This window comes from Staphylococcus shinii, from assembly GCF_017583065.1.
Classification (GTDB): domain Bacteria; phylum Bacillota; class Bacilli; order Staphylococcales; family Staphylococcaceae; genus Staphylococcus; species Staphylococcus shinii.
The window spans coordinates 1-57,671 of record NZ_JAGEVL010000005.1 but is presented as its reverse complement, the minus strand read 5'-3'; the positions used below and the strand labels follow the sequence as shown (position 1 = coordinate 57,671).

Sequence of the window (57,671 nt, the reverse complement as noted above, 5' to 3'; positions counted from 1 at the left end):
TAGGTGTTTCTGAAGAAGATTCTCAAAAATACGAAGAACTCATGGATCAAGGCAAAGTCTTATTAATCGTTACTGATTCTCGTGCAAGAGATGTTTTATAATACTAATAATTATCGACACAAATAATAACGACCTTCCACAATTATTAAATTGGATGGAAGGTCGTTTTATATGTACTTTGTACATTTATAATTAAGACTAAAGTTGATTAAAATTATTTACTTGTACGTCAGTTATTTTATCAATTTCTACTTGTTGGTCTTTTGGCTCTGTAACATGTAAATATTGCGAATCGTCATTATCCTCTATTGCTTTAACAGTTATTCGCTCATGTTCAACAGTTTCTACAATAATCTCTGAATGTTTAGATAACGCCTCTTTAATATGATTTTTATCCATACGGGATCCCCCTTATATATCAAGATCTTATAATTGCCATACCCGACATTCATTTTTCCAAACGACATGGATTTGGCTTAGTTTAGACACTTAAAATTACACTGAAATTCATTTTTATTCGACGTTCGACGTATACGCCTTAGTTTACCTTTTTAATTAACTTAAAATAACCTCGGCTAATTCTTCAGGCGTCGTTTTACCAAAATAGTATGTAACGTCTAACTCATTTAATGCTGCTATAATATCATCTTTTACTACCCGAACACCTTGTAGTTGATTTTCAACATCACTGATATCACCTTGCCCAAAGAAATCACCATAAATACGACATGCTGAAATTCGACCTTGTTCAACTGCCAAACTAATGTCAATCGTTCCTGCTACTAATCGCGCATCCCGATTATATTCATAACGTGGAGAACGCCCATAATTCCACTCCCAGTTATTGTATTTTTTCTCAAGCATGTCATCAATCGCTTTCCAATCTTTATCTGTTAAAATATAGCGTTTAGCATTACTTAAATCATCAACACCTAGCACTTGCTTAACCATTAGATTTTTAAATGTTTCTATTGTTATATTTTGATATTCTGATGCTAAGTATGGTCGAATACTACCGACACGAGAACGTACTGATTTAATACCTTTAGATTCGATTTTTTTGCGATTTGGTTTAAGAACATTAACCATGGGTTCATAATCTACATCTAACAATAGAGAGTAACCGCCATAAATTCTGCCTTTAATCAGTGTCATAGCTGCTCCAGATACCTTTTTACCATTAATTGCTAAATCATTACGCCCACTTTGTTCTACTTCAGTGGCTCCAAGCCGATGTAATGCTTGAATACCCGGTTCATAAAATTTTTTAAAATTACCATAAATTGTATCATCTTTTTCTAGAATACAGCACATATTCACTGCACCACGGTCTACATATACCGCTCCGCCTCCTGTATCACGACGCACAATTTTAATATCATTTTGTTCTAAATAATCTTGGTTAATTTCTACAGCAGTATTTTGAAAACGACCTATCTCTACTTTAGGATCACAATAATATGGGAAAAGTATATCTTCATTTAAAAATATGTTTTCACTTACATATACTTGCATAGCCAATGATACAGCACCATCAGTTATATATTCACCATTTCTAATCGGTTCAATTAAATACATAGCCATCTCCTATTCAGTTAATTTTTTATTCGCTTCTAAAATCAGTGTTGAAATATCATCAGTTAAATGTATTGTTCTCTCTCGTATATCTTCTGGGATACGATAAGCTTTTTTATTCAAGGTCATGAATAATGCGTTTGGATTTTGTCGTGTCATACGTTGAAAAGGATGTTTCACAAATTGTGGTGTCGTGTAGCCAATACCTATTTCTAGATAAAGCACTTTACCTTCTTTATGCGTATTAAGAAATTGATTATAACGCGACAATTGTTCCACAAAATCTGCATCTTCCACCATTCCAACTTGTGCCTTACGTTTATTAATCTCCATAGGCGCATCACATTTTGGGCAATGCGGCACTAATTCCCTAGGTATCTTCATATCTTCCTGTTGCGCTACCATTTGGCGTATCGCGTCATCGTCACGATAGGTTTGAGCATGACAATGTTGGCTACATTGCCATAAAATATACTCTCCTTGAATATGAAAAACTTTTTCTAAATCATAATCTGCTACTGCAAAAGCGTTATCAGCATTTGTTGTAATAATATGGTGATCTTTTGCTTCTAAAATTTGTTTTAATGCTACATAAGAGGCACCTACAGGTTGATCTAAATAGTTTAGTGCAACAAAACGACTTTCAAACGCCCAATACTCTTGCCAACTTTCAAAAGGATGTAGACTTGCCTGCAACATATCGAAGAAGCCGTATTTGGCTATAAAATCTGGAAAATGTTGCGTGAACCTTTCTCCGATATAAGTAAATCCATCTGCAGCAGACATACCGGCACCAATACCTACTACAACAGCGTCCGCTTCCGCTAACGCATCAGCTAATTGGTCAGCTTGTTGGTCATATGTTGTCGTTAAGACGTCCCATGTTGATTCAGTCATTATGTTTCAAGCCCTCCTTGTATAACTTAGCATCTATATCAGTAAACACATTGAATATTACTTTAATTGCTGATTGATGGGTTTGTTTATAATTCAACACCGTATCTATAGCAATTCGAGAGGCTTCTGCTTGTGGAAAACCAAAGACTCCTGTAGAAATACAACAAAAAGCAATACTCTTTAGTTGATGCTTGTCTGCTATTTCTAAACAGTTTCGATAGCATCGCGCAAGCAAATCACGATTCATTCGTGACACTGGCGTTTTACGTATTTGTGGTCCAACTGTATGAATAACGTAATTTGCAGGTAAATTATAAGCATCTGTGATTTTCGCTTTACCCACGCCTTCTTGTTTTCCTTGGCTTTCTATTAGCTCTGCGCATGCTAAACGTAACTGTACACCTGCTTTTGTATGAATAATATTATCTATACAATTATGATTCGGTTCAAAACAACCTAACAACTGACTATTGGCCGCATTCACAATTGCATCTACTTGTAATTGCGTAATATCACCTTGCCATAAATAAATATCGTTATCTAAGCATGGTGTTAAAGACGCCATATCGGTCACTTGTTGTTTATTATATTGATTTAATAATGCATCTTGTACATCAATAAAATCTTTAGATATACCTTTTGCTGGCCTTATATTTATTAAACTTCTAAACATCTCCCAACGTGCTTGTTCTGTATCAGGTAAGTCTAATGTTTTATCACCATTTGCCTCATGCCATAAATATTCAATCAAATACGCTAAGCGTTCTACTTGTTGCATGTTTTATGCCTCTGGAAGTGCATTAAAGGCTGCTTCATCAATGTTTTCTAATTTTACTAACCAGTTCTCTTCTGGCTTTTCAGAATTTAAAAGTGTCGGCTCATCTTCTGCCTTGGTATTACGTGCCACAATTTTACCTGCTAATGGAGATTGTACGTCTAAAACTGTTTTTGAAGCTTCGATACTGACAATTTCATCGTCAACTTTCACATTATCTTCACCCATAAACGCCACATAACCTACAGTTCCTACATCATCTTGTAATTCTGGTGTCATTCTATAAACATATTGTTCTCCTGTTTTTTCAATCCATAAGTAATTCGCTAATTTTTTCATTTATATCTTCCTTTCTTTAATTATAAATTCATTTCTGCAATCAATTCTATTGTGCGACTCCGATTTTCGAAACCTGGTATTAATGGGACAATCATAAGTTCGTCTGCATCAAATGTTTCTATTATTTGCTCTAGTTGGCTTTGAACAGTTGCTTTTGTCCCAACAACCATACGTGCGCGATTTTGTGCAATTAACTGTTTATCTCTTTCTGACTTTTGATAATCTTGAGCTGTCGCTATTGATGGCATACGATTAAATTCTGCAAATTGTTTTTTACCCAACAGCCAAACATCTAATGCTTGTGCTAATAATGAGGCATATTCCTCATTGTCAGCAACTACAGTAAACACCGTGGTCATAACTATAGGATTCATATTTAACTTAGTCGGTTTAAATGACGCTCTATAAGCTTGAACACTTGCTTTAGCGTTTTGGATGGCCGTAGCATTTGGTAATAAGAATGTTCCTAAAGTATATCCCATTCCTACTTCGCCTGCCATTTTCGCGGAATCAACACTTGTACTTAACAACCACATTTGAGGAACTGTCGTAATACTTGGTTGTGCTAACACATTATCTAATCGTTGTTCTATGTTATTTTCAGTTAAATAATCTCTTATGTCTAATATAGACTGCTTGTAGTCTAAAAAGTAAGATTTTGTTTCATTAAGTGCTTTTTTCACACTGGAGGTGCCCGGATTATTACCAATACCTAAATCTACTCTCATTGGGTAAAACGCCTCTAACAATCGAAAGTTTTCCGCCACTTTAAATGGACTATAGTGTGGTAACATCACACCACCCGAACCTAGCCGTATACGTTGTGTCTTTGCTAACAGTTGCATCATCATTAACTCTGGGCTAGCACAAGCAAACGCTGGAACGTTATGGTGTTCCGTGATCCAAAACCGTTTATAACCTAATTCATCTGCTAATTGTGCTAACTTTACAGTGTCTTGTAAGGCACCTTCCGCCGTTTGTCCTTCATCAATGACAGCATAATCTAATATGTTCAACTTTACCAAGTTTAAATTCACTCCCGTTATACCACATACATATGCTTTTCTATATTTATTACTTATAGCAATGTAAAATTAAATTGTATTTAGTCAGAATATCAAATTCAACACATATTACTCTCACTTTATAGAATAACGGATATAGAAATATTTTGTTATATTTTGCTTATAAAATGTCGAAATTTCTTGTTTAATTGACCATTCTGTCACATTAATGTTAATTTTAAATTACATATTACAACAAAGAATGAGGTCAAAGCTATGATAAATAATTTTGATTCACTTTTCAAAACAATTACACTGCCCAACGGAGTTAACTTAAATAATCGTTTTGTACTTTCACCCATGACGACTAATTCCTCTACACAAAATGGTCATATTACAGCCCAAGACTTGCGTTATGCACAAAGACGTTCACATGCAGCGCCGCTTCAAGTAACTGGTGCTGCTTATATAGAACCATATGGTCAACTTTTTGAATATGGATTTAGTATTATTGATGACAGCTGTATCCCAGGTTTAAAAAAATTAGCTACTGCCATGAAACAAGATGGTAATAAAGCTATTTTGCAACTTACACATGCAGGTAGATTTTCAAACCAAGCTATTTTAAATTTTGGTCAAGTATACGGACCTAGTCCTATGTCATTACATTCACCTATCCAACATGAGGTGTTGGCAATGTCACAAACAAAGATTGACGCTGTGATTAAACAATACGCAGATGCAACTTCACGTGCCATTCAGGCTGGATTTGATGGTGTTGAAATCTCCGCAGCACAACGCCTACTCATTCAAACCTTTTTTTCTACATTTTCTAATCAACGTACGGATCAATACGGATCACAAAATTTAAGGAATCGTGCACGTATAGGCTTAGAGATATTAGCTGCTGTGCAATCTGTTATCGATAAGGAGGCTCCACCTAACTTTATACTAGGTTATCGTGCCACACCTGAAGAAACACGCGGGAGCGACATTGGTTATACAATTGACGAATTCAACCAACATCTAGACTGGGTTTTAGAAACCGCAGATATACAATATCTGGCAATTGCTAGTTGGGGTCGTCAAATTTACCAAAACAAGGTTCGTTCAGATGGTAATTATAAAGGACAATTTGTAAATGCAGTTGTCCGTGACTACCTAAGAGGCAGAGTACCTGTTATTGCTAGTGGTGGAATTAATTCACCTGAAAGTGCCTTGGACGCATTGAAACATGCCGATATGGTTGGTATGTCATCACCTTTTGTAACAGAGCCTGATTTCGTATCGAAATTAGCTAATGGTACTCCTGAAAAAATCAATTTACATGTTACCCTTGAAGATATAGAAGAATTAGCTATCCCATATGCAGCATTTAAAGATATTGTTAAGATGATGGATTACGGCGAAGGTTTAAATAAAGAAACACGTGACGAACTACGTAAACTTGAAGAAAATTATGACCAAGTGGAATATACTGCAGTCGAAAAAAACGCGAAACCATAATACCTTATCTGGTTTTATGGTTTCGCGTTTGTTAATTTAAAATACTATCTAAATATCTAACACAAATGTATAAATTCCAAACTATTTTTTCATATTAGCCGTTTTGCTTAGCAAATGCCTGACCTATCGCATTTAACTTACGAGGGGCATCATGCACATCCATTTTCACTTCTATAAAATGCATTCTATCTGGTTGTGCTTCAACTTGAAGTAACACCTTTTGGAATTCTTCACTCGTGTTGACATCATGCGTACATACTTCATCTTTACCACCAAAGACAGTTGGTAATAACTTATAATCCCACATTTGGATGTCGTTATACATTTCATTTTCGCCGTGAATTTTACGTTCTACTGTATAGCCATCATTATTTATAACAAATATAACTGGTTTAATTTCTTCCCTTATCATCGTAGATATAGCTTGCACAGTTAATTGTAACGAACCGTCACCAATCAATAATAAGTTTCTACGTTTAGGATCAGCCAATTGTGTACCTAAAGTCGCAGGTAATGTATAACCAATAGAGCCCCACAATGGTTGTCCGATAAATTTATTATGTTGATTTAATGCTAAATCATACGCCCCAAAGAATGAAGTTCCTTGCTCAGCTATAATTACATCTTCATCTTTAATAAAATCCTGCATCATTTTGAAGTAAGTCTCTTGTGTTAAAGGGTCATCATTCAAATCATAATCATGCGCACTTGGGCGCTTATATTTCGGAAAATCCGTGTGATTTACATAATTAAGTTTATTTAATCCAGCTAGTAAATCTACTAACGATACATCATTATCTTTCGTTTCATTCATTTTAAAATTATGATGATTAATCATTACTACATCATCAATATCAAATTGATAAGAATATCCAGCTGTGGCTGAATCTGTCAATTTTGCACCGATATTTAAAATTGCATCACTTTGGTCTACATAGTCTCTTATGGCTTTATCTGCTAATGCGCCATCATAAACCCCCATATAATATGGACTTTCTTCATTAAATGCACCTTTACCTAATGATAATTGTGCAACTGGAATATGGGTTTGTGTTACAAATTTTTCTAAAGCTTCATGTAATCCGAAACTATTAATTTCGTGACCAGTGATGATAACAGGTTGTTCTGCACTTTGTAATTTTCCCACTATCATTTGCATATATTTAGAAACATCCATATGTTGATGCTCTGCTATTTCAAAAGTTGATATTATTTCTATCTCGGTATTCGCTACATCGATTGGTAAGTGAATATGAACTGGTCTTTTTTCAAATAATGCAGCATTTATCACTCTCGGAATTTCCGATTGTGCATTTTCAGGCGTGATATAAGCTTGTGCTGTCGTAATTGAATCATACATATTTCTATAGTCATCAAAATGTCCCTCACCTAAGGAATGATGCACATATTTACCAGCTTGTTCAACGGCACGTGTCGGTGCGCCAGTAATTTGAATAACTGGTACACGTTCTGCATATGACCCAGCAATACCGTTTACGGCACTTAGCTCTCCTACACCAAATGTCGTTACCATAGCAGCAATGCCCTTTAACCTTGCATAACCATCTGCAGCATAACTTGCATTTAATTCATTCGTATTGCCAACCCATTCTAAGTCATTACGACTAATAATATCATCTAGAAAGGTAAGGTTAAAATCTCCTGGTACACCAAACACTTTATCTACACCAACATTGCCCAAACAGTCCATTAGATATTGTCCTACACGTTTTTTCATTTTCATTTCCCCTTTACTCTATATCTAATACACTTCAAATTTAACTTATAACATAATAAAGGTCAACAATATTGACTCTTATTATTAAGTGAACCTTCCCGAAATCACTCACATAAATACCAACATTATTAAACTTTAACAACGGTTTGGCGCACGTAAAAGATATTACAGAGGTCTAAGATTACAATGTCCTCCTCCTTTAAAAAGACATCCAATTTAAAACGCAGTTAGCTGAAATATTAATAGTGCTATTTCTACTTATAATTAAAAATTCCGAGACATCTAATGATGACCCGGAACACTTTTTATACGATGCAATTTAGTTTTTTCAAAATCGTGAAGAGTTGAGTTGTATTCATACAGTGCTATATTTTAACAAGTTTTGATTTTAATACCGCTAACTGTATATTATACAAACGCTTTAATCTTTCACATCGCCTTTCAAATATTTTACCTCTTGGAATCCTGTACGATACGAAGCAAATTCTTCCATAATTGCATACCAGTCATTACCGACTTTTTTTTGGATATCTCTAAATAAATCATTCTGCGCTTTGTTTAATTCACGAACTAATTTTGTACCTTTTTCAGTAGGATAAAGGGCTTTAATTCGTTTATCAGCTTCTGTCTGTTTTTCAACAATAAATGCTTCATCTTTAAGTTTTTTCAGAGTTGCGTGACTGCCTTGTTTAGAAATTTCCATACTTTTCAAAAGATTTTTAATTGTAATACCTGGAACTTTTTCTATAAAAAATAAAAATCTGTGATGTTGTCTATTCAAACCATAATCTTCAATTATTTCATCTGCCGTATTTATAAAAGTTTTATACGCAAAGTAAAATAACAAGTTTTCATAATCATTATTGTTTCCTTCCATTCATACTCACATTCCTTATCTATATTAATCACTTTCGTTATAATTATTTTGTCTTTTCCTAGGAAATATATACACAATATAACCATAACATTTTTATAATTATAGCAGACTTACTATTTGTTTTATTCATTATAAACCATTCAACCCTATACCATAGTTGACTCTATACACTTAAATGAAACGATAATAACGTATATATCAATACGACTTTAACCCCTTTTATTGTAAATAATACATCATTTTTGCATTCAATTCACAATTAGAAAAAAGGACCATTGCCCCGAAATTGGTAGCAATAGTCCTTTCGCTAATAAAGCAAAAACTAATTCTGCTTTTAATTATTTTTTATTTTCTGAATCGATTTTATTAGAGAATTTTTCAAGTTGTTTCTCGGCAAACGACTTACCGCCAATACCAAACGCAATTGCAAATGCTACAGCTACAGCACCTAAAATTAATAAGAATGCTACGTTAACAATACTTTGCGCAAAGTTTAGCTGATCTAATGTCATAAATACGGAAACAATAATGACTAAATATTTTACAATTTCAGCCAACATACCGTTCCCAGTTGATTTGTTAATAAATTTTGCAACTAAGTTACCACCGATTAATCCTAATGCTAAAATGATTGCAGCAGAAATAACAAGCGGTAAGTAACCGATAATTGCTTCACCAATTTGGTTTAATACAGATAAATTCACTGTGCTAAGCGCTTGAACTGTAAAGAATAAACCAATTAACGTAGTGATTACCCAACCAGCTGCTACTGGAATATCTATGCTATCTTCATTTTTTCCAAAATTAACATATTGATTAAATTTACTTACATTTAAACTTGATAATATGTTTTTCACTAATGTACCTAAAACTTTTGCGATAAATAAACCAATCACTAATATTACTATTGCAACAATAATTTTAGGTGCAAAGTTAAGTATACTGCTCATCATACCTTTAATAGGTTTTGATACTGATTGCATATTTAATGAATCAAATACTGACGGTAAGAACAGTAAGAATACTAAGAAGTATGCTAGCTTACCAAAGGTTTGTATTAAACCTGCTGACTCAGATTTTCCGCTTTCTGCATCTACTAAGCCTTTTTCTTGTAACCAAGACTCAAAACCTAATGCGCCTAGGCCTTTAACTATGATATTCTTAACAATTACTGCAATAATCCAAGCAATAATTAAGAATATTAATGCACCTATAATATTTGGGATGAAACTTATAACACTATCAAGTGCTCCCATTAAAGAATCTAAAATTTTACTCATGTAAATTGCCCCCTTTTTTGGACAAATACCCTAGAAAAATAAAGATAATCATATTTATATAATTTTTTAAAAAATATTTTTGCAAATCAAGGTAATACTACATATCATTTATTCATCAAACACCAAATAAACATATTACGAAATAATTAATTATAAATTAAGCGAACTATCGATGATATTATTCTTCTAATTAATTTTTATTTATAACTATCAATCTTCTATAATGTCTAGACCTTCACTTCTCAATTGTTCAATTCCTGCTAGCATATGATTGATTTCTTCTTTAGAATGACTTTCCCATGAACCTAATTCTGCAACAATTTTCAATGGCTCAGTAGAACGATATGAGCGCGTTGGATTACCGGGAAACTTCTTGTCTGTAACATTGGGATCATCTTCAAAATCTCCTTGTGGCTCTATGATATAAATGTGTGCGCCTGCTTCTTCTTTGGCTAAAGCTACAGCCAATTCAGCGCCCCATTTTGCTGCTTCTAATGTTCCGGTAAAATAAATATGATTCATGATGCGGTCTTGGTAATTAGATTTTTGCAAAGGCTTCAATAAATCACCTATCTGCAACTGAGCTTTTGTACCATGTAAATATAAATCTTGTTCAAATACTTGCTTTTGATTTTCCATAAAATAGTTCCCCCACATTTCTCTAAAACGTCTTACTATTATATGTTCCAATTAATAAAATAAATAGTCTATAATATTTATTTTTCATATAGTATAATAAACACAAAGGAATATTTCATTGAAATTATTAAACATACTTCCAACAATATCATGCATAGTTTTATATAAATTGAGGATACAAAATTACACTACTATTTTGTATCCTCATACTATTACATGTCGATGATTAACTATTTAAATGCACTAATTCATCCGCTTTATCTGTGAAGACTCCGTCCACTCCCCAATTAGCCAATTGATTTGCTCTCATCTTATTATTTACTGTCCATACATTTAATTCATAGCCAGCATCTTTTATTGCGCGAACACGATTTTTTGTAAGCTTTGCATCTTCAATATTAACAATTGTTGATTCACAAAAATCTAAAAGCGTTCTCCAGTCTCCTTGAAACGCTGCTGCTTTGAAGATAACTGCTCGTTTGTATGCTGGCATATGTACTTCTGCTAATTTTACTAAATAAATATTAAAACTAGATATCAATACATTTAGGCTTTTATCTAAGTCTTTTAATTTTTCAGCTACTTGTTGAACCATGCTTAAAGATAAATCACTACCGTTACTTCCAGTCACACCCTTTAACTCAATGTTTAAATTCATTTGAAATTTATTAGCAAATGTTATTATTTCATCAAAAGTCGGTAATTTTTCATCCTTAAATTTTGAACTGAACCAATTGCCTGCAGAAGCATGCTTAATTTCTTCATACTCCAATTGTGTAATTTCACCAACTATATCTGTGGTTCTATCTAAAAAGTCATCATGAATAATAACGAGTTGTTCATCCTTTGTAATTGCAACATCTAGTTCCACCCATTTTAGTCCAGTCACTTTTGCTGCCGCTTCAAATGCTGCTATAGTATTTTCAGGTGCTTTACTTGATAATCCTCTGTGTCCATATATATTAAACATCTCATCTTCCTTTTCAAATAGATTTTAGTGTAATTATGATATGTCATTTAAGATATTACAAATAATCTAAATGGTTTGTTAAAGTGCCTGACGTAATTTATAGAAAATATAACTTAACAAAAAATCGCCTTTGACACCTTACTAAAGGTATTCAAAGACGACTAATTAATTATTTATTATGCTTTTGAATTTACGTATGATGAAGGATCAACTGAATATTGATTACCTACGCCGCCTTGCATACGTTGGAAGTGTAAGTGAGGAGCAGTAGAGTTACCTGTACTACCTGATGCACCGATTTGTTGTCCTTCTTTAACCTGTTGTCCTTTTTGAACATTTAAAGAATTCATATGCATATACCATTGATAGTTATCACTGTTTTTCTCTTGGATAGTAACTTGGTTACCACCCCCATAATTACTCCAACCACTTTGAGTTACTGTACCATCAGTTAATGAATAAACTGGTGTATTTTCATCCATAGCGTAGTCGACACCATAGTGCGCACCGCCCCCATGATATTGACCGTATGGTTGTAATTGACGGTTTTTAGTTAACCAATTTGATGAATTTGAGTTGCTTGTTGAATTTGAATCCGATGTATTGTTTGAAGTACTTTGGTTTGTTGAATCTTGGGCTGTTGTATTAGTTGTTGCATTTGATGTTTCATTTGTTGTTGCATTTGTTGTTGCATTTGATGTTGCATTCTGTTGTACGTTTTGTTCCCCGTTACCATCATCACGTGTATAACTATCATTGTAGTCTACATTTGATGTTGCTTGTGATGTTTCTTGTGGTGTTGCTTGTTCAGATGAAGTTTGAGCAGAAACTTCGTCTGAACTATTTCTGTTTTGTGTATCGTTTTGCTTACTACTTTGATTTACATCATAACCATCTTTTTGAACTTCTTCATGGCTTTGATTAGCAGAATAGTTATTATCATTATTTATTGATACATTTGCATTTCCACTTTGATTATTCATAGGGAAATAAAAATAATGATAATTCCCTTCACCATCAATTAAATAGAAATAATATTGTTGTTGATCAAACATAGATTGGTCCCAGTTACCATCTAATGTGTGATGATAGTTCCCACTAGCATCTTGATCAATATAACCATAGTTAAAAATACTATTAGAAGACTGGTTACTTGAATATTGTGAATTAGATTGACCGTTTTCAGATGCTTGTGCCTCTCCTTGTGCTATGCCAATTGCTCCCAATGACAATGTAGCAATCGTTGCTGTAACAAACTTTTTCATAATTAATAAATCCTCCCAAATTTTTTCTTAAGCTAATATATCAGATGAAGTGATTTAATAGAATAGTAGACATCGTTTTTTAATTTACTGGTAATTATTTTGAGATAGCTGTAATTTTTTTGAATATTCCTAATTGCTTATCGTTTTAAAGTAGTTGACTAAACTTTCTTTTGCTTTATTTATAATTGGTACTACATCATTTTTATTTTTATAACATAATCCAATTACCCTTTTCGCATCATGGTTTTTTATTGGGATTTGTCTTAAATTTGGAATCTTTACATTTCTTAAATGAGGTAAAATAGAAATTCCTAATCCTGAGCTGATAAAAGTTGCAATTGTAATAACTTCATCACCTTCAAAACTAATTTTTGGTGTAAATTGATATGATTTTAAAATTTCATCTATTTGACGACGTAATAATAAATTTGTTTTTAGAAGTATAAACTTTTCATCTATCAGTTCATCAATTGCTATTTCATTACGTTCTCCTAATTTATGGTTTTCATTTACTGTTACATATAATTGCTCTACGATCAGTGGTTCGAAATGTGTATGTTTATTCATTTCTTCAACGGTTGTGATAATGATATCTACTTCTCCTTTATCTAGCATCACAATTAAATTTTTAGCATCATTTTGCACTAATTTTAATTCTACATTAGGATATTTTAAATTGAATGTTTTTAAAAATTCTGAAATATATGTCACGCCAACCGAGTGTAGAAAGCCAATTTTCAATTTACCATTGTAAACGTTAGTAGTATCTATAATATTAGTTTTATAAATATCCATTTCTTCAACAATATTATTTGTTGTTTTCAAAAATTCTGCTCCATATTTATTCAGTTTAATTATCCGACCAATTCTATTGAAAAGAGGTACGCCAAGCTCTGCCTCTAAATTTTTCATCGCTCTACTTAGTGTTGACTGACTTATATTTAACACACGCGCACATTCAGACATATTTTCAATTTGTGCTAAATATTTAAAGTATTCTAAATGATGCCATTCCATGAACAACAACTCCTATGCAAATAATGCATTATTAATATGAAAATAATGCATTTTTTATATTATTAATTACATGCTACCATAAATACATCAATCATTAAGTGAGGACATGACATTGAATAACTTAAAAAACAACTATGTAGCAAAAGGTTCAAAAGATTATATTAAAATTATTGTTGCACTCTTTATTTCTGGCTTCACTATCTTTTCGATATTATATAGTGTTCAACCGTTGATTCCACATTTTACAAAGTCGTTTAATGTTAGTGAAACTGTAGCAAGTTTAGCTTTATCTTCTGCAACCATTACCTTAGCTATTGCTATGTTATTTTTTGGCGCACTATCCGAAGTTTTAGGTCGTAAACCGATTATGATTTTTTCGGTAACAACTGTTACGCTTTTAGCACTAGTTCAACCTTTCGTGGTAGATTTTAATACTTTCTTAATCATAAGATTGATACAAGGCGTTTGCTTAGCAGGATTGCCCTCTATAGCTATGGCCTATATTGGGGAAGAAATTTCACCACATAATTTACCTGAAGCCATGGGGATTTATATAAGTGGAAATGCCTTTGGAGGGGCTTTCGGCCGTATATTCACAGGTTTTATTTCTAGTATTTATGGCTATCAAATAGGACTTTTATCTATCGCAATAATAAGCGTCATTGCCACTATAATGTTCGTATTTTTAATTCCTAAGTCTAAACATTTTGAAAAACAGCCTTTTTCTGTAAAAGCATTATTAATTAGTTATTATGATCATTTAACAAATATTCGATTACTCAAACCCTTTATGATTGGCTTTCTGTTACTTGGTTGTAACATAGCTGCATTTAATTATATTGGTTTCGAATTAGCAGATAAGCCATACAATCTACATGATAGTATCATTAGCTTTGTCTATTTATTATTTTTAATAGGTATGATTTCCTCAATATTAAATGCAAAATTACGTACTAAATTAGGTACTTTAAACGCATTAAAATTCAGCATTTTATTACTAATTTTCGGTATAAATATCACTTTATTATCGCCGTTGTCATTTAAAATTATTGGCTTAGCCTTTAGCGTTTATGCATTTTTTAGCGGACATGCAATCGCAAGCGCAGTAGTTACCAGCCGCGCTGAAGACCATAAAGCCCAAGCTTCTAGTCTATACTTGTTGTTCTATTATATGGGATCTTCTGTTGGAGGTACTTTAGCCGGTGTATTTTATAATTACATTCAATGGCCTGGCGTTGTTTTAATGATCACGGGTTTTATGATTATTGCCTTTGTTATTTCACTTACCATTAAACAAAAATAGGCTTGGAAATCTAATTTTAAGATTCCCAAGCCTAAGTTATTATTTACATTCAAACTTTTACTATTTTATTGTATCCATTTGTGCTTCAAATTCATCAAGTAATTCACGGGCTTCGTCTGTCGTATTTGTACTCATTAACTGGTGTCTTAATTCACTGGCACCCCTAATGCCACGTACATATATTTTAAAGAATCTACGTAAAGGTTTAAATAAACGTGATTCATTTTTTGAATGTTTGTCAAACAGGTCCAGGTGTAACCTTAATAAACCTAAAAGTTCTTCACTTGTATGTTCTCGTGGTTCTTTTTCAAATGCATAAGGGTTATGAAAAATACCGCGCCCAATCATCACGCCATCAATTCCATACTTTTCCGCAAGCTCAAGCCCCGTTTTTCTGTCTGGAATATCTCCATTAATTGTTAACAATGTATCTGGCGCTATTTCATCACGGAGTTTTTTAATTTCTCCAATCAATTCCCAATGTGCATCTACTTTACTCATTTCTCTACGTGTACGAAGATGAATTGATAGATTGGCAATGTCCTGTTCAAATACATGTTTCAACCAATCTCTCCATTCATCTATTTCAGAATAACCGAGTCTTGTTTTCACGCTTACTGGTAGACCTCCGGCTTTTGCTGCTTGAATAATTTCAGCTGCGGTTTCAGGGCGTTGTATTAAACCTGAACCTTTACCCTTCGTTGCAACATTTGCTACGGGACACCCCATATTCAAATCGATACCTTTAAAGCCCATCTCAGCCATACCAATACTCATTTCACGAAAATGCTCAGGTTTATCTCCCCAAATATGAGCGACCATTGGCTGCTCATCTTCCGTAAATGTTAAGCGACCACGTACGCTGTGTATACCTTCAGGATGACAAAAACTTTCTGTATTTGTAAACTCAGTGAAAAATACATCAGGTCTTCCAGCCTCGCTAACAACATGACGAAAGACAACATCTGTAACATCTTCCATAGGTGCTAAAACAAAAAATGGACGTGGTAATTCACGCCAAAAATTTTCTTTCATAATATATTTAAACCTTCTTATCTATTATTATCTCGAATTTTTATCCATGACGATATTACCACAAAAAGTCAACTTACACAAAAGGAAGTTACCTAAGGAAAAACTATCTAAATAAACCTTACTATCAACATGTTACAAAGAAGATAAGGGGCCTACTTTTATTAATAAATCAGATTTCACATAAAGTGACGAACTATCTCATTTGAAATTTGAGAATACTGCAAAAAGTATAGGTGAAATTGTAACTGACTAATACGTCACCTAAACTTTTTCAATAAATTACTTGAAAACAACAGAATGATTTATTTTCCATTGTTCCCCTGATAGCTATATATACTACTTAATAAACCTACACATAATATGGAAGCTGCAAAAATTAGCGATGCATTGTAATCCCCTGATTCACCAATTAATATACCTGAGAGTGCTGGTGCAATCATTTGTCCTAAACTGTAAATCACTGTTAATAAAGCTACCAAGTTCACTTTATGGTTACCTTGAAACATAAGTGTTTGTGCTTTAGACATGAATAATGTTGTTAACCCAAGGAATGTTGCTCCAAAAAATAGAGAACTAATTATTAAGCTCACTACATGCCCTGAAAAAACAGGTAGTATCACAGCAATGATTTGTAGTACAAATGCAAAATATATAGCTTTCGCATGCCCTACCTTATTTGCCATAATAGACCATAAAATCGTAGAAGGAACAGCACCTAAACCTACAAACATCCAACTTAACGCTGCATAATCCGCTAATCCTGGTATTGATTTAACGATGGCTACTAAGAATGTCCCTGTAATAATGTAACCAGCGCCTTCACAAAAATAGGCGATTGAAAATCCCCAAATAAATTTTTTCTTCACTTTAATTGTTTCGGTTTGTTCAATATTTTTTGATTTGAAATTTTTATTTTCGTTATTGTGATTTTCGTGCATACCAAATATAACAATAATACCTATCATTAAAGAAAAAATGCCTAGTGATATCCAAGTAAGCTTCCATGTGCTCGCTGTAGTAAATAAGAAAATAAAGATACTACTTGTAAAAATACCTAAACCTACGCCACTATATAACAGACCTGAGATGCCATCTTTTCTCACTACTCTTAAAGCTTCAAGCGTTACATTCGATGCTAAAACAAAAACTGTACCGCTTGTTATTCCAGAAACCAAACGCAAAATACACCATAGTTGAAAATTATCAGAAAGCCCCATCATTAAAGTCGAAATAATATTTATAAATAAATAAATTTTCAAATCTGTAACCTTACTAAACATAACAATCCATATAGGAACCATGGCGCCTATCAAGTAACCTAGATAATTAATCGTAGCTAATAAACCAGCACTTCGATCATCTAGGCCCCCTGTTTGCTGCATAAATGGCAAAATAGGTGTATATGCAAAACGTCCAATCGCCATCACTATAAATAAACAAATCATCCCCAATAAAAGTTGTCGATAAGCGTGTTGCATCTTCTTCACACCTTTTCGTTTTAGTAATTCCATTATACGCTTAAATTACATATTTACACTTATCAAATTTCTAAAGTATATAAATCATGTTGATACCCTTTTAATTTTGAAATATTAAGTATAGAATAGATTTTATTCGTATTTTCAATTTTCTGAATATTTTAATTAGGAGGTATCGATATGAAACAACAAAATGTACTTTGGAAAGATTGGAGACTACATGGCATTGTATTAATTATTATGATTATTTCTGAAGTAATTGGTGCACATAAAATACCTTTAGGGATAACTTCAATCCTTTTATTACCAGTTGTTTATGCAGTGTTACTCGGATTAGGAGTTTATTTCACGCCCATCATCGGTAAAAAACAAGCTAAAAATTCTGAACCAATGGTATTTATTTCAGTAGCACTGCTCATAGCAAAATTTGGTGTAGAAGCAGGGCCTGCATTACCTAAAATCATTGCAGCTGGGCCTGCTTTAATATTACAAGAAGCCGGCAATTTAGCTACAATTATTATTTCATTACCATTAGCTATATTATTAGGTTTACGGCGTGAGTCTATAGGGATGACTCATTCAATCGGTAGAGAACCTAATTTAGCGCTGATTACCGAAAAATATGGCATCTCTTCCCCCGAATGGCGAGGTGTGATGTCTATGTACATATTTGGAACCATTTTTGGGGCGATATTTTTTAGTATCTTTTCTGGCATTTTAGTTTCCATTTTACCATTTAGTCCAATTGCTTTTGCCATGGCTACAGGAGTAGGTAGTGGCGTAATGACTGCAGCTGCTCTGGGACCTTTAGTCGAAATGTATCCTGACCAAGCTAGTACAATTACCGCATTTTCTGGCGTAAGTAATCTTCTAACGTCAGTGACGGGACTTTATGTTGGTATTTTAATTGCTCTACCTTTAACCCGAAAATATTATAACTTGATTATGCACGTTAAATCAAAAATCACAAAAGATAAGGAGTGACTATGATGTCTTCAAAAGTTACAAATTGGATTCTCACCTTATGTATAGTAGGAATTATTTCACTTTTTAGTAATTGGATTGGCTATAGCGTCATGCCTATTGATGCAACACCGGGCATTCTTGCTTTAATGGGTATTGCCTTATTAGGTTTGATTTTACGTGATATCGTGCCTTTAAACATACCAAGTATTGCTTATATTGGCATATTAGGTTTAATCATCACTATCCCTGGGGTTCCTGGATCCTCACGTATTGTCGAATGGACTGAAAAAGTAGATTTACTATCATTAGCCACACCAGTTGTTGCATACGCAGGCGTTTCAATAGGGAATTCCTGGGCAGATTTTGCCAAGTTAGGGTGGAAAACCATTGTTGTAGGTATTGTTATTTTGCTCAGTACATATATCGGTTCTGCGCTCGTAGCAGAAATTGTATTAAAAATTCAAGGTCTAGCTTAAGAAACTACAAATAACCCCCAGCTTAAAATAAGTTAACTGGGGGCTTTAATATTAAACATAATAAAGGAACTAAATATAATAGATAAACACACAAAAATTTAATAAAAACAAGACGATTGCTGGCATCGCTTTTGTAACTGGATCTTTACCCAAAAGAATATGTGACAATGCTCCAGCCAACATAGTTAACCCTATTAATACACTAGCAAATATTGCCAACGAGCCATAAAAAACACCAATTAACATTGCTATACCACCAATAAACTCAAACGCTCCAGTAATTTTATTGAAAATAGGTGGGTAACCAAATCGCGCAAACTCTTGTTTCATCTCACCAGAAAATATTTTAAAGCCTGTCATGATAAAGAATAAACCTAGAATTACTTGTAATATTAAGATAATAATTCCCATACAAAATTCCTCCTTTAATCGTTTTCTATCGACTTACTAAACCAGATATAATATAAGGTGTAACACGTTTAATATAAGCTTCGGCTGAAAGATCGCTAAAACTTTCACACCATTTTTCAGAAGCTCTATAAATACTTGCACTTAACATACTAGCTGCTAATTGACGTGTATGTTCATCCTCAAAGCCCGCTTCAGACAATAACCTCAACAACACCCGCTCAATATGTTCTTGGATAATATTCCCAATAGTTTCAGGGTAACTTCTATGGCATCTTCGACTTAAAGATAACTGAAATTCTGATACTATTTTAAAAATATATGTAAGCGTTGCTTCGTCTATACTCTTTTGATCAAAATACTCATAATTCAAATCAATTAATAATTCTTCTGCAAGCGCTTTGTCTAACAAATCATATATATCACTAAAATGGTAATAAAATGTAGCCCTATTGATAAGCGCCTCTTGAGTAATATCTTTTACTGTTATATTTTTAAAATCTTTTTCATCAGACAACTTAATAAAAGCCTGCATGATAGATTTTCTAGTTTTGATTACACGTAAGTCTGATTTTGATTGTACCATTCGATGACCTCATTTCCCTTCAACAATGAATTATGGATGTTGAATATCCAACATTATTGACAAGTTGTTGGTATTTATAAATCGTATTACTGCTTATTATAAAACTATATTGGTTTTAATTAAACTTTGGAGGTCAAATTATGGAGAAAAATATGGTATGCGATATTTATTCAGGTGTCTGTAAACCTAGTAATGAAAATGAAGTTGAAACAATTAACTTAAACATAGAAACGTCTAAACAGACTTTATATTATATCACCGATCCTATGTGTTCTCATTGTTGGGCATTTGAGCCAACTTTAAATAAATTATTAGTACAGTATGGGCATTTATTTAATTTTCAAATGGTTATGGGAGGCCTATTAGAAAAATGGGGAGAAGGTCCAATTGATCCAGCAAATGGCATTTTCAAACCAGCAGATGTTACCCCACACTGGCAAGAAGTAGGACAATATTCACGTATGCCGATTGATGGAACAATAATGGAAATAGATCCCGTTCAATCCTCATATCCAGCATCACGTATTTATAAAGCAATTCAATATCTAGACTCACCTATAGCTGCAATAAAATTTATTAGATTAGTTAGGGAAGCTGTATTTGTTTTCAACAAAAATATTTCTGATAAAAATGTACTCAAATCACTGCTACAACTATTTTATAAAAATGAAAAAACAAGTCGTATAGAAGACATTTTAGCTTTATCAGATAATGACAAAGGAAAACAATTACTGCTTGAAGATTTTGATTTAGTTCATAAATTAGGGGTTCGAGGTTTTCCAACTATAGTGCTATTAAATCACGATAACCATGGCACTAAAATTGTAGGCGCCAGAGAACTCAACGTATATATAGATACACTTAAAAATTTAAATAAATCTATGAAAATCGAGCCTAAACCTTTACCAGATTTATCATTATATTTACAATCTCATCCGAGGTTATTTTCTAAAGAAATTGAAGTAATGTATGATTTAAAAAAAGAAGATGTTCCAAAATTTGTACAACAATATTTAAATAGTTCTAATTATATTACTCAAAATATACTAGGAGAAAACTATTATGAAAGTGCTTCAAATTAACATATCGTAATTTTTATCTAATCAAAAAGGGAAACAACCAAAATCAACTATTTAATCTTGATGTTTCCCTATTTTGCCATTGAGTATTTTATTTTAATATGGACTAATTATGCTTTTTAATGGCCATATGTTTTATAGCCCCTAACTATATATTCAAATATTCATCGTAATCAAATGTTTCAATGTTATTGGTAACCACAACACTTGTATCAAGTTTAAATTTAAGATATCTGCTTACTTCACAAACGGCGTTAACTTGTAAATTCTCAATTTCATTCATCTCGAGTAGTATAAAACGAAGTGCTTCTGAGTGATAATTAGATTGAGCTAGCAATTTCTTAATATTTTCTAATAATAACGCTTTATAATTAACACCAGAAATAGCAACTACTCTTGAATTAATTGGTTCTTTATTTTTATTTCTTAAATAGAATAATGTGTTCCCTCTACTATACTGAATAATAATAAACATAATAAGTTCCCCAATCTTAACGTTATATTATTTATTATTATACTTTACACATTTAACGCAATTTGTAAACAAAATAAATTAAATTTACAACAACTTTTTAGAACAACCCCGTTGGGTTCGTATCGTAACTAACCAATAAATTTTTAGTTTGTTGATAATGCTCTAACATCATTAAATGATTTTCTCGTCCTATACCACTCATTTTATAACCACCAAAAGCAGCATGTGCCGGATAAGAATGATAATTATTAACCCACACTCTACCAGCTTGGATACCTCTACCAGCGCGATATGCTATGTTCTGATTTCTTGTCCAAATACCAGCGCCTAAGCCATAAATTGTATCATTTGCCATAGCTAATGCTTCATCATTATCTTTGAATGTTGCTACCGATAATACCGGTCCAAAAATCTCTTCTTGGAAAACACGCATATTCTGATTACCTTTAAAAATAGTAGGTTCAATATAATAACCGTTTTTTAAGTTCTCATTTTCTTGCCTTACATTACCACCCACAAGTATTTCTGCACCTTCATCTTTACCAATATCTAAGTATTTCTTAATTTTTTCTTGTTGTTCGTTAGATGTCTGTGCCCCTACCATTGTTGTATCATCTAAAGGATTTCCTAGTTTTATTTTGTTAACTTTATCAATACATAATTTTATAAATTCATCATAAATATCTTCATGGATTAATGCTCTAGAAGGGCATGTACAAACTTCACCTTGATTTAATGCAAACATAACTAATCCTTCTACTGCCTTATCTAAGAATTCATCGTCTTCATCCATAATATCCTTATAAAATATATTTGGTGATTTGCCTCCTAATTCGAGAGTTACTGGTATGACATTATCACTGGCATTCTTCATAATAATCTTACCTGTTGTTGTTTCACCAGTAAAAGCGACTTTATTAATCTCTTTATGTGTAGCCAGTGCTTCACCAGTCTCATTGCCAAATCCATTTACGACATTTATTAATCCTTTTGGTAAAATGTCTTCAATTATTTCAACAAAATGTAGAATAGACACAGGTGTTTGTTCCGCTGGCTTAAGAACGACAGCATTTCCAGTTACTATAGCAGGAGCAATTTTCCAAGTTGCCATAAGTAATGGGAAATTCCATGGAATAATTTGGCCAATGACTCCTAATGGTTCTTTATAATGATAAGCTACTGTATCATTATCTATTTGTGAAATACCACCCTCTTCTGCACGTATCACACCTGCAAAATATCTAAAATGATCTACAACTAACGGTAAGTCTGCAGCAAGTGTCTCTCTAACAGGTTTACCATTATCAAAAGTTTCGATAACTGCTAAGTATTCTAAATTCTCTTCTACACGATCCGCAATATCTAATAAAAGTTGTGACCTTTCAGCTAATGACTTTTTCCCCCACTCACCCTGTGCTTTTTTAGCAGCTTTTACTGCTAAATCGACATCTTTTTGTGAAGACCTAGGTACTTTTGCGTAATTATCGCCAGTAATTGGGGAAATATTATCAAAATATTCGCCTTCTTGTGGATCTGTCCAACTTCCATCAATAAAGTTACTATATCGCTCTTTAACTTTGTATTTTGCATTACTTTCATTTGGATTTGTATAAATCATATAAATACCTCCTTTATATTGTCATATACCCCTCAAAATTTTATGTAAGCGCTTAAATTTATAACTGTAAAAGAACAATTTTTTGATGGTTGGCCACAGCAGTTAAACTTTTATTTAATCTTTTTCGGTACTTTCTTATGTATAAAAATAGAAGCTAGGACGTAACTTTGTCCTAGCCTCTATAAGTAATCACTTTCTGTAATACTTTATTTGAAACGTCTATTTTTCATCTTCTTTTTTTCTACGACGTTTAGCAAATAGTAATAATGCACCTAATCCTGCAAACAATGAACCAAATAATGTACCATTGCGTATTTCTTCCTCACCTGTTTCAGGTAATTCTGATTGTTTATTTTCTTTATTATCTTTTGATTTGTTGTTTTCCATAACGTTAGAACTCTTATTTGAATCTTCTACTTGTGATTCATTAGAGTTGCTATTATCTGTGTTGTGGCTAGCATTTGATGAATTTGAACCTACGACCGGATTTTCTCCTATACCTGAGTTTTCTCCTGCGCCTGGATTTTCTCCTGTGCCTGGATTTTCTCCTGTGCCTGGATTTTCTCCTGTGCCTGGATTTTCTCCTGTGCCTGGATTTTCTCCTGTATCTGGATTTTCTCCTGTATCTGGATTTTCTCCTGTGCCTGGATTTTCTCCTGTATCTGGATTTTCTCCTGTATCTGGATTTTCTCCTGTATCTGGATTTTCTCCTGTATCTGGATTTTCTCCTGTGCCTGGATTTTCTCCTGTGCCTGGATTTTCTCCTGTACCTGGATTTTCTCCTGTGCCTGGATTTTCTCCTGTGCCTGGATTTTCTCCTGTACCTGGATTTTCTTTTGTACCAGTTACATTTGTATTTGTAGGTTCTGAAGTATTGCCCTCTTTATCCGTGGCAGTCACTATGATAGTATCTCCATCATTTAAGTCTACATTTGATGGAATTTCTACTGTATAGTTGCCTTGATCATCCGCTGTACCTGTTGCTGTTGTACCGTCTGGGAACGTTACTGTTATCGTTGAGCCTGGTTCTGCTGTTCCGCTAACTGTTGTGTCTTCGCTTGTTACTTCGTTCACCGTTGGTGCTTCTGGTGCTGTTGTGTCAGTAACTGTTGTCGTTGCTTCTTCGGATGTGTTGCCATCTTTATCTTTAGAAGTAACTACGAGTTCTTCTCCACCATCCAAGTCTACATTTGTTGGAATTTCTACTGTATAGTTCCCTTGGTCATCCGCTGTACCTGTTGCTGTTGTTCCGTCTGGGAATGTTACGGTTACTGTTGAACCTGGTTCCGCTGTTCCTTTGACTTGTGTATCTTCACTTGTTACTTCATTCACCGTTGGTGCTTTTGGTGCTGTTGTGTCAGTAACTGTTGTCGTTGCTTCTTCAGATGTGTTGCCATCTTTATCTTTAGAAGTAACTACAAGCTCTTCTCCACCATTCAAGTCTACATTTGATGGAATTTCTACTGTGTAGTTCCCTTGGTCATCCGCTGTACCTGTTGCTGTTATACCATCTGGGAATGTTACGGTTACTGTTGAACCTGGTTCCGCTGTGCCACTAACTGTTGTATCTTCGCTTGTTACTTCGTTCACCGTCGGTGCTTCTGGTGCTGTTGTGTCTACTACTGTTGTCGTCGCTTCTTCGGATGTGTTGCCATCTTTATCTTTAGAAGTAACTACGAGTTCTTCTCCACCATCTAAGTTTACATTTGATGGGATTTCTACTGTGTAGTTGCCTTGGTCATCTGCCGTACCTGTTGCTGTTGTACCGTCTGGGAACGTTACGGTTACCGTTGAACCTGGTTCTGCTGTTCCGCTAACTGTTGTGTCTTCACTTGTTACTTCGTTCACCATCGGTGCTTCTGGTGCTGTTGTGTCTACTACTGTTGTCGTCACTTCAGATGATGTATTACCATCTTTATCTTTAGAAGTAACTACAAGCTCTTCTCCACCATTTAAGTCCACATTTGATGGAATTTCTACTGTGTAGTTGCCTTGGTCATCCGCTGTACCTGTTGCTGTTGTGCCATCTGGGAATGTTACGGTTACTGTTGAACCTGGTTCCGCTGTGCCACTAACTGTTGTATCTTCACTTGTTACTTCGTTCACCGTTGGTGCTTCTGGCGCTGTTGTATCAGTAACTGTTGTCGTTGCTTCTTCGGATGTGTTGCCATCTTTATCTTTAGAAGTAACTACGAGTTCTTCTCCACCATCCAAGTCTACATTTGTTGGAATTTCTACTGTATAGTTCCCTTGGTCATCCGCTGTACCTGTTGCTGTTGTATCGTCTGGGAACGTTACTGTTACCGTTGATCCTGGTTCTGCTGTTCCTTTGACTTGTATATCTTCACTTGTTACCTCATTCACCGTTGGTGCTTCTGGCGCTGTTGTGTCAGTAACTGTTGTCGTCACTTCAGATGATGTATTACCATTTTTATCTTTAGAAGTAACTACAAGCTCTTCTCCACCATTCAAGTCCACATTTGATGGGATTTCTACTGTATAGTTGCCTTCGTCATCAGCCGTACCAGTCGCTGTTGTTCCGTCTGGGAACGTTACGGTTACTTCTGATCTTGGTTCCGCTGTTCCTTTGACTTGGGTATCTTCACTTGTTACTTCTTCCACCGTCGGTGCATCTGGCGCTGTTGTGTCAGTAACTGTTGTCGTCACTTCAGATGATGTATTACCATCTTTATCTTCTGCTACAACTCTGATTGTTTCATCTCCATCTAATTTTACGTTTGATGGAATTTCTACTGTGTAGTTGCCTTCTTCATCAGCTGTAGCTGTTGCCGTTGTGCCATCTGGGAATGTTACAGTTACTTCTGATCCTGGCTCTGCAGTACCTTTGACTTGTGTATCTTCACTTGTCACTTCGTTCACCGTTGGTGCTTCTGGTGCTGTTGTGTCTACTACTGTTGTCGTCGCTTCTTCGGATGTGTTGCCCTCTTTATCTTTAGAAGTAACTACGAGCTCTTCTCCACCATCCAAGTCTACATTTGTTGGAATTTCTACTGTGTAGTTGCCTTGGTCATCAGCTGTAGCTGTTGCTGTTGTGCCGTCTGGGAATGTTACGGTTACTTCTGAGTCTGGTTCCGCTGTGCCACTAACTGTTGTGTCTTCACTTGTTACCTCATTCACCGTTGGTGCTTCTGGCGCTGTTGTGTCTACTACTGTTGTCGTTGCTTCTTCGGATGTATTACCATCTTTATCTTTAGAAGTAACTACGAGTTCTTCTCCACCATCCAAGTTTACATTTGATGGGATTTCTACTGTGTAGTTGCCTTGGTCATCTGCCGTACCAGTTGCTGTTGTGCCATCTGGGAATGTTACGGTTACCGTTGAGCCTGGCTCTGCAGTACCTTTGACTTGTGTATCTTCACTTGTCACTTCGTTCACCGTTGGTGCTTCTGGTGCTGTTGTGTCTACTACTGTTGTCGTCGCTTCTTCGGATGTGTTGCCCTCTTTATCTTTAGAAGTAACTACAAGCTCTTCTCCACCATTTAAGTCCACATTTGATGGAATTTCTACTGTGTAGTTGCCTTGGTCATCCGCTGTACCTGTTGCTGTTGTACCGTCTGGGAACGTTACGGTTACCGTTGAGCCTGGTTCTGCTGTTCCTTTGACTTGTGTATCTTCACTTGTTATCTCGTTCACCGTCGGTGCTTCTGGTGCTGTTGTGTCTACTACTGTTGTCGTTGCTTCTTCGGATGTATTACCATCTTTATCTTTAGAAGTAACTACAAGCTCTTCTCCACCATCCAAGTCTACATTTGTTGGAATTTCTATTGTATAGTTTCCTTCTTCATCCGCTGTACCTGTTGCCGTTGTGCCATCTGGGAATGTTACGGTTACTGTTGAACCTGGTTCCGCTGTGCCACTAACTGTTGTATCTTCACTTGTTATTTCATTCACCGTTGGTGCTTCTGGCGCTGTTGTGTCAGTAACCGTTGTTGTTGCTTCTTCAGATGTGTTGCCATCTTTATCTTCTGCTACGACTTTAATTGTTTCATCGCCATCTAAGTTTACATTTGATGGAATTTCTACTGTGTAGTTGCCTTCTTCATCCGCTGTACCTGTTGCCGTTGTGCCATCTGGGAATGTTACGGTTACCGTTGATCCTGGCTCTGCAGTACCTTTGACTTGTGTATCTTCACTTGTTACTTCATTCACCGTTGGTGCTTCTGGCGCCGTTGTGTCTACTACTGTTGTCGTTGCTTCTTCGGATATGTTGCCCTCTTTATCTTTAGAAGTAACTACAAGATCTTCTCCACCATCCAAATCTACATTTGTTGGAATTTCTACTGTGTAGTTGCCTTCTTCATCCGCTGTACCTGTTGCCATTGTGCCATCTGGGAATGTTACGGTTACTTCTGATCCTGGTTCCGCTGTGCCACTAACCGTTGTGTCTTCACTTGTTACCTCGTTCACCGTTGGTGCTTCTGGCGCTGTCTTGTCTACTACTGTTGTTTTTACAGAATCAGAAATATTACCGTTATTATCAATAGAAGCTATTAATAGTTCTTCTCCACCTACTAAATCAATTTCATTTGGAATATCTATTGTGTATTTTCCTTCGTCATCTGCTGTACCTGTTGCTGTTGTGCCATCTGGGAATGTTACGGTTACCGTTGAGCCTGGCTCTGCAGTACCTTTGACTTGTGTATCTTCACTTGTTACTTCGTTCACCGTCGGTGCTTCTGGTGCTGTTGCGTCTACAACTGTTGTTGTTGCTTGTTCAGATTTATTATCAGCTTTATCTTGTGCAACAGCGTGAATTTGTTCTCCTCCTGTTAATACAGCATTGTCCGGAATTGAGACACTAAAATTACCTTGATTATCTGCGTCTACATTAACTGTCACGCCACCTGGGAATGTTACTGTAACTGTTGAATTCGCTTCTGTTGTTCCTGTTACTTGTGTATCTTCGCTTGATACTTCATTTAATACTGGTGCTTTTGGAGCTGTTGCATCTACGACCGTTGTTGAAACTTCAGGTGAAATATTACCTCTAGAATCTGATGCAGTAACTTTCAATAATTCATTACCTGTTAAATCAATTCTTTCAGGAATATTAACAGTATAATTTCCTTGGTCATCGGTTGTACCAGTTGCTGTAGTACCATCTGGGAACGTTATTGTTACTGTTGAATTTGCTTCGGCTGTCCCTCTGACTTGTGCATCTTCGCTTGTCACATCTTTCACTGTAGGTGCATCTGGTGCTGTCACGTCAGTTACAGTTGTAACTACTGGTGCTGTTTCATTACCAGCATCATCTGTTGATATGACTTGTATTTCTTCCCCACCTACTAAATCAACTTCATCTGGAATAGCAATTCTATAATTTCCATCGCTATCTGCTTCACCAGAAACTGTTACGCCATTAGGGAACTTAATTGTCACTGTTGAGTTTGCTTCGGCTGTTCCTGTTACTTGTGCATCTTCGCTTGTCACACCATTAACCGTTGGTGGCGCTGGTGCTGTTTCGTCTGTGACTGTTGTTGAACCAGGGCTGGAAACATTTCCTGTCGCATCTGTTGATGTTGCTTGAATCGTTTCGCCACCTTCTAATCCTTCATCTAATGGAATATTAACTGTAAAGTTACCATTGTCATCTGCTGTTGTTTCTACAACTGTTCCACTTGGGAAAGTAACTTTAACTGTCGAATTCGCTTCGGCTGTTCCTGTTACTTCCGTGCTCACGCTCGTTACATGACTTATTTGTGGAGCATCTGGTGCTGTTGCATCAGTTACTGTAGTACTACCAGATTGTGAAACGTTACCTGCGTCATCTGTTGATGTTGCTTGAATCGTTTCGCCACCTTCTAACCCTTCATCTGATGGAATATTAACTGTAAAGTTACCATTGTCATCTGCTGTTGTTTCTACGACTGTTCCACTTGGGAAAGTAACTTTAACTGTCGAATTTGCTTCAGCTGTTCCTGTTACGCGTTTACTATTACTAGTTACATCTTTAATTATTGGAGCATCTGGTGCTTTCATATCTTTAACAGTGGTTGTTGTTATAGCTGATTTATTACCTGCTTTATCTGTTGAAATTGCTTTAAATTCTTCTCCACCTTCAAGAATTACACCATTTGGTATATTAACTGTAAAGTTACCTTGATCATCAGCAGTTACTGAAACTTTACCTCCACCTGAGAAGCCAACTGTTACTGATGAATTAGGTTCAGCTGTACCTGTAACTTGTTTATCATTACTTGTTATTGGATCAATCACTGGCGCATCTGGCGCTGTTTCATCTGTAACTGTAATTTGGTCTGAAATTTCACTTGTTTTTCCATCTTTACTAGCTGTTGCTGTTAAAACTGTACCAGCTGTTAAGGGCTGGTTTAGTACGATAGTTGCTGCTGAACCATCACTAGGTATTTGAACTGAGCCAATTTCATTATTATTATTATCCCGAACTGTGACAGTCGCACCTGCTGTTCCATTGACTTGTATTTCTGTATCGTTATCGTCAACTGGATTAATTGATGGTGTAGGCACTTTAGAAATATCAATAATGTTAAATGTACTAACTTCATCATTTTCATAGTTAGGCGAATCTATTGCAATTGTATATGTACCTTCAGGCGATTGAGGGATTGAAACAGAGAATCTGCCATCAGAATTGACTGTTGATGTTCCAATCACTTTACCATTTGCATCTATAACTTTAGCTGTTTGTGATGCGGCACCTTCTTTTAATGGAACTGAACCAGTTACAACTGTATCTTTATTAGTAATATCAGCTGCTTCAGGTTTATCAACTAATGGAGAAGTTTTATAGTTGATGACTTCATCCCCATCATTTTTACCGTCTCCGTCTGTGTCATTGTTTTCAGGATTAGAAAGTGATACTTGACGCTCGTATCTATCTAACAATCCGTCTTTATCATAATCTTGTAAGGCTAAAGTCGATGTACCTAAAGTATTATTGATAAGTGACCCTTTACTATCAGTTAAATAACCTGCAAATGTAAAATCTTCTTTTTGTTTAGTAGTTTCTCTAATTAAGTTGCCCTGTGCATCATATTCTGCATCCTTAGTTAAAATATTATTTACACTTTGGTTTAATTTAATTACTATTCTAACACCTACAGTTTCAGGTAAAAGGTTGTTAAATTCAATAAGTTTATTTAAATTATCACTAGTAATTGAACCATTTCCTATTGCATCTAAAGTTAAATCTGCAACTTTATCAGCTTCATGATATGTTTTATCAAAACCACCTAAACCTTGATAATCATACTTATGCAATTCTACACTTTCGATATATGGTAATAAATCTTTATCTATTTGATAATGGTATGACCATTGATTACTTCTTGTTTTGCTGTAAGAAAATATACCATTTTTCATTATTTGTTGATCAATAATAAATCCGCCATACTCTCCAGGAGCATCGTCGTAAGCAGCTGATCCACTACTCGCTTTAAATGTATTACTGTTCTCACTTGATACTGCTTTTTCTAATCCGACTAAATCACCATCTGTACTTGTTAAGAAATAACCACTACTTTCAGATGTACGTACGATTCTATTTCCTGTCGAGTCGCGTACAAACATTTGATAATTTAATTTATTATTATCTAAACTACCAGCGTTTTTTAAAATATTCGCTACTGTATCATCAAGTTCAATTTTACCGTTTGTTGCTGTATATTGTGATAAAATTTCCGCTCCACCAAATAAACCATCATTAGCTCTAATAAAGTTTACTTCCCATGTATTAGTAACTTTTCCATTTTCATCAGTTAATCTAATAAATTCAACTGGTTTACTTCTACCTGCTGGATTTACCGTTATTTTTGTGACATGTTTAGCTATAATTGGGTCTAATTTCAAGTCAATTTTATATCTATCACCAGAGTTGGATCCTGACATATAACTATGGATATCGAACGGAATAACATTGCTGTTTAGTGTTGTTTGGTTATCTAGTGAACCTGGATCAAATATTAATGATGCAAACGTATAATTATCTAAATAACCTAATGATTTTTCTACTTCTTCACTTTGATCTACTGCTGCAGCTAGCGCTGTCGGTGTAGCCATCGCTCTAAACATTGTACGTGTTGGTGTAGCAAGTGTTGTTACACTTTCTTGATTATTAACAAGTTCGATAATTGAAGCTTTTAAAATTTCAGTGTTAATTTCTTCATCCGTAGCAGTCTCATAATTAATATCTGTATTGTCCATGATAGCTTTTGTTTCAGTTTCCGATAACTGGCTATTTAAAAAAGATTCAACGGTAGATTTTTTGTCTTTAGTTGTTGCTAATTTTGCTTCTAATTTTGATTTAGTATTTTCAGTTTTTTTCTTGTCTTTTATAGTTATTGCCTTCGACTTATCAACTTTAGACGCAGATGTTGAACTTCCAGAAGTTTCTATTTTATCGTTTTTAACATCTGTCTTTTGTGATTTTGTAACTTGTTTATTGTTATCTTTCTGTGGTTGCTTTGTTTTTGATGCTTTCTCACTATCAGAATTCTTATTAAGTGGTTTTTCTGTTTTTACTGAATTTGTTTTTTTAGCAATTTCTGTTGATGGTCTTTCAGTCTTAGATGGTAGATTACTTTTATTTACTTCCTCATTACTATTTTCTTTTGTTGCATCTTTATCATTTACTGTTTCAGGTTCTGAGTAATCCGAAGATGATGTTTGATCTTCAACTGTATTAGTATGGTCACTGTCTTTTTGTTCAGTATTCGTTTCTTCTGTTTCAGGTTTTTCACTAGTTACTTCTTCTGTTTCAGATTTTTCATTTTCTATTTGATTATCACTGTTCTCATTTACTGTCGATTCCTCTGATTCGTTTTTGGAATTTTCAGTTTTTTCTTGTGTTAGTGTATCTTTACTTTCACTTTCCACTTCTTCTGTTTTTTCTTCTGTAGAATTATTTTCCTCTACACTTTTAATATCATTTATATCTAAAGCTTCACCTTTATCTTTGGTACTAGCATTATCACTAGTTATTGAGTCTAATTCATCCGCTTGAGCTTCATTACCTACCCCCATAACTAAAGTAGCTCCGATTAATAACGATGCAGTCCCAACTGTAAATTTCCTAATAGAGTATTTATTCAGTCTATTAGGCAAAAAACCTTGTCTATTTTTCATAATTTTCCCACCTCAAATATACTTTTTCACAACTCAATATTACTCAATTTAAAAATAAATGCAAGAGTTTTTTATAATGCTTTACATAATTAATACAATCAAACGCGCGCATTTGATTGTATTTCATTTTTTTATAACGCACAATTAAATAACGAAGGACAGAAAGATTCTTTTTGATATCGTTATTTAAATCGTATTGTTTTTTAAACTTGAAGTATTTTAAGTGTAGTCTTAACTTGTTGAAATTTTAAATGTGGCTATAAATACAAATAGTTTGAAATATAGATGCTATTTACAACATATATAAGGACAAGACAGCAAAGTTTCCCTATTCATAAACAGCCTTAATTTCAATTATTAACCATGGTATCTAAAGAAGTTATCCCTATAAAAGGCTTTTTACATTTAATTATTTTTTTCATGAGTAATGCGAGCCAATATTAATTATATTTTCAATGGTACGCAATGTAAAGTCGTTTTACAATAGTTGAAAAATTAAAATAATTATAGCAATTAATATTTTTCATTACTTCAATAAATCGCCAAATAATGTTTTGATGAATTATGATATTTATAATGTTTTCAAAAATCTTATTTTTAAAAACAGACATTTACTATAGAAGGTTTTCTCAACACAAAAAACCTCGAAACACAAACGTGTCTCGAGGTAAAAGTAATTGTATTATTTATTATTTAATTGAAGTTCTGTGTCGTTAGCTTGACGGACTTGTTTCAATAACGCATAGTCTTCAATTAATGATTTACCATAAGATGGAATCATTTCTTTAAGTTTTGGTTCCCATTGTTTAAGCTGACCAGGGAAGTTTCGTTCAATTACTTCTAATGCAACAGATACTGATGTTGAAGCACCTGGTGATTCTCCTAATAATGCGATGACAGAATGGTCTTTAGAATTAACAACTTCTGTACCAAATTGAATAAATCCTCTACCATGTTCTTTAGTATCTTTAATAACTTGAACACGTTTACCAGCTTGTAAGATATCCCAATCTTCTTCTTTAGCATCAGGCACAAATCGACGTAATTCTTTCATTCGATCTTCTTTTTTCGCTAATACTTCTTGAATTGAATATTTAATTAATGGAAAATTCTTAGCAGCGGCAGATAACATCGTAATCACATTACTTGGATTAATTGATTTGAATAAATCCAAGTTAGAACCATTTTTCAAGAATTTTGGACCGATAGCTGCAAATGGTCCGAATAATAATGAATTTTCGTCTTGAATATAACGTCTGTCTAAGTGAGGTACAGTCATTGGCGGTGTACCTTCTGGTTCTTTACCATAAGCTTTTACTTCATGTTTATCTACAATTTCAGGATTATTACATACTAAGAATTCTCCTGTAATTGGGAAACCACCTAAGTGTTTGCTTTCTGGAATTCCAGTTTTTTGTAATAAAGGGATTGCTGCACCACCGGCACCGATAAATAGATAATCTGTAATATGATGTTCTACTTTTTTAGTTTTTAAGTCTTTAATTTTAACTTCCCACTTACCATCTTTACGACGGCTAAAGTCTTGAACTTCATGTTTATAGAAAAGCTGTGCATTTTCATGTTCGCTTAAGTTTTTAGCCATTTTTCTAGTAAGCTCACCGAAGTTAACATCTGTACCTTCATCAATTTTACTAGCCGCAACTATTTCATTTGGGTCACGACCTTCCATCATCAATGGCATCCACTCTCTTAATTTTTCGTGGTCTTCAGTGTATTCAATGCCTTTAAACATGGATAATGGAGATAATGCTTCATAACGTCTTTTCAAGAAATTTACGTTTTTATCGCCTTGCACAAAGCTAATGTGTGGTAAAGGGCGAATAAATTCTTGTGGATTTGCGATTTGTTTACTTTTTACTAAATGAGACCAAAATTGTTTCGAAATCTCAAATTGTTCATTTATTTCTTTCGCTTTTTCTACGTCTATTGAGCCATCTTTTTGTTCAACTGTGTAATTTAATTCACATAGTGCGGCATGTCCAGTACCAGCATTATGACGTTCATTTGAACTTTCTATAGCAGGTTTGTCGAGTCTTTCAAAAAGTTTAATATTCCAATCTGGTGCAAGTTCTTTTAACATTGTCCCGAATGTTGTACTTAAAACACCCGCGCCAATTAAAATAACGTCTTTAGAGTTTGATTCACTCATTATTTTTCCACCTTTCAATCATCACTTTTTAATAGCAATTTATAATATTTTTTAGTTTATAAGATACCAGTTATTCTGTTCCTAATATATTCATACCCTATAATACTTTCTTACTATCACAAAAATGCTTCTCGATATATATCTCTCATAGCATATGATAAAACAACACTGTCGAAATGTAAAATGTATATTACGATAAGATTAATTTCTAATAAAATGCATTAAGCTCATCGGTTATATTGAGCTAATTAGTTACCTATAATTATGTTGTCTATCAAACGCGCTTTACTAAATTTAACCGCTAATGAGATGAAGATTTTCCCATTTATTTGTTCTTGTTTGATTAGTTGAGGATAGCTATAAATAGCAACTGTTTCAATATTGCCACTCGTATGTTGCTCAATATATTCACGTGTTTTTTCAATTAATTTTTCACTTTCTCTCTCTCCTTGTTCGTACATGGATTGTGCTAAACGGAGACTTTGAAATAAATGTGGCGCTTCTAAACGTTCTTGTTCTGTTAAATAAATATTACGTGAGCTTTTGGCTAACCCATCTTCTTCTCTTACGATATCTACAGCAATAATTTTAATTGGATGATTAAAATCATCTACCATTTTTTCAATGATAGCTAACTGCTGTGCATCTTTTTTACCAAAATATGCTTTATTAGGACGTACAACATTAAATAATTTATTAACAATAGTAACTACGCCATCAAAATGTCCTGGCCTCTCAGCGCCTTCCAACACTGTCGCAAGACGTCCTGCCTTCACTTCAATCGTCGGATTTTGTGGATACATTTCTTTCTCGCTTGGATGAAATATATAGTCAACGTTTACTGATTGGGCTTTAGTTGCATCAGCATCAATATCTCTTGGATAAGAAGCTAAGTCTTCATTCGGCCCAAATTGTAAAGGATTCACAAAAATACTAATTACCGTCACATCATTTTCATCAGCAGATTGAGCCATCATCTTTAAGTGTCCATCATGTAATGCCCCCATGGTAGGAACAAAGCCGATAGTATTGCCTTGAAGTTGTAATTCATTCGTAAGCTGTCTCATTTCTTTAATACTCGTAATTATTTGGGTCATTTTACATCCTCATCCATCACACGTTTTTTATAAGTATAATTTTCATCAGGAAAATGACTAGATTTCACTTCTTTGTTATATTCAGTTAATGCGTCAACACCGACTGAAAAATCACCATATTGTTTTACAAATTTCGCTTTATGATCGACACCATAATTTAATAAATCATGGTAAACCAATACTTGTCCGTCAGTGCCTTTTCCTGCACCAATACCTATTACAGGTATATCTAGTTGTTTGGTGATTTCTGATGCTAAATCAGCAGGTACAGCTTCTAATACTAGCATGATTGCACCAGCCCGTTGGATTGCATGAGCATCATTCAGGAGTTGTTGTGCCGCTTCTTTGTTACTTGCTTGCATTTTATACCCGGTAATACCTACACTTTGTGGCGTAAGCCCTAAATGCGAAACAACTGGAATCCCCATACGGCTGCAATTTTCAATATAATTTGTTAAATGCGCGCCCTCTGCTTTAATCGCATTAGCATTAGTTTGTTGGTATAGTTTGACTGCTATTTCTAAGTCATATTGTTCAGTGACACCCACACCACCAAATGGGACGTCAACAACGATATAAGTATCAGGCGCACCACGACGCACTGCCTTAGCATGATGTATCATATCTTCAACAGTTACTTGCACTGTATTATCGTAACCCAAAACTGTCATGCCTAATGAGTCTCCAACTAATATGATATCTATCTGGGCTGCTTCAGCTTGTTTAGCACTTGGGTAATCATAAGCCGTAACCATTGAAATTTTTTCTTTATGTTCTTTAACTGCTTGTAACTGACCTAATGTTTTCAATTAAAATCAACTCCACAATTTGATATATTTGTATTGTTATACATATACTAACTAAACTTTTTAGAAAAGGAAATAAATAACATGAGCAATTTCGCTATTATTGGTCCTGGCGCAGTAGGCAGTACAATCGCATATGATCTCCAACATAATCAACCAAACTTAAAATTATTGGGTCGTCGTGAGCAAACACTTAATTTCTTTGTAGATGGAGATTCAACTAATCCCCATCAATTAACAGTAACTGCTTTAAATGATTGTCATGAGAAATTTGATGTTATATTTATTGCAGTAAAAATACCCCAACTGTCAAAAGTATTAAGTAAATTAGACCACTTGTTACATCAAGATACTATGATTATTTTAGCTCAAAATGGTCATGGCCAATTATCAGAGTTTACACATCCATTCGTTTATCAAGCTGTTGTGTATATTAGTGGGCAAAAAGAAAAGGATAAAGTGACTCATTTTCGTGATCATAAATTAATTTTGAAGGATACACCTCAAACACAAGCACTATGCAAAAAGTTGGAAAATACGCCGCTAGAAATTCAATTAACTGATGATATAGAAGCAGCCATTTGGTATAAACTGCTTGTGAACTTAGCTATCAATAGTGTGACTGCTTTGAGCCGTTCTACCGCTTCTGTATTAACTGTCCCAGGTATTAAAAATCTATGTGAGAATTTATTACGCGAAGGTACAGAAATTGCTAAATTTGAAAATGTAATATTTGAAGAAAAAATCGTAACTGAAATTATGACAATTTATGAAGGTTATCCTAGCGAAATGGGTACGAGTATGTACTACGATATTATAGAAGATAAACCACTAGAAATTGAAGGCATTCAAGGTTTTTTATACAACAAAGCGCGATTGCACAATTTAAAAACGCCTATACTTGATACAATTTACCCTCTTTTACTGGCACAACAAAAACATTAAAACACTGTTAACTTTTAAAATAAGCCTAAGCAATCAATTTACATTAATTGATTGCTTAGGCTACATCTTTATCTGATAAATGGAGGTAATAATGAACTTCACATTTTACTAATCACATTATCCCTCTTCACTTCATAATTATGAAGTAACGCCGTATATTTCATAACCATCATTCGATACAAACTCTTATAGATTTTAAAGACTTTCTGAAAATAATCATTAATTATAGAACCATTGAAACAACTTCTAATATTAATAATATAGTTGAGACACAATTCCTTTTCTTTGTTTCCTGTCTTTTAATAACTGCATACAGCAAATATATGGACTTAATATTTTTTATCTTTGTTCATATAGAGTTCATATAAGCCAGTTATATTACAGTTATTAACAAATTGGAGGTCGAAAAATGAAAAAATTAATGTTTAGTTCAGCATTCTATACGCTATTAGGTATGTTGAGTGGCCTTTTTTACCGTGAAATGTCTAAAGGCGAAAATTTTAGTGGTTATTCTCAATTAAATGTTACACATACACACTTACTCGTTTTAGGTACAATTATGTTCTTAATATTTATGGTAATTGAATATCAATTGAAATTAACTAAAAATAGTAAGTTATTTAATAGCTTTTTCTATATATTCCACTTAGGTATTTTAGTAACAGTAGCAATGCAATATATTAATGGTATTGCGACAATCAAAGGTTTTAGTGTTAGCCCAGCAATAGCAGGTATCGCAGGTTTAGGACACATCATGATTTCTATCGCCTTTATTTTATTCTTTGTACTTTTAAATAAAAGAATAAATGCTAACTCAAATAAACTTAAATAATGATTTAAGTTGTTATAATAAAATCGTTTTAAAGTGCTTATCGTAAAGTAGTAGTTTAAAGCGATTTTATTTATTATGATACAATAATGGACCAAGTAACTATCAATATTAATAATAAAAAGCATCATACTTTGTAATTTTTTAAGTTATTAATATTAACACTCCCAATATGATGATAAATAGATACAGCCATTTTTCAAAATGATTATAAGACGTTAACTTAGATAAATATTTACCTATTATCACTGAAATAATTAAACAAGGTAATGATAATAAAAATAAAGGAATCGTTTGTTCTGTCCATATACCGCCAAACCCTTGCCCCATAACTACAAATATTGCCGTTAAGAAAAAGTGTGCTTGAATTGTACTTCTGAAATCTTTGATATGCCAACTTGATAGAGTCCCGTAAATCACAACTGGAACACCATGAGAGTTATATAGACTACCTAAGGTTCCAGAAACAACACCTGTAATGCCAGACCATATATTAGATTTTAATACAATTCGTATACGATTATTTAGAAAAAAATACTTACTTAATGCATATGTACCATAAATAATTAAAAACCCGCCTAACATTATTTGCACAATATCAGTATTAAAATATCTTAAAATCCAAATACCTATAGGTATACCAACTAAACTACCTGCTAACATAATAAATAAAACACTATATTTTATACTTCTATAATCAGAAAATATATTTAAACTTGCTACAAATAAGCCTGCTAAACCGACTAGAGATATTGTTGTATGTGTTTCTAAACCTATCAGTGCTAGTAACGGCATACTTATGAGTGCTTCTCCAAAACCAAAATATGTTCTTACTAGCCCCCCTAAAAATATCGCCAACAAACTAAGTATTATAAATATATCCATACTTATACTCCTATATTTAAATAATTAAAAAACTTAAAAACAAAGCACTTACACAATTTTCAAATTCATTTATACCATATCATTATTCTTTTTGTTTTTATAAACATTTGAAAATGATTTTAATAATTTAATGAATTAAACGATTAGCAATTTAATATGTAGACTTGCTAAGATTTTTCAAAAGTGTAGAATCGGTGGAAACGCTTACAAATTAGTGTAAATTCATTATGTTAGGAGAATTATTTTGCTTTCAGAGATCATTAGTTTTTTAGATAAAATCATTTGGAGTCCACCGCTCGTCTTTGGATTATTAATTACTGGATTACTATTTTCAATCATGTCTCGTTTTGCACAAATCAGGCAATTTAAAGAAATGATTCGCTTATTATTTAAAGGGGAAAAATCACCACAAGGTATTTCTAGCTTTCAAGCCATATCCCTATCTCTTGCTGGCAGAGTTGGTACTGGGAATATTGTCGGTGTTTCTGCAGCAATTTTTATAGGTGGACCTGGTGCAGTATTTTGGATGTGGGTTACTGCATTAATTGGCGCTAGCACAGCGTTTGTAGAATCCACACTAGGTCAAATCTATAAACAGAAGGAAAACGGAGAATACAGAGGTGGTCCTGCTTTCTATATAGAGAAAGGTATAGGTGGCAAATTTGGTAAAATATTCGCGCTAGTATTTGCCGGTATTACAGTAATATCTATAGGTTTTTTAATGCCAGGTGTTCAATCCAATGCAATTGCAACTTCTTTGCATAGTGCTTTTAATATTCCAAAATGGATTGTAACAATTTTTCTAATCATACTTCTTGCGCTTATAATATTTGGTGGTATTAAACGCATTGCTAGTATGGCTACGGCAGTGGTCCCATTTATGGCTATTGCGTATATTTTGTTAGCTATTTTAATTATTTGCCTGAATTTAGGAGAAGTGCCAGCATTGTTTGCACTTATATTTAAATCTGCACTGGGGCTACAATCAACATTTGGTGGTATAGTCGGAGCAATGATTGAAATTGGGGTAAAAAGAGGGCTTTATTCTAATGAAGCTGGGCAAGGCACAGGCCCTCATGCAGCTGCGGCAGCTGAAGTATCTCATCCAGCTAAACAAGGACTTGTCCAAGCATTCTCTGCATACATAGATACACTATTTGTTTGCACCGCAACTGCATTAATTATTTTAATGTCAGGTACTTTTAACACAACAGATGGTACCAAAAATATTCACGGATCCCCAAATTTAATAGAGGATAATGGTATTTATGTACAGAATGCAGATGGCTCAAAAGATTATTCGGGTACAGCAATGTATGTTCAATCTGGTATTGATAAAGCATTTCAAGGCTCTGACTACCATTTTGATCCTAATTTTGCTGGCTTTGGCTCATACTTTATAGCTATTGCTTTATTTTTCTTTGCATTTACTACAATTTTGGCATACTCATACATTTCTGAAACAAATATGGCATATCTAACTCGGAAAATGACATCTAAAAAATCAAATTTTTTTATCACTTTAACTCGTTGTATGTTAATTATTGCAACTGCATTTGGAACTTTAAAAACAGCAGATGCTGCTTGGGATATGGGAGACTTAGGTGTCGGTTTGATGGCATGGTTAAATATCATAGCTATATGGATTCTATTCAAGCCTGCTTTTCACGCTCTAAAGGATTTTGAAAAGCAGAAAAAAGAAAAAGGTTCCGGTAGATTAGCTGTATATCGTCCTACAAACGAAGAAGTTCCCAATGCTGATTTTTGGATAGATAAAGCAAGTAATGAACAAAATTTTTATAAGAACAAGTAATATAAAATTGCAACGTTACAATAATCACTTATGTCTGAAAAGATTCATTGTATTATTACGTTAAATACAAGATCAGGGTGATTATAATAAAGAAATTAAGAAAGAAAAATCTCAGGGTAAAAACAAACGTAAATTTCTATTAAAATAATATATGAACTGACTTCATTTATTTGAAAAAACCAAAGCACTTTCGTTGAATTCATTTAAAATGAATCAGACGGAGGTGTTTTTTCTATGAAAAGAGTGTCTTATTCATTAGAAACAAAGTATAAAACTATTGAAATGACAATTAAAAGATATCATACAAAAGAAATTATGGATAAATTACATATTCACAATAGAACTTAAATTTCACTTTATAACACTGTATATCTCGTTATTAATTCACAATGCATCGAAAGAATTAACCTTTCGTATATTCTAGCATTGCAAATCATATGACCACCATATTATAAAGTGAAATGATAATTTTGTATTATGAGAATTAATTGGCGCTAAAATACTTTCATTACCAACCTACAACTTTTTACTTGTAATCTATAACCATAGAAATGAGTGTAATATCATCACTGTTATTAATATAGCTGTGGGTAATATCAGATTTAAATCTTAAGGCATCTCTCTCTTTTAACGTAATCACTTCATTTTCTAAATGCATTTCTAGTTGACCTTCAATAATGATAATTGATTCTTCTGACCCAGCTAAATGTGGTTCAGAATTTAAGGTAGCACCTGGATCTAACTCAACGTAGAAAAACTCAAATGACTTACTTTTCTCAAATGGGAAATACGGATACACTCTATATTTCCCTTCATTTTCTGTCACTGGTACGATATCTTCTTTTTTCACTTGTATATAGTCAGATTCTGCTTCACTCATCAGACTACTAAATGACAATTTCAGGCCATTACTAATCTTCCAAACAGTATTAATAGATGGAATTGTATTACCTTTTTCTATTTCATTCAGTGAAGATGTACTCACGCCAGTGAGTTTTGATAATTTTTCCAGACTAATTTTATTTTTCTTTCTATATAAATAAATATTTTTCGCCACAATTTTATGGAATTCCATCATAACTGCCCCTTTTTACATTGACTTTCCTACTTAGCGGATATAAAATCCTTTTAAAAGGATAAATCCTATACATAGGAATTATTACCATTATATTTCCATAGTAAAGGATATCGTGAGGAGAATGCAATTTGTTTATTTCTTTTATCATTTATACATTTTTCATGAGTTATACACCAGGACCAAATAATTTATTAGCTTTGGATGGCAGCTTGCGATTAGGTATTAAAGGCACGTTAAAATTCTTGATAGGTATTGGCTTAGGTTTTTTAACTCTTTCACTTCTATGTCTTGTTTTTAGTGAATATATGACGCTTTATTTCACGAGTTTTATATTTATTATAAAATTAGTAGGTTTTGTTTATTTATTATATCTAGCGTATTCAGTATTCAAACATAATTCTAGCGATGCTAACTTGAGCCATACTTATCGTTTGCGTGATGGATTATACCTTCAATACATGAACCCTAAGACTATCGTTTACGTGTTAACCGCAATTGTTACTTATGTCACTACGCAAGATATGACCATTTTTGCTTCCGTGAGCTATACAGTTACAATCGCATTTATAGGTGTTTCTGGCGCAGTAGCTTGGGCATTTTTAGGTCTTTGTTTCAAAAAAATACTATTAAAATATAATACTGCCTATAAGATTTGTATGTCATTTTGTCTAGTCATCTTGGCCTTTATGATGCTATTAGAATAATGTTCGATTAACAAACCAACCACTATCTAATTATTTTATTTATAAATTTATGTATATACTTTTAAACTAATATAAAAACGGGAATTATAAATGAGTATTTTATCATATCAACTCATCTAACTATGTTAGAAGTATATCTTATCTACTTCATGCATTATAAAATTGAGCTTTATATTTTAAAATATTTAGTCTGATTGTTATTTATTTCAAAACAAGATACAATTAATTATTGTTATTTTGAAAATGAATGTAGAAAACTTTCAAAAATAGAAATAATAGTTTCTTACTTACATAACTAAATTTTGATGTATAAATCTTTTTATACAGTTTCCGTTGATTTATTTAACTCTTAATTGAATAGGTGGTTACATATGTTTTTAGCTTGGAATGAAATTAAACGTAATAAATTAAAATTCAGCTTAATCATTGGTGTATTAATTATGATTAGTTACCTACTTTTCTTATTATCAGGCTTGGCAAGTGGTCTGATGAACATGAATAGAGAAGCTATTGATAAATGGGATGCCGATGCAATCGTATTAAATAAGGATGCAAATCAGACAGTTGAACAATCCATCTTCAACAAATCTAAAGTAGAAAACACTTATAAACAACAAACGACACTAAAACAAACCGGCGTTATCGTATCAAATGGTAAACAAGAAGAAAATGCGCTTCTTTTTGGTGTTAAATCTGATACCTTCTTACTACCTAAAATCATTGAAGGACAAAAAGTAAGCGCCGAAAATGAAGTTGTTGCCGATAAAACTTTAAAAGATAAAGGATTCAAGATAGGTGATAAGTTAACGTTATCGCAATCAGACGAAAAATTAAAAATTGTAGGATTCAGTGAAAGCGCAAAATATAATGCTTCACCAGTACTTTTTTCAAATGATAAAACTATCCAAAACATTAATCCATCATTAGCAGAAGATAAAACAAATGCCGTGGTAGTAAAAGACAAAAATTGGAAACAAAAATCTTTAGATAACGACTTAGAAGCCATCGAAATTGAGAAATTCATTGAAAATTTACCTGGTTACCAAGCACAAAATCTAACTTTAAACTTTATGATTACATTTTTATTCATAATTTCTGCAACAGTCATTGCTATATTTTTATATGTCATTACATTGCAAAAAACAAATCTCTTTGGTGTTTTAAAAGCACAAGGTTTCACAAATGGTTATCTAGCAAAAGTCGTATTATCACAAACTTTTATAATTGCACTCATTGGCACAATTATAGGCCTTGCACTTACGATATTGACAGGTTTCTTTTTACCTGATGCGGTTCCAATTAAATTTAGTTTTGTTACATTAGCAATATACGGTATTGTACTTATTATGGTTTCACTTATAGGAAGCCTCTTCTCGATTTTAACAATTAGAAAAGTTGATCCACTCAAAGCGATTAGTTAACTAGGAGGTATTAAATGCTAGAATTTAAAGATGTTACTAAATACTTTAAAGATGGTAATCAGACCATTGAAGCTGTCAAACCTACGACTGTCAATTTTGATAAAAATGAACTTATCGCTATTATAGGGCCTTCTGGTTCTGGAAAAAGCACATTTTTAACAATGGCAGGCGCATTGCAGACGCCTACATCTGGAGAAATTATCATCAACAATAAAAACATTTCACAGATGAACCAAAAATCATTATCCAATACACGTATGCAAGAAATAGGATTCATTTTACAAGCAACCAATCTCGTTCCTTTTTTGACGGTAAAACAGCAATTTAAATTATTACAAAAACAAAAAAAGGATGTTCTAACATCAAGTGAATATACCCAACTTATGGAACAACTTAATCTCAAAGTAATAGAAAATAAATTACCAAGTGAGATATCTGGCGGGCAAAAACAACGTGTCGCTATCGCTAAAGCTTTATATACAAAGCCTTCACTTATATTAGCGGATGAACCTACCGCTTCTTTAGATACAGATAATGCTATGGAAGTAATGAATATTTTGAAAGAACAAACCGTTCAACACAACAAGACTTGTATCGTTGTAACACACGATGAACGTTTAACTTCATTCTGCGATCGTGTATATCATATGGAAGATGGTACTTTGCAACTGACTTAATCATTTAATAATCTTTTTATAATAAAAAAGAGCGAGGCTTCAATCAAACTGGATTGAGGTCTCACTCTTCTTTTTATTTTATACGATAAAATTCACAATTAAAATTAATCCTAAACCTATAACTGATAAAATGGACTCTAATAAGGTCCAAGTTAAAAATGTTTCTTTCATAGTTAAACCAAAATATTCTTTAAACATCCAAAAGCCTGCATCATTCACATGTGAACAGAAAATACTTCCAGCTCCAATGGCTAAAACGACTAATGAAATGTTTACGTCTGTTGACTGTAATAATGGTAAAACAATACCCACCGACGAAATTGCTGCAACTGTTGTTGACCCTAATGCTGTACGTAATAGCGCTGCAGCTAGCCAAGCAAGAATAAGCGGCGACATTTCAGTGCCTTTAAATATCTCGGAAATGGTATCACCTACACCACCATCAATTAGTATCTGTTTGAATGTTCCGCCACCACCAATAATAAGAATGAGCATTGCAATAGGGGTAATGGCATTCGAAACGGTATCCATAATTTGTTTCATGCTCTGTTTCCTTCTAACCCCCATAGAATAAATTGCAAATAATACAGCAATCAACATTGCAGTTACAGATGTTCCAATAAAGTAAATGAATCCTTCAAAACCGCTTGCTTTTCCGTCTCCATTACCGGTAATTAACTGCACGATTGTAGCTAATAACATTAAGATAACAGGTGCTAGAGCCGTGAGCAAACTCATACCAAAACTTGGTAAATCCTTGTTTTCAAACACTTTAAACTCACCGACAGCCGCTTGGTTGCCTTCTCTTTTAAAAGCTTCGGGTGTTAATTTATGTGCAATTTTTGGAAAAATACCTCCAACAATAATTGCTAAAGGTATACCGATAATAACGCCATACATCAATACATGACCAATATTAGCATTTACCGCTTCTGAAATTGCAACTGGGCCTGGATGTGGTGGTAAAAAACCATGTGTTACTGCTATAGAGGTTGCCATCGGAAGACCAACTGTTAAATTTGAAATCTGCATTCTTTTAGCTAATGTAAATACTAAAGGAATCAATAACACGAATGCTACTTCCAAGAATAGCGATATCCCAATAATAAATGACGCGATAATCATTGCCCACGTCACATATTTCTTACCAAACACATTAATTAATGTATCGGCAATACGTGTAGCGCCGCCGCCATCTGACAATAACTTACCTAATATAGAGCCTAATCCAAAAATGATTGCAATATGCCCTAACGTATCACCCATTCCTTTTTCAATTGTAGTTACAATTGTATCTAACGGCATCCCTAGTAATACACCAGTTAGCATTGAAGTAATGATTAGTGCAATAAACGTATTAAGTTTAAACCACATAATTAACATTAATAATATGAGTACCCCAATCACAACAGCAACTAACGGCCAAAATTCTCCCATCATGTAATTCCCCTACTTTCTATATCTCTTTCGTATTCATCTTATATACAGTTGTTAACGTATCTTCATCACCAATATTTCCTGGGAAAATAACATAAGGCATTTGACTATATTTTGCTTCTTCTCCTGTTAGCCATACTGGTACACCTTGCGTTATTTGACCGATAACACACGCTTTTTTAATATTCAGTCCTTTAGTGGCAACGTCGCTAGAAGTAATACCACCTTTAGCAATAATGAATCTTGGCTTTACTTTTAACCCTTGTACAATACCAACTAATGCATTTGAAATATTCGTAGAAATACTTAAATTATTCGTTAAATCTTCTGTTTTTATTACATCTCTTGAAGTATAAACGACGACATCTCTCCCCGTTTGAATAAACGATGACACCTTTTCTATCTGTTGGTTTATGTACGATTGTAAATCATTTGTAGTTACTGCTTTCACATCAAATTCAATGGACGCAATATTAGTATTTGTTAATAAATGTTGAAGTTGCGATGAAGTTTTTTTAACATGTGATCCTACAATCATAAGCCCACCATTAGTTTGATTACTAAAATGATTTAAATTAATAATTTCGCCTGGCGTTTCACACATAGCTTTAACAAATGACGCAGCTGTTCTAAACATGAATTTTTTATCATTGTTTCCTAAAAATGCAGTTAAACATGACACGAAATAATCCATATCTTCATCATTTAATGCATCGACAATAACAGCATCAAAATTTGAAATACTACTAAGCACTTCATTAATTGATTTGTCATCACGTTCACGTATTTGTGATAAGCGAATATGTTTTACGTCATTAGCATTAATTTCTCCATGACTTTTTTCTTCAATAAAGCTTGCCATTGTTCTACTACTAAATCCAAATGTAGTATCATTTGCAAACTCACTTTCTGACACAGGCATATACGTGTCGCCTTCTCTTAAGTAATGAACACCTTCAAATGTGTAACGTTTACCTTCAAAGAACGCCGGTATATAAAACACGCCATCAAATTGTTCATCTGAAGCTCCACTCAAGACTTTCGGCTCTAAATAAAAATGGCCTCTTAGTGTGGAATCCCCTCTACTTATTACAATGTATGGATGATCTAATCGTTGTGAAACTCGTGCTATATTTCTGCTAATTTCTTGATGTAATTCTGTTGTTTCTTGTTCATTTAACGCTCTAGAATTCGTTAATATATAAAACATATGGTTTTCTTGCTTAAAGCCATCTTCAATTAACGATTCCGACCATTCTGTATACACCGGTAAGTCTTTTACTGTTTGAGTACCAGTTGGGTCGTCATCTAGGACAATAATTTTATATTTAAAAGTATTAAGATTTTTTGAAATAACATCATGCTTCATTTCATTTATTAAACGTTCAGTTAACATCTTTTCACCTACATATTATTTATATTTTCAAAGTATTTTATAATGCCAGAATGGTCATTCATACCATTACCGTGAGCAACTTCTGATTTATATATTTCTTTCACTTGATTTGCTATAGGTAATGTAAGACCAACTGTATCCGCTGTTGAACTCACGTTCTTCATATCTTTTAAATTTATATTTAACGTGCCCCCAGGTTGATAATCTTCCTCAATCATTTTTGGAAACTTCGCATCCATTACACTAGAACCTGCTAAACCACCTTTAATTGCTTCATACATATTTGCTAAATCTATATCAAATTTTTTTGCTAATACTACTGCTTCTGAAAGCGCCGCAATATTGGTATTAACTATAATTTGATTTGCTAATTTTACTACGCTACCAGCACCAACGTCTCCAACTCTTATAACCGATGCAGCAATAGGTTCTAAAACTTTTTGAACTTCCGGTAAATCCGTTTCTGCGCAACCAATCATCACTGATAATTCACCTGTTATAGCTAAAGGTTCTCCTCCACTTACGGGAGCATCCATATATTTAACTTGTCTTGTTTCAAGCACTTTACTTATTTCCAATGATTCATTAGGCGTTAGTGAACTAGTATCAACAACAGCTTTTACTTTAATATCTGTTTGCTTTAATATTGCATCTTCACCACTATATAAAACAGCCTTTACTATCGCACCATTTGGTAATGATGTAATAACATAGTCAGCTTGTTGAGCCATTTGTTGTACTGAAACAGCATTTGCGCCTCGCATCACTACTTCGTGTTCTGCCTCTTTATTTAAATCATTAACAAGAACAGTTACGTTCGCTTTTAATAAATTTTCTACCATGGGCTTGCCCATAATACCTAAACCTATAAATCCTACTTTCACAATCAACACCCTTTCTGAAAACGTTTACAACGATAATTGTATACTAAAACATTAAAAATGTATACATTTTATTACTAATTTTTTTATAGTACACTTAATGTAATGAGGTGAGTTAATTGAATAATAGTGAATTAACAATTTATCAAAGAATAAGAAATGATATCATTTCTGGAGCTTTTAAAAAGGACGAGAAAATTACCGAAGCTAAGCTTGCTAAAAAGTATGAAGTTAGTCGAACACCAATTCGTGAAGCTTTAAAACAACTAGAATTAGAATACTTTATTAAAAACGCTTATATTTTCATACCAACTACTGAAGAATATAGACAGATATTTGAAATGCGTATTTTATTAGAAACACATGCCTTAAAAAAAGCTGCTATTGTTTATACAACATCAGATTTAGAAGAATTAAAAAGCTACACTGAGATAGATATTGAAGTGGAAGATGAAGCTAAAATCATTGAAATCAATGATAAATTTCATCAGAAAATCATCGCTGCTACTAATAACCAATTTATTCTAGATACATACCAGAAGTATAAGAGTTTCATTTATTTATTTAGTCAAACTGTAATTAACAAACGTCGTCCTGGCTTAATAGAAGAACATAAAGCCATTGTTTCAGCGCTTTATGATAGAGATATTAATTTAGCTGTCACGTTACTCGAAAACCATTTAAAAAACGACTTAGAATTCAGCCTTTATTATTTAGAATTTAAGAACAATAAATAATTTAAAAAGACACGAAATTTTAATAGTTTCGTGTCTTTTTATGAAGTGAAAATTAATTTATAGTCGCTGAATTATCGTACGCAAATCATTAGCATTGATTTTCTGTTAAACAAGGTATATATTATTGGCAACAAGTATATTTTTTATACCTGCAGTTTATATATAACGTAAACAGGTAATAATTAATACAATGATAACTATTATATTTATGGAGGTGCTTTATGAATATCATTGGCCATCATCACATTTCGATGTATACAAAAGATGCGCAAATCAATAAAGAATTTTATACTCAAATTTTAGGGTTACGTTTAGTTGAAAAATCTGTAAATCAAGATAATCCTACGATGTATCATTTGTTTTTTGGAGATGAAATTGGTTCTGCTGGAACATTGCTGAGCTTTTTTGAAATACCTAATCTAGGAAAAAATCGCCCAGGTACCAATTCAATTCATCGTATATGTTTATTAATCCCTGATGTATCCTCTTTAATTTATTTTCAATCTCGATTAGAAGATAACAATGTAGCTACGACAAATATGACATATTTAAATCAACAAGCCTTGTTATTTAAAGATCCAGATGATTTAGAGGTTATACTAATCGTTAACAATCAATATAATATACCAAAAACATGGCGCAAGAACCCATACTCAGATATTCCTACAAAGCATCAAATTTTAGGTATGGGCCCTGTAGAATTACGACTACGTGATACTCAAAAAACAATTAATTTTTTACAGCAAGAATTGCGTTATACTCTAAGAAAAGATACAGAGGAAACAGTTATGACCTTAGATGAAAGTGGTTTGTACTCAGACTTTGTAATCTTCGAACAGCAAGGTGAGCGCGCTAGACCTGGTCAAGGCTACGTACACCACATAGCTGTAAATACACCCAGAGATTCAAATTTAGAAGCTATTTTATCAACAATTAATCAAAACCCTGGAAACAATAGTGGTATTATTGATCGTTACTTTTTCAAATCATTATACTACCGACATAATAGTATTATGTATGAATTTGCAACAGAATCCCCTGGTTTCACAGTAGACACAGCTATTGAGAATTTGGGTGAACAACTCAACTTACCAGATTTTATGGAAGAGCAACGTACTCAAATTGAATCACAATTACACGATTTATAAAGGATGATGATATATGGCTATTTTAAAAATGAATGAAAATACTCCATTAGAATTTGGGCTTTATTCACTTGGAGACCACCTTCTCAACCCTCATAATGGTGAAAAAGTAAGCTACGAACAACGTATACAAGAATTAATCGAGGCAAGTCAATTAGCAGAACAAGCAGGTATAGATGTATTCGGTGTGGGAGAAAGTCACCAAGAGCACTTTACTACACAAGCACATACGGTGGTATTAGGTGCTATAGCGCAAGCGACTAATAAAATTAAAATATCTAGTTCTTCTTCAATTATAAGCGCAGCAGACCCAGTTAGAATATTTGAAGATTTTGCGACATTAGACCTAATATCACATGGAAGAGCAGAAATAGTAGCAGGTAGAGCTTCTCGTACAGGTATCTTTGATTTATTTGGCTTAGATTTAAATAATTATGATGAGCTTTATGAAGAAAAATTGAACTTACTGTTAGAATTGAACAAAACCGATAAAATCACTTGGTCTGGTAAATTCAGACCAGATTTAAATAATATGAAAATTTTCCCTAGACCGATAGATGATAAATTACCAATTTGGCGTGCTGTAGGCGGGCCAGCAGCAAGCGCTATCAAAGCGGGACGACAAGGTATCCCAATGATGATTACAACACTAGGTGGGCCAGCGATGACATTTAAAGATTCAATAGATGAATACCGATTAACTGCAAAAGAACATGGTTTCGATACTTCACCACAATCTTTACCAGTTTCCACTGCTAGTTTATTCTATACTGCTGAAACAACTCAATTAGCTTTAAAAGAATATTACCCGCACCTTAACGTTGGTATGTCATTTATAAGAGGAGCTGGATATCCAAAACAACAATTTGCTAACGCCCCTGATTATAGAGATGCCTTAATGGTCGGCAGTCCACAACAAATCATTGAAAAAATACTTTACCAACACGAACTTTATAATCATCAAAGATTTATGGCTCAAATTGATTTTGGTGGCGTACCTTTTGATAAAATTATGAAAAATATAGAACTCATTGGTAATGAAATCATTCCAGGTGTTAAAAAACATTTGAACAAATAGGAGGTATACAATGAAGAACGTCGTGCTACTTTCTGGTTCTACAGTTGGCTCTAAAACAAGTACTGCTATGAAATATCTAAACGAAGCTATTACAAATCAAGATGATACACTAAACATCCAATTATTCGATTTAAAGAATTTAGATTTATCTTTTAGCGATGGACGAAATTACTTGGACTATTCTGGAGACACATTAGAATTAACTACTGCTTTAATGCAAGCTGATATTATTTTTATAGGTTTTCCAATCTTTCAAGCATCTATACCAGGAACACTTAAAAACGTATTTGATTTACTTCCTGTTAATGCATTTAGAGATAAAGTCGTTGGTATTGTGGCCACAGCGGGTTCTCCAAAACATTATTTAATTGCTGAAACACAATTAAAACCAATATTAAGCTATATGAAAGCACACGTTATGCAAACTTATGTATTTATCGAAGAACGTGATTTTTCTAATGGCACTATCGTTAACGATGACATTATATTTAGAATTAATGAGTTAGCAACATCAACATTACGTGTTTCTAAGCTATATAATCAACTTTTAGAAGAAGAAAATAGCCAATATGATTTTTAAATCATAATCGTATTAATGTTTTAGCTATCTACAAATTTAAAGATCCGAGACATAAATTTATGCCTCGGATCTTTTTTGACCTATAAAAATAGTCATTATTAAATTTTAGCTATTATTTTCTGTGTCTTTCTTTTTTTCTTGTCGTTTTCTTAAGAGCATCATTGAACCTATAGTGCCAAGTAAAGCACCAAAAATCCAGCTATCTTTATTTTTTCCACCTGTATTTGGTAAATGAGCTATTGAATGCATACTATGTTCAGAATGTTCATTAGTTTCATCCTTCATTATTTGTAAATGATTTGAAACTACATTTAATGGTTGCAACCCTGTGTTATATCTATGCAGATGTGTTTGAGGTCTATCATCTAATGAAACATTATCTCTATCATTTAAAGTTTGTACTTTTACATTTTTATTTATACGTTTATGTGAGTTTGAATTTTTGATAGTATTGTCTAAATGTTTGTTTGCCATATTATGATTCTGACCTTTTACAGTTGGTGATTCTATATCTAATATACCATTGCCGTCTTTATCATTAACTTCTGGTGAAGTCACTGAACCAATTTGATTTAAACGTGTTTGTAGTGCATCTTTACCTATTGTGCCGTTTGGTACATCGTTCAGTTTTTCTGACGCATTTGTTTTTGCTATTTCTAACGCTTCAATTAATTGGTCTAACTCGGCTTTTTCACTTGGATTAATTAAATTATCGGATGTGATTTCTGCTAACTTATTATCGACGGCTTTCTTAGCTTGTTCTACTGCCGTAATTGCTTCTTCTGCTTTAGACAACTGCTCTGTATCTAGCACTCCATTGGCGTCTTGATCATTTACTTCTGGTACTGTCACTGAATCAATTTGGTCTAAGCGACTTTGTAGTGTATCTTTACCTGTTGTAGCGTTTGGTACATCGTTCAGTTTTTCTGACGCATTTGCTTTTGCTGTTTCTAACGCTTCAATTAATTTATCTAATTCAGCTTTCTCATTTGGATTTACTAAGTTATCAGACGTAATCTCAGACAACTTATTGTCGACGGCTTTCTTAGCTTGTTCTACTGCTTCAATTGCTTGTTCTGCCTCTGATAATTGCTCTGTGTCTAAAACCCCATTACTATCTTGGTCATTTACTTCTGGCAAAGTCACTGAACCAATTTGATCTAAGCGTGTTTGTAACCCATCTTTACCTGTTGTACCGTTTGGTACGCTATTCAATTTCGTTGAAGCATCTGCTTTCGCTGTTTCTAATGCTTCGATGAGTTGTTCTAACCCAACTTTTTCACTTGGATTTACTAATCCATCCGCTGTGATTTCTGCTAACTTATTATCGACGGCTTTCTTAGCTTCTTCCACTGCTTCAATTGCTTGTTCTGCTTTAGACAACTGCTCTGTATCTAAAACCCCATTGGCGTCTTGATCATTTACTTCTGGTGATGTTACTGAGTCAATTTGATCTAAACGTGTTTGTAACTCATCTTTACCTGTTGTACCGTCTGGTACATTGTTTAATTTCGTTAAAGCATCTGCTTTCGCTGTTTCTAACGCTTCGATAAGTTGATCTAACTCAGCTTTTTCACTTGGATTTACTAATCCATCCGCTGTGATTTCTGCTAACTTATTATCGACGGCTTTCTTAGCTTGTTCTACTGTCGTAATTCCTTCTTCTACCTCTGATAACTGTTCAGTATCTAAAACACCATTACTGTCTTGATCATTCACTTCTGGAGAAATCACTGAATCAATTTGATCTAAACGTGTTTGTAACTCATCCTTACCTGTCGTACCGTTTGGTACACTATTTAATTTCGTTAAAGCATCTGCTTTCGCTGTTTCTAACGTTTCGATAAGTTGATCTAATTCGAATTTCTCTTCTGGATTAATTAATCCGTCCGATGTGATTTCAGATAACTTATTATCGACGGCTTTCTTAGCTTGTTCTACTGCTTCAATTGCTTGTGCTACCTCTGATAACTGCTCTGTATCTTTAACCCCATTACTATCTCGGTCATTTACTTCTGGTAAACTCACTGAACCAATTTGATCTAGGCGTGTTTGTAACCCATCTTTTCCTGGTGTGCCAGTTGGTACTTTGTTTAATTTTGTTGAAGTTTCTGCTTTTGCCGTTTCTAACGCTTCGATGAGTTGTTCTAATTCGGCTTTTTCTTCTGGATTTACTAAGCTATCCGATGTGATTTCAGTTAACTTGTTAGCTGCTGCTTGTTTAGCTTCTTCTACTGCCGTAATTGCTTCTTCTGCTTTAGACAACTGCTCTGTATCTAAAACTCCATTGGCGTCTTGATCATTTACTTCTGGTGCTGTTACTGAGTCAATTTGATCTAAACGTGTTTGTAACTCATCTTTACCTGTTGTACCGTTTGGTACACTGTTTAATTTCGTTGAAGCTTCTGCTTTAGCTATTTCTAATGCTTCGATGAGTTGATCTAACTCAGCTTTTTCACTTGGATTTACTAATCCATCCGATGTGATTTCAGACAACTTATTATCTGCAGCTTGTTTAGCTTGTTCCACTGCCGCAATTGCTTCTTCTGCCTCTGATAACTGTTCTGTATCTAGCACGCCATTACTATCTCGATCATTTACTTCTAGCGCTGTCACTGAGTCAATTTGTTTTAAGCGTGTTTGTAACTCATCTTTACCTGTTGTACCGTCTGGTACACTATTCAATTTCTCTGAAGCTTCTGCTTTCGCTGTTTCTAACGCTTCGATAAGTTGATCTAACTCAGCTTTTTCACTTGGATTTACTAATCCATCAGATGTGATCTCAGACAACTTGTTAGCTGCTGCTTTTTTAGCTTCTTCTACTGCCATAATTGCTTGTGCTGCCTCAGACAGTTGGTCTGTGTCTAACACGCCATTACCATCCTGGTCATTGACCTCAGGCGCTGTTACTGAACCAATTTGTTCTAAGCGACTTTGTAGTGTATCTTTGCCTGTCGTACCGTTTGGTACACTGCTCAATTTCGTCGAAGCTTCTACTTTAGCTGTTTCTAACGCTTCAATAAGTTGATCTAACTCGGCTTTTTCACTTGGATTTACTAATCCATCAGATGTGATTTCAGTTAACTTGTTATCTACAGCGATCTTAGCTTGTTCTACTGCTTCAATTGCTTGCTCCGCCTCTGATAATTGCTCGGTATCTAGCACGCCATTACCATCTTGATCATTGACCTCAGGCGCTGTTACTGAACCAATTTGGTCTAGACGTGTTTGTAACTCGTCTTTGCCTGTTGTACCGTTTGGTACATTATTCAATTTCGTCGAAGCTTCTACTTTCGCTGTTTCTAATGCTTCGATAAGTTTATCTAACTCAGCTTTCTCACTTGGATTTACTAATCCATCAGATGTAACTTCAGATAACTTATTATCCACGGCTTTCTTAGCTTCTTCCACTGCTTCAATTGCTTCTTCTGCCTCAGATAACTGCTCGGTATCTAGTACACCATTGCCGTCTTGATCATTCACTTCTGGCGCTGTCACTGAATCAATTTGATCTAGACGTGTTTGTAATCCGTCTTTACCTGTTGTACCATCTGGTACATTATTTAATTTCGTTAAAGCATCTGCTTTCGCTGTTTCTAATGCTTCGATGAGTTGTTCTAACCCAACTTTTTCACTTGGGTCAACCAAATTATCGGCTGTGATTTCCGCTAACTTATTGTCTGCAGCTTTCTTAGCTTCTTCCGCTGCTTCAATCGCTTGTTCTGCCTCTGATAATTGTTCTGTATCTTTAACCCCATTACTATCTCGGTCATTTACTTCTGGTGTTGTCACTGAACCAATTTGGTTTAAGCGTGTTTGTAATCCATCTTTACCTGTTGTACCGTTTGGTACATTATTGAGTTTTTCTGACGCATTTGCTTTTGCCGTTTCTAATGCCTCAATTAATTCCTCTAATTCTGCTTTTTCATTTGGATTTACTAAGTTATCAGACGTAATCTCAGACAACTTGTTAGCTGCTGCTTTTTTAGCTTCTTCTACTGCCATAATTGCTTGTGCTGCCTCAGACAGTTGGTCTGTGTCTAACACGCCATTACCATCCTGGTCATTGGCCTCGGGCACTGTTACTGAACCAATTTGGTCTAAGAGACTTTGTAGTGTATCTTTGCCTGTCGTACCGTTTGGTACATTGTTTAATTTCGCTGAAACTTCTGCTTTCGCTGTTTCTAACACTTCGATAAGTTGATCTAACTCAGCTTTTTCACTTGGATTTACTAATCCATCCGCTGTGATTTCTGTTAACTTATTATCGACGGCTTTCTTAGCTTCTTCCACTGCCACAATTGCTTGTTCTGCCTCTGATAATTGTTCAGTGTCTAAAACACCATTACTATCTTGGTCATTTACTTCTGGGATTGTCACTGAGTCAATTTGGTCTAAACGTGTTTGTAACCCATCTTTTCCTGGTGTACCGTCTGGTACATTGTTTAATTTCGTCGAAGCTTCTACTTTAGCTGTTTCTAACGTTTCGATTAATTTATCTAATTCGGCTTTCTCATTTGGATTTACTAATCCATCCGATGTGATTTCCGCTAACTTATTGTCTGCAGCTTTCTTAGCTTTTTCCACTGCTTCAATTGCTTGTTCCGCCTCAGATAACTGCTCGGTATCTAGTACACCATTACCATCTTGATCATTTACTTCTGGTAAAGTCACTGAACCAATTTGTTTTAAGCGTGTTTGTAGTGCATCTTTACCTGTTGTACCGTCTGGTACATTGTTTAATTTCGTCGAAGCTTCTACTTTAGCTGTTTCTAATGCTTCGATGAGTTGTTCTAATTCGGCTTTTTCTTCTGGATTTACTAAGTTATCAGACGTAATCTCAGACAACTTGTTAGCTGCTGCTTTTTTAGCTTCTTCTACTGCCGTAATTGCTTGTTCTGCCTCTGATAATTGTTCAGTGTCCAAGACTCCATTACTATCTTGGTCATTTACTTTTGGTAAAGTTACTGTACCAATTTGATCTAAGCGTGTTTGTAACCCATCTTTACCTGTTGTACCGTTTGGTACGCTATTCAATTTCGTCGAAGCATCTACTTTCGCTGTTTCTAATGTTTCGATTAATTTTTCTAACTCAGTTTTTTCATTTGGATTTACTAATCCATCCGATATGATTTCTGCTAACTTATTATCGACAGCTTGTTTAGCTTGTTCCACTCCTACAATTGCTTGTTCCGCCTCAGATAATTGTTTAGTATCTAGAACACCATTACCATCTTGGTCATTTACTTCAGGCGCTGTCACTGGATCAATTTGGTCTAGACGTGTTTGTAATCCGTCTTTGCCTGTTGTACCATTTGGTACACTGCTCAATTTCGTCGAAGCATCTGCCTTAGCTGTTTCTAATGCATCGATAAGTTGATTTAACTCAGCTTTCTCACTTGGATTTACTAAGTTATCAGACGTAATCTCAGACAACTTGTTAGCTGCTGCTTTTTTAGCTTCTTCTACTGCCGTAATTGCTTGTGCTGCCTCTGATAATTGGTCTGTATCTTTAACCCCATTACTATCTCGGTCATTTACTTCCGGTGTTGTCACTGAACCA

Annotated in this window: 45 protein-coding genes (1 of these 45 running past the window's edge); 16 read left to right on the top strand and 29 right to left on the bottom strand. The window is 34.0% G+C overall.

Features of this window, described 5'->3' with window-relative positions; translation table 11 throughout:
* Nucleotides 1-101, top strand: partial view of a YflT domain-containing protein gene (locus J5E45_RS06835; protein WP_039067530.1) — the end only. It extends 232 nt beyond the left edge of the window; only the last 101 of its 333 coding nucleotides appear in the window; its start codon lies beyond the left edge, outside the window; the stop codon is at nt 99-101.
* 97 nt (nt 102-198) lie between these two features.
* On the opposite strand, the gene J5E45_RS06830 is transcribed toward J5E45_RS06835, so the two are convergent.
* The 6 genes from J5E45_RS06830 to J5E45_RS06805 form a co-directional block, all read right to left on the bottom strand.
* On the bottom strand, nt 199-399 hold the full coding sequence (locus J5E45_RS06830; protein ID WP_039067531.1) for a hypothetical protein: 201 nt from the start codon (nt 397-399) through the stop codon (nt 199-201).
* Nucleotides 400-555: 156 nt separating this feature from the next.
* Nucleotides 556-1,578 carry a lipoate--protein ligase gene (locus J5E45_RS06825; RefSeq protein WP_208181915.1) on the bottom strand — a complete coding sequence of 341 codons (1,023 nt, stop codon included), beginning with the start codon at nt 1,576-1,578 and terminating at the stop codon, nt 556-558.
* A 9-nt stretch (nt 1,579-1,587) separates the two neighbouring features.
* A complete protein-coding gene (locus J5E45_RS06820; RefSeq protein ID WP_069793221.1) occupies nt 1,588-2,472 on the bottom strand; it encodes an SIR2 family NAD-dependent protein deacylase in 885 nt (294 codons plus the stop codon).
* On the bottom strand, nt 2,465-3,250 hold the full coding sequence (locus J5E45_RS06815) for a protein-ADP-ribose hydrolase (protein ID WP_039067535.1): 786 nt from the start codon (nt 3,248-3,250) through the stop codon (nt 2,465-2,467). The genes J5E45_RS06820 and J5E45_RS06815 overlap by 8 nt, the downstream gene beginning before the upstream one ends.
* A gap of 3 nt (nt 3,251-3,253) precedes the next feature.
* Entirely contained in the window at nt 3,254-3,586 is a 333-nt protein-coding gene (locus J5E45_RS06810) for a glycine cleavage system H family protein (RefSeq protein WP_208181913.1), read from the bottom strand.
* Between the two features lie 20 nt (nt 3,587-3,606).
* Complete coding sequence (locus J5E45_RS06805; RefSeq protein ID WP_208181912.1) at nt 3,607-4,611, bottom strand: LLM class flavin-dependent oxidoreductase; 1,005 nt, start codon at nt 4,609-4,611, stop codon at nt 3,607-3,609.
* A gap of 258 nt (nt 4,612-4,869) precedes the next feature.
* Here J5E45_RS06805 and J5E45_RS06800 point away from each other — a divergent pair, with 258 nt between their 5' ends.
* A complete protein-coding gene (locus tag J5E45_RS06800) occupies nt 4,870-6,096 on the top strand; it encodes an NADH-dependent flavin oxidoreductase (protein ID WP_369967244.1) in 1,227 nt (408 codons plus the stop codon).
* A 94-nt stretch (nt 6,097-6,190) separates the two neighbouring features.
* On the opposite strand, the gene J5E45_RS06795 is transcribed toward J5E45_RS06800, so the two are convergent.
* The 7 genes from J5E45_RS06795 to J5E45_RS06765 form a co-directional block, all read right to left on the bottom strand.
* Nucleotides 6,191-7,834: an alpha-keto acid decarboxylase family protein gene (locus J5E45_RS06795; protein ID WP_208181910.1), complete on the bottom strand. Its 1,644-nt coding sequence runs from the start codon at nt 7,832-7,834 to the stop codon at nt 6,191-6,193.
* 421 nt (nt 7,835-8,255) lie between these two features.
* The gene (locus tag J5E45_RS06790) at nt 8,256-8,711 is read right to left on the bottom strand and encodes a MarR family winged helix-turn-helix transcriptional regulator (RefSeq protein WP_039067542.1); all 456 of its coding nucleotides are present in this window, start codon (nt 8,709-8,711) and stop codon (nt 8,256-8,258) included.
* Between the two features lie 338 nt (nt 8,712-9,049).
* Nucleotides 9,050-9,991 carry a mechanosensitive ion channel gene (locus J5E45_RS06785; RefSeq protein ID WP_069793225.1) on the bottom strand — a complete coding sequence of 314 codons (942 nt, stop codon included), beginning with the start codon at nt 9,989-9,991 and terminating at the stop codon, nt 9,050-9,052.
* A 210-nt stretch (nt 9,992-10,201) separates the two neighbouring features.
* Nucleotides 10,202-10,648: an NAD(+)--rifampin ADP-ribosyltransferase gene (gene arr / locus J5E45_RS06780; protein ID WP_369967243.1), complete on the bottom strand. Its 447-nt coding sequence runs from the start codon at nt 10,646-10,648 to the stop codon at nt 10,202-10,204.
* Nucleotides 10,649-10,856: 208 nt separating this feature from the next.
* Entirely contained in the window at nt 10,857-11,600 is a 744-nt protein-coding gene (locus J5E45_RS06775; RefSeq protein WP_107549794.1) for a glycerophosphodiester phosphodiesterase family protein, read from the bottom strand.
* A 176-nt stretch (nt 11,601-11,776) separates the two neighbouring features.
* Nucleotides 11,777-12,865, bottom strand: a complete 1,089-nt coding sequence (locus tag J5E45_RS06770; protein ID WP_208181908.1) for a M23 family metallopeptidase — start codon at nt 12,863-12,865, stop codon at nt 11,777-11,779.
* A 129-nt stretch (nt 12,866-12,994) separates the two neighbouring features.
* Nucleotides 12,995-13,882, bottom strand: a complete 888-nt coding sequence (locus J5E45_RS06765; RefSeq protein ID WP_101050226.1) for a LysR family transcriptional regulator — start codon at nt 13,880-13,882, stop codon at nt 12,995-12,997.
* A 112-nt stretch (nt 13,883-13,994) separates the two neighbouring features.
* Between J5E45_RS06765 and J5E45_RS06760 the strand changes: the two genes are divergently transcribed.
* On the top strand, nt 13,995-15,185 hold the full coding sequence (locus tag J5E45_RS06760; RefSeq protein ID WP_101050228.1) for an MFS transporter: 1,191 nt from the start codon (nt 13,995-13,997) through the stop codon (nt 15,183-15,185).
* A gap of 60 nt (nt 15,186-15,245) precedes the next feature.
* Here J5E45_RS06760 and J5E45_RS06755 read toward each other — a convergent pair whose 3' ends face one another.
* Together J5E45_RS06755 and J5E45_RS06750 are read right to left on the bottom strand one after the other, a co-directional pair.
* Complete coding sequence (locus J5E45_RS06755; protein WP_101094091.1) at nt 15,246-16,220, bottom strand: tRNA dihydrouridine synthase; 975 nt, start codon at nt 16,218-16,220, stop codon at nt 15,246-15,248.
* 302 nt (nt 16,221-16,522) lie between these two features.
* Nucleotides 16,523-17,698 (bottom strand): YbfB/YjiJ family MFS transporter, encoded by a 1,176-nt coding sequence (locus tag J5E45_RS06750; protein WP_208181906.1) that lies wholly within the window; start codon nt 17,696-17,698, stop codon nt 16,523-16,525.
* A 180-nt stretch (nt 17,699-17,878) separates the two neighbouring features.
* Between J5E45_RS06750 and J5E45_RS06745 the strand changes: the two genes are divergently transcribed.
* Nucleotides 17,879-18,682, top strand: a complete 804-nt coding sequence (locus J5E45_RS06745) for a DUF3100 domain-containing protein (RefSeq protein ID WP_039067555.1) — start codon at nt 17,879-17,881, stop codon at nt 18,680-18,682.
* A 5-nt stretch (nt 18,683-18,687) separates the two neighbouring features.
* Nucleotides 18,688-19,140, top strand: coding sequence for a hypothetical protein (locus tag J5E45_RS06740; protein WP_208181905.1), 453 nt, complete (start codon nt 18,688-18,690; stop codon nt 19,138-19,140).
* 69 nt (nt 19,141-19,209) lie between these two features.
* Here the strand turns inward: J5E45_RS06740 and J5E45_RS06735 are convergent, their stop codons facing one another.
* A complete protein-coding gene (locus J5E45_RS06735; protein ID WP_039067557.1) occupies nt 19,210-19,551 on the bottom strand; it encodes a DoxX family protein in 342 nt (113 codons plus the stop codon).
* Between the two features lie 25 nt (nt 19,552-19,576).
* Nucleotides 19,577-20,134: a TetR/AcrR family transcriptional regulator gene (locus tag J5E45_RS06730; RefSeq protein ID WP_208181903.1), complete on the bottom strand. Its 558-nt coding sequence runs from the start codon at nt 20,132-20,134 to the stop codon at nt 19,577-19,579.
* Nucleotides 20,135-20,274: 140 nt separating this feature from the next.
* On the opposite strand from J5E45_RS06730, the gene J5E45_RS06725 reads away from it, so the two are divergent.
* Nucleotides 20,275-21,216 carry a DsbA family protein gene (locus J5E45_RS06725; protein WP_208181901.1) on the top strand — a complete coding sequence of 314 codons (942 nt, stop codon included), beginning with the start codon at nt 20,275-20,277 and terminating at the stop codon, nt 21,214-21,216.
* A 145-nt stretch (nt 21,217-21,361) separates the two neighbouring features.
* Here the strand turns inward: J5E45_RS06725 and J5E45_RS06720 are convergent, their stop codons facing one another.
* The 6 genes from J5E45_RS06720 to panB all read right to left on the bottom strand — a co-directional run bounded on the left by J5E45_RS06720 (nt 21,362) and on the right by panB (nt 36,505).
* Nucleotides 21,362-21,688 carry a hypothetical protein gene (locus J5E45_RS06720; RefSeq protein ID WP_039067560.1) on the bottom strand — a complete coding sequence of 109 codons (327 nt, stop codon included), beginning with the start codon at nt 21,686-21,688 and terminating at the stop codon, nt 21,362-21,364.
* A gap of 97 nt (nt 21,689-21,785) precedes the next feature.
* Complete coding sequence (gene exaC / locus J5E45_RS06715) at nt 21,786-23,306, bottom strand: acetaldehyde dehydrogenase ExaC (protein WP_208181899.1); 1,521 nt, start codon at nt 23,304-23,306, stop codon at nt 21,786-21,788.
* Nucleotides 23,307-23,525: 219 nt separating this feature from the next.
* Nucleotides 23,526-32,429, bottom strand: a complete 8,904-nt coding sequence (locus J5E45_RS14360) for an Ig-like domain-containing protein (protein WP_237282833.1) — start codon at nt 32,427-32,429, stop codon at nt 23,526-23,528.
* Nucleotides 32,430-33,111: 682 nt separating this feature from the next.
* Nucleotides 33,112-34,599 carry a malate dehydrogenase (quinone) gene (gene mqo, locus J5E45_RS06690; RefSeq protein WP_039069659.1) on the bottom strand — a complete coding sequence of 496 codons (1,488 nt, stop codon included), beginning with the start codon at nt 34,597-34,599 and terminating at the stop codon, nt 33,112-33,114.
* Nucleotides 34,600-34,847: 248 nt separating this feature from the next.
* Nucleotides 34,848-35,696, bottom strand: coding sequence for a pantoate--beta-alanine ligase (panC, locus tag J5E45_RS06685; RefSeq protein ID WP_208181897.1), 849 nt, complete (start codon nt 35,694-35,696; stop codon nt 34,848-34,850).
* Nucleotides 35,693-36,505, bottom strand: a complete 813-nt coding sequence (panB, locus tag J5E45_RS06680; RefSeq protein WP_208181896.1) for a 3-methyl-2-oxobutanoate hydroxymethyltransferase — start codon at nt 36,503-36,505, stop codon at nt 35,693-35,695. Before panB ends, panC begins: the two co-directional genes overlap by 4 nt.
* Nucleotides 36,506-36,586: 81 nt before the next feature.
* Here panB and J5E45_RS06675 point away from each other — a divergent pair, with 81 nt between their 5' ends.
* Nucleotides 36,587-37,447 (top strand): oxidoreductase, encoded by an 861-nt coding sequence (locus J5E45_RS06675; RefSeq protein ID WP_208181894.1) that lies wholly within the window; start codon nt 36,587-36,589, stop codon nt 37,445-37,447.
* Between the two features lie 409 nt (nt 37,448-37,856).
* Nucleotides 37,857-38,279: a DUF2871 domain-containing protein gene (locus J5E45_RS06670; RefSeq protein WP_208181892.1), complete on the top strand. Its 423-nt coding sequence runs from the start codon at nt 37,857-37,859 to the stop codon at nt 38,277-38,279.
* 141 nt (nt 38,280-38,420) lie between these two features.
* Here J5E45_RS06670 and J5E45_RS06665 read toward each other — a convergent pair whose 3' ends face one another.
* A complete protein-coding gene (locus tag J5E45_RS06665; protein WP_039069654.1) occupies nt 38,421-39,161 on the bottom strand; it encodes a sulfite exporter TauE/SafE family protein in 741 nt (246 codons plus the stop codon).
* Between the two features lie 244 nt (nt 39,162-39,405).
* On the opposite strand from J5E45_RS06665, the gene J5E45_RS06660 reads away from it, so the two are divergent.
* The gene (locus tag J5E45_RS06660; RefSeq protein WP_039069653.1) at nt 39,406-40,974 is read left to right on the top strand and encodes an alanine/glycine:cation symporter family protein; all 1,569 of its coding nucleotides are present in this window, start codon (nt 39,406-39,408) and stop codon (nt 40,972-40,974) included.
* Nucleotides 40,975-41,500: 526 nt separating this feature from the next.
* Here J5E45_RS06660 and J5E45_RS06655 read toward each other — a convergent pair.
* Entirely contained in the window at nt 41,501-42,049 is a 549-nt protein-coding gene (locus J5E45_RS06655; protein WP_039069652.1) for a helix-turn-helix domain-containing protein, read from the bottom strand.
* A gap of 131 nt (nt 42,050-42,180) precedes the next feature.
* Between J5E45_RS06655 and J5E45_RS06650 the strand changes: the two genes are divergently transcribed.
* The 3 genes from J5E45_RS06650 to J5E45_RS06640 all read left to right on the top strand — a co-directional run bounded on the left by J5E45_RS06650 (nt 42,181) and on the right by J5E45_RS06640 (nt 44,854).
* The gene (locus J5E45_RS06650; RefSeq protein ID WP_208181890.1) at nt 42,181-42,756 is read left to right on the top strand and encodes a LysE family transporter; all 576 of its coding nucleotides are present in this window, start codon (nt 42,181-42,183) and stop codon (nt 42,754-42,756) included.
* A 371-nt stretch (nt 42,757-43,127) separates the two neighbouring features.
* On the top strand, nt 43,128-44,177 hold the full coding sequence (locus J5E45_RS06645) for an ABC transporter permease (protein ID WP_039069650.1): 1,050 nt from the start codon (nt 43,128-43,130) through the stop codon (nt 44,175-44,177).
* 14 nt (nt 44,178-44,191) lie between these two features.
* Nucleotides 44,192-44,854 (top strand): ABC transporter ATP-binding protein, encoded by a 663-nt coding sequence (locus J5E45_RS06640; protein ID WP_039069649.1) that lies wholly within the window; start codon nt 44,192-44,194, stop codon nt 44,852-44,854.
* Nucleotides 44,855-44,932: 78 nt separating this feature from the next.
* On the opposite strand, the gene J5E45_RS06635 is transcribed toward J5E45_RS06640, so the two are convergent.
* The 3 genes from J5E45_RS06635 to J5E45_RS06625 are packed head-to-tail and all read right to left on the bottom strand — an operon-like array spanning nt 44,933 to nt 48,571.
* Nucleotides 44,933-46,294 carry a gluconate:H+ symporter gene (locus J5E45_RS06635; protein ID WP_208181889.1) on the bottom strand — a complete coding sequence of 454 codons (1,362 nt, stop codon included), beginning with the start codon at nt 46,292-46,294 and terminating at the stop codon, nt 44,933-44,935.
* Between the two features lie 16 nt (nt 46,295-46,310).
* Nucleotides 46,311-47,687, bottom strand: a complete 1,377-nt coding sequence (locus J5E45_RS06630; protein ID WP_039069647.1) for a four-carbon acid sugar kinase family protein — start codon at nt 47,685-47,687, stop codon at nt 46,311-46,313.
* A gap of 8 nt (nt 47,688-47,695) precedes the next feature.
* Nucleotides 47,696-48,571 carry an NAD(P)-binding domain-containing protein gene (locus J5E45_RS06625; RefSeq protein ID WP_039069646.1) on the bottom strand — a complete coding sequence of 292 codons (876 nt, stop codon included), beginning with the start codon at nt 48,569-48,571 and terminating at the stop codon, nt 47,696-47,698.
* Between the two features lie 116 nt (nt 48,572-48,687).
* On the opposite strand from J5E45_RS06625, the gene J5E45_RS06620 reads away from it, so the two are divergent.
* From J5E45_RS06620 to J5E45_RS06605, 4 genes are all read left to right on the top strand, one after another.
* Complete coding sequence (locus tag J5E45_RS06620; RefSeq protein WP_208181887.1) at nt 48,688-49,305, top strand: GntR family transcriptional regulator; 618 nt, start codon at nt 48,688-48,690, stop codon at nt 49,303-49,305.
* A gap of 221 nt (nt 49,306-49,526) precedes the next feature.
* A complete protein-coding gene (locus J5E45_RS06615; protein ID WP_208181886.1) occupies nt 49,527-50,453 on the top strand; it encodes a VOC family protein in 927 nt (308 codons plus the stop codon).
* Between the two features lie 13 nt (nt 50,454-50,466).
* Nucleotides 50,467-51,528 carry an LLM class flavin-dependent oxidoreductase gene (locus J5E45_RS06610; protein ID WP_039069643.1) on the top strand — a complete coding sequence of 354 codons (1,062 nt, stop codon included), beginning with the start codon at nt 50,467-50,469 and terminating at the stop codon, nt 51,526-51,528.
* A 10-nt stretch (nt 51,529-51,538) separates the two neighbouring features.
* On the top strand, nt 51,539-52,108 hold the full coding sequence (locus J5E45_RS06605; protein ID WP_039069642.1) for an NADPH-dependent FMN reductase: 570 nt from the start codon (nt 51,539-51,541) through the stop codon (nt 52,106-52,108).
* A gap of 105 nt (nt 52,109-52,213) precedes the next feature.
* On the opposite strand, the gene J5E45_RS06600 is transcribed toward J5E45_RS06605, so the two are convergent.
* On the bottom strand, nt 52,214-57,671 hold a 5,458-nt coding region (locus J5E45_RS06600; RefSeq protein WP_208181884.1), incomplete at its 5' end, for a GA-like domain-containing protein.

What these genes read in the sequence shown, in the direction of transcription:
- J5E45_RS06755 (WP_101094091.1), bottom strand. Translation starts at nt 16,220, where the DNA reads ATGAAAGAAAATTTTTGGCGTGAATTACCACGTCCATTTTTTGTTTTA.
- J5E45_RS06815 (WP_039067535.1), bottom strand. Translation starts at nt 3,250, where the DNA reads ATGCAACAAGTAGAACGCTTAGCGTATTTGATTGAATATTTATGGCAT.
- mqo (WP_039069659.1), bottom strand. Translation starts at nt 34,599, where the DNA reads ATGAGTGAATCAAACTCTAAAGACGTTATTTTAATTGGCGCGGGTGTT.
- J5E45_RS06825 (WP_208181915.1), bottom strand. Translation starts at nt 1,578, where the DNA reads ATGTATTTAATTGAACCGATTAGAAATGGTGAATATATAACTGATGGT.
- J5E45_RS06635 (WP_208181889.1), bottom strand. Translation starts at nt 46,294, where the DNA reads ATGATGGGAGAATTTTGGCCGTTAGTTGCTGTTGTGATTGGGGTACTC.
- J5E45_RS06730 (WP_208181903.1), bottom strand. Translation starts at nt 20,134, where the DNA reads ATGGTACAATCAAAATCAGACTTACGTGTAATCAAAACTAGAAAATCT.
- J5E45_RS06765 (WP_101050226.1), bottom strand. Translation starts at nt 13,882, where the DNA reads ATGGAATGGCATCATTTAGAATACTTTAAATATTTAGCACAAATTGAA.
- J5E45_RS06795 (WP_208181910.1), bottom strand. Translation starts at nt 7,834, where the DNA reads ATGAAAAAACGTGTAGGACAATATCTAATGGACTGTTTGGGCAATGTT.
- J5E45_RS14360 (WP_237282833.1), bottom strand. Translation starts at nt 32,429, where the DNA reads ATGAAAAATAGACAAGGTTTTTTGCCTAATAGACTGAATAAATACTCT.
- J5E45_RS06645 (WP_039069650.1), top strand. Translation starts at nt 43,128, where the DNA reads ATGTTTTTAGCTTGGAATGAAATTAAACGTAATAAATTAAAATTCAGC.
- panC (WP_208181897.1), bottom strand. Translation starts at nt 35,696, where the DNA reads ATGACCCAAATAATTACGAGTATTAAAGAAATGAGACAGCTTACGAAT.
- J5E45_RS06810 (WP_208181913.1), bottom strand. Translation starts at nt 3,586, where the DNA reads ATGAAAAAATTAGCGAATTACTTATGGATTGAAAAAACAGGAGAACAA.
- J5E45_RS06830 (WP_039067531.1), bottom strand. Translation starts at nt 399, where the DNA reads ATGGATAAAAATCATATTAAAGAGGCGTTATCTAAACATTCAGAGATT.
- arr (WP_369967243.1), bottom strand. Translation starts at nt 10,648, where the DNA reads ATGTGGGGGAACTATTTTATGGAAAATCAAAAGCAAGTATTTGAACAA.
- J5E45_RS06615 (WP_208181886.1), top strand. Translation starts at nt 49,527, where the DNA reads ATGAATATCATTGGCCATCATCACATTTCGATGTATACAAAAGATGCG.
- J5E45_RS06725 (WP_208181901.1), top strand. Translation starts at nt 20,275, where the DNA reads ATGGAGAAAAATATGGTATGCGATATTTATTCAGGTGTCTGTAAACCT.
- J5E45_RS06670 (WP_208181892.1), top strand. Translation starts at nt 37,857, where the DNA reads ATGAAAAAATTAATGTTTAGTTCAGCATTCTATACGCTATTAGGTATG.
- J5E45_RS06750 (WP_208181906.1), bottom strand. Translation starts at nt 17,698, where the DNA reads ATGCAACACGCTTATCGACAACTTTTATTGGGGATGATTTGTTTATTT.
- J5E45_RS06655 (WP_039069652.1), bottom strand. Translation starts at nt 42,049, where the DNA reads ATGGAATTCCATAAAATTGTGGCGAAAAATATTTATTTATATAGAAAG.
- J5E45_RS06640 (WP_039069649.1), top strand. Translation starts at nt 44,192, where the DNA reads ATGCTAGAATTTAAAGATGTTACTAAATACTTTAAAGATGGTAATCAG.
- J5E45_RS06820 (WP_069793221.1), bottom strand. Translation starts at nt 2,472, where the DNA reads ATGACTGAATCAACATGGGACGTCTTAACGACAACATATGACCAACAA.
- J5E45_RS06740 (WP_208181905.1), top strand. Translation starts at nt 18,688, where the DNA reads ATGTCTTCAAAAGTTACAAATTGGATTCTCACCTTATGTATAGTAGGA.
- J5E45_RS06605 (WP_039069642.1), top strand. Translation starts at nt 51,539, where the DNA reads ATGAAGAACGTCGTGCTACTTTCTGGTTCTACAGTTGGCTCTAAAACA.
- J5E45_RS06770 (WP_208181908.1), bottom strand. Translation starts at nt 12,865, where the DNA reads ATGAAAAAGTTTGTTACAGCAACGATTGCTACATTGTCATTGGGAGCA.
- J5E45_RS06785 (WP_069793225.1), bottom strand. Translation starts at nt 9,991, where the DNA reads ATGAGTAAAATTTTAGATTCTTTAATGGGAGCACTTGATAGTGTTATA.
- J5E45_RS06665 (WP_039069654.1), bottom strand. Translation starts at nt 39,161, where the DNA reads ATGGATATATTTATAATACTTAGTTTGTTGGCGATATTTTTAGGGGGG.
- J5E45_RS06790 (WP_039067542.1), bottom strand. Translation starts at nt 8,711, where the DNA reads ATGGAAGGAAACAATAATGATTATGAAAACTTGTTATTTTACTTTGCG.
- J5E45_RS06610 (WP_039069643.1), top strand. Translation starts at nt 50,467, where the DNA reads ATGGCTATTTTAAAAATGAATGAAAATACTCCATTAGAATTTGGGCTT.
- J5E45_RS06630 (WP_039069647.1), bottom strand. Translation starts at nt 47,687, where the DNA reads ATGTTAACTGAACGTTTAATAAATGAAATGAAGCATGATGTTATTTCA.
- exaC (WP_208181899.1), bottom strand. Translation starts at nt 23,306, where the DNA reads ATGATTTATACAAATCCAAATGAAAGTAATGCAAAATACAAAGTTAAA.
- J5E45_RS06745 (WP_039067555.1), top strand. Translation starts at nt 17,879, where the DNA reads ATGAAACAACAAAATGTACTTTGGAAAGATTGGAGACTACATGGCATT.
- J5E45_RS06720 (WP_039067560.1), bottom strand. Translation starts at nt 21,688, where the DNA reads ATGTTTATTATTATTCAGTATAGTAGAGGGAACACATTATTCTATTTA.
- J5E45_RS06775 (WP_107549794.1), bottom strand. Translation starts at nt 11,600, where the DNA reads ATGTTTAATATATATGGACACAGAGGATTATCAAGTAAAGCACCTGAA.
- J5E45_RS06735 (WP_039067557.1), bottom strand. Translation starts at nt 19,551, where the DNA reads ATGGGAATTATTATCTTAATATTACAAGTAATTCTAGGTTTATTCTTT.
- J5E45_RS06675 (WP_208181894.1), top strand. Translation starts at nt 36,587, where the DNA reads ATGAGCAATTTCGCTATTATTGGTCCTGGCGCAGTAGGCAGTACAATC.